Below are 57671 nucleotides of genomic sequence, written 5' to 3'. Positions count from 1 at the left end.
CACAGGGCCCTTCGGAGTGTTGGGCGGTTCGGTGGCCCTGCCGTGGTGGAGCGGCAGGCTCGCGGCGGAGCTCGAGGTGGGCGTGCGGGGCGCGACGTTCAACGGGACGGTGGGCGCGCTGGGCGCGGTGCGCTCGCAGGTGCTGGCGGTGCCCGTCCTCGTGTCGGCGCGCGCGGACCTGCTCCAAGTCCAGGCGTTCACCCTGTACGGCCGAGCAGGAGGAGGACTGGCGCCTTTCCGCCATCGACTCCGCAGTGACTTCCAGGCGGAGGTGAAAGAGAGCAAGCTTTCGGGCATGGGGTTTCTGGCCATCCAGGGCGCGTACCGATTCGGGCGCTGGAGCGCGCTGGGAGAGCTGCGTGGCGCCTGGGCACCGGCGAGCACGCCCCTGCTGGATGCACAGCTCGGCGGTGTGTCCGCGCTGCTGGGGATGAGGTTCGAGCCATGACGCGCCTCACCGTGCTCCTCGCGCTGCTGCTGTCGGCCTGCGGCTCGAGCGCGGTGCTCCCCGCGCCCACCATCCGTTCGGTGAGCCCTCGGGAGGCGCATGTCGGCTATCCCGGCACCGTCCGCGTGACGCTCGACGTGGTGCTCCCCATCCGCGTGGACTACTCGCGGCAGGAGGCGAGCGCGGGGACGGGCGTGCGGCTGTGGTTCGGTGCGGTGGAAGCGCCGCTGCGTGAGTGGGATGCGGAGGGCACGCTCTCCGCGGACGTTCCTCAGGGATTGGGACCGGGCGCGCACGATATCCGCGTCGTCCTCGCGGATGGGCGCGAGGCGCTGCGTGAAGACGGCTTCACGCTCACCGAAGAGGTGGGCATCGACGAGGATGGAGGCGTCGAGGAGGTGCCCGACGGGGGCATCTTCGTCGCGGATGGAGGCCCGGAGTTCGACGGAGGCTCCGAGCCGGACGGCGGTCCGACTCCAGGCACGCCGATGAAGGAAGGAGACATCACCGGCTTCGAGTTCGAGGTGGTGCCGGAGCAGACCCGGGGCCAGCCCTTCGTCGTCACGGTGCGCGCGCTGGGCCCGCGCGCGGCGGAGTTCGAGGACAAGCTGGACCTCGTCGTGAGCAAGACCAACGGCGGCGTCAGCCCCACCTCGCTGGACATGTTCGTCGCGGGGGTCTGCGCGCAGAGCGTCTCCGTGGACGTCCAGGGCGCCAACGTGTCGCTGACGGTGACGGACCGCTTCGGCGTCGAGGGCACGTCCAACGCCTTCAAGGTGAAGTAACCCGCGTCGTCGTCAGGCCAGCGTGAGGCGCAGCAGCTCCCGGACGCGGCTCATGTCCGGCGGCAGGGGCGCCTCCACCGCGCGGGCCTCCACGCCCGGCAGCGCGGGCCACTCCACGCGCGCGGCATGCAGCGGCGTGCGCCCGAGGACGACGGCGTCACCCTGCCCTCCCAGCTCCTTCTCCAAGAGAGGCGTGTCCCGGCCGTACTGGTGGTCCACCAGCAGCGGGTGCCCCAGGGAGAGCAGGTGCACGCGAATCTGGTGCGTGCGTCCGGTGAGCGGCTCCGCCTCCACCAGCGTCGCACGGTCAAAGCTCTCCACCGGCCGCACTCGGGTGCGCGACGCCTTCGCGTCCGCTTCTCCCGGCCGGGCCACGCGCATGCGGCCCTTGCGAGCGGCCACCAGCGGCGCGTCGACGAGGACGGGCGCATCGACGCGCCCCTCCACCAGCGCGACATAGCGCTTGCGCACCTGGCCCGCCTCGAAGGCCACGGAGAGCGAGCGGTGCACCTGGGCATCGAGCGCGAAGATGAGCGCTCCGGACGTGTCGCGGTCCAACCGGTGCACCACGAAGATCTTCTGTCCGCGCTGGGTCTCCAGCGCGTCGCGCAGGGAGGGGCCGCCATCACGCCCGGGGATGACCGGCACCCCGGGCGGCTTGTCCACCACCAGCAGTCCTCCCCCTTCGAAGAGGATGCGAACCTCCGTCACTCGTACTCCGAGGCCTGCACCACGGAGATGGGGCCGAGCCCGCGAAGCTGCTTCTTCACCGCGTCCGCCTTGCCCAGCACGACGATGGCGGGCGGCTCGGCGAAGCAGTACTTCTTCGCGACAGCGGCCACCTGCTTCGGCGTCACCGCGCGCAGCCTGTCGCGGAAGTTCATCACCCAGTCGTCACCGAGCCCGTTCAGGCGGATGTCGGCGATGCTGCTGGCGATGGACTCGTTCGTCTCCGTGCGCAGCGGGTAGAGGCCGCCCATGTACGCCTGCGCGTCCCGCAGCTCGCCCGGCTTGATTCCGGAGTCGCGCATCTTGGCGATCTCCGCCAGCGACACGTCGATGATCTCCCGCGTCGACTCCGTCTTGGTGAAGGTCGACAGCGCGAAGATGCCCGCGGCGTTCATCGCGTCGAACCAGCAGCCGATGCCGTACGTGAGGCCCCGGTTGACGCGGACCTCGTTCATCAGGCGCGACGTGAAGCCGCCGCCCAGGGCCACGTTCATCGCGGTGGACGGGAAGTAGTCCTCGTGGCCGGTGCGGTAGCCCGGCCCGCCCATGCGCACCTGCGACTGCGTCTGGTCCGGCTTGTCCACCACGATGACCTTGCCGGCCTTCGCCACCTTGGCCAGCGGCGGAATGACCAGGGGCGCGTCGGGGCCCCCCGTCCAACCGGCGAAGGCCTCCTCGGCCGCGGCGGCCACTCGCTTGGGGTCCACCGCGCCCACCACCACCAGCATGGCGACCTTCGGCCCCATGCGCTCGTGGTGGAAGCGGACGACATCGTCCCGCGTGAAGGTCGCCACCGTCTTCGCCGAGCCGCTCACGTCGTGCCCGTAGGGATGATTCCCCCACAGCGCCTGGACCAGGGCCCGGTCGGCGATGACGGACGGCTCGTCCAGGTCGTTGGCGAACTGGGCCAGCGCGCGCTCTCGCGCGTCCAGCACCTCCGACTCCGGGAAGCTGGGCTCCTTCACGAGCTGGCCCATGATGCCCAGCATCTGCGCGAAGTGCTCGGCCGGGGTGGTGATGGCGACGGACAGGGTGTCCTCGCCCACGCCCACGCCCAGGCTTGCGCCCACGAACTCCACGGCCTCGTCGATGGCCTCCGCGCTCAGGCGGCGCGTGCCCCGGCGCAGCAGCCGGCCCGCGAAGTCCGCGATGCCATGCTTGCCCGCGAGGTCCGTGGCGCTGCCGGCGCGAATCACCAGCCGCATGGAGACCATGGGCAGGGGGCCGCGCTCGGCGGCGACCACGCGCAGCCCGCTGGACGTGGTGCTCTCATGCAACGTGGGGAACACCAGCGCGCGACTGGCCGAGCTGGTGACGGGCGCGGCCTTGCGAGACGCGCTCTTGCGAGGCGCGGCCTTCGTGGCCCGGGCCGCCGGCTTCTTCGCGGCGCGGCGGGGGGAGGACTTCGGGGTTCGGCTCTTCTTGCGGGAGGCCATGGAGGCAATCAGCTTTCTGCGGAAGGCGCGGGCAGCAGCGTCACGACGGAGCGCCGCTCGGGGAGGAGGTACTTCGCGACGGCGGCCTTCACCTGCTCGCTCGTCACGGCGGCATAGGCCGAGGGCAGCGTGAGGACGTGACGCCAGTCGCCCAGCAGCGCCTCGTAGTTGCCCATGGCATGCGCGCGGCCATTGTTGGTGCCCAGCTCGCGCAGGTGGTCCGAGCGCAGGTTGTTGAGCGCCTTCTGCAGCTCGCGGTCCGTGATTCCGTCACGCGCCAGCTTCTCCAGCTCCGTGTACAGCGAGGCCTCCGCCTTCTGCGGGTCCGCGCCCGGCTTGAGCTCCAGGAAGAAGAGGACGGTGCCGGGGTCGATGCGCCAGCCCCAGTCCAGGCCCACGCCCACCACCACCTTCTGCTCGTACACCATGGAGCGGGTGAGGCGGCTGCCCTCCCCCTTCGTGAGCACGTACTGCGCCACGTCCAGGGCCAGCGTGTCCTCGTCGCGCGCGGGCGGGCCCCGGTAGCCGATCATCACGGCCGGGGACTGCGCGGGGTGGCGCACGGTGGCTCGACGCTCACCGCGCTGCTCGGGCTCCGCGTTGATGACGGGCAGCGGCGCGGGGCCCCGGGGGATATCGCCGTAGTAGCGGCGCACCAGCGCCAGCGTCTTCTTCGGGTCGATGTCACCCGCGATGTAGAGCATCGCGTTGTTGGGGGCGTAGTAGGTGCGGAAGAACGCCTGGCAGTCCTCGCGGGTGATGGCTTCGATATCCGCCAGCCAGCCAATCACCGGCCAGCGGTACGCGTGCGCCTTGTAGACGAGCGAGTCCAGCTCCTCGCCCATCATCCCGCCGATGTCGTTGTCCATGCGGACGCTGCGCTCTTCCTTCACCACCTCGCGCTCGCTGGTCAGCATCTCCTGGGAGATGCGCAAGGAGCGCATCCGGTCCGACTCCAGGTCGAGCACCGTCTCCAGCGCGTCGGAGGCGAAGTCGTCGTAGTACACCGTCATGTCGTGGGACGTGTACGCGTTGGAGCTGCCGCCGTTGGACTCCAGCGTCTTGTCGAACATCTTGGGGCCGTACTTCTTGGCCCCGTTGAACATCATGTGTTCGAAGAGGTGGCTGATGCCGGTGATGCCGGGGCGCTCGTTGCGGCTGCCCACGTTGAAGAAGGTGTAGAGGCTGACGACGGGGGCCAGGTGGTTGGCCAGCAGTCTCACCTGGAGGCCATTGGGAAGCGTGGCCTCGTGCACGTCGAACAGGGACTGGAGGGCGGGGTCCGCGGCGCGGGCGGGGGCGGTGGTCTTCGGGGAAGCCTTGCGCATAGGCCCCCAACGTATACAGGGCGGGGCTACAGGTCCACGACACCTTCACGCAGGGCCATCACGACTGCTTCCACGTGAGAGTTGACGCCCATCTTCCGGTAGATATGTGACAGGTGTGTCCGGACGGTGCGGCGCTCCAGCGTCATCACGTGGCCGACCTCCGCGTTGGAGAGTCCCTTGGCCACGTAGCCCAGCACCTCGAACTCGGTGGGCGTCAGCTTCCAGGGGTTGTCCGCCTTCTTCTCCGGCGTGGCGGGCTTGCCCTGGATGGACTGGAAGTAGTTCCAGAAGCGACGGGCGATGATGGCCTCCAGCACGGTGCCGCCCGCCATCACCTCGTGGATGCCGGCGCGAATCTTCTCCGGTCCCACGCGCTTCACCAGGTAGCCGGACGCGCCGGCCTGGATGGCCTCGTAGACCTTCTGCTCGTCGTCGAACGAGGTGAGGATGAGGATCTCCACCTCCGGCGCCCGGCGCTTCACCTTCTGCGTCACCTGGATGCCGTTGATGCCCGGCAGCTCCAGATCCAACAGCACGAGCTGCGGACGGAGGCGGACGATGTCCTCCACCGCGGACTCGCCCTCCTGGCTGCTGCCCACGACTTCCAGCTCCTCGAACGTGCTCAGCACCTTGAGCAGGTTCTTGAGCAGCTGCGGCTGGTCCTCGACGACGAAGATGCGAGTGCGGTCCATGGTCACCGTCGGGGGGGCACGCGGAAGTCCAGCATGTGCACCTGGTGGGTCTTGCCCTTCACGATGCGGACCGGCATCTTCTTCACCTCACCGGTCGACAGCGCGATCATCAAGACCTCGTAGGAGCCGACGCGCACGGGGTAGCGCTTCACGGGCGTCGTGCGGCTGATGAGGTCTCCATCGAGGAACACCTTCGCGGGGATGTTGGACTCGACGGTCAGGTAGCCGCGCACCTTGGCGGGGGGCTTGTTGAGCGAGACAACGGTCTCCTCCACCTCCTCCCGAGGCTCCGGCGCGCGGGTGGCGGCGGCCTTCGGCGGCGGCGCGGGGCGGGGAATCGGCGTGGGGTCCGGCGGGAGGACGGGGACGTCGGCGGCCGTCTCCGGCTCCTGCGACGTCTCGCTGCCTCCCAGGCGCCACGCGGCGATGATGAACGTGGTGAGGCCGATGAGCGCCAGCACTCCGGCGATGGCGACCAGCCTGCCGCGACGATGCTCCGTCTCGCGGATGCTCCGCGCCTGCTGGGTGTTCACCCGCGGGGGTTGCTGCGCGGGGAGCGCGGGCGCGGAAGGCGGCGGCATCGCGATGTCGTCGCGCTGTCCCGGGTGGGCCACCGCGGGGAACGGGTCCGGCAGCGTGCGCGGCCCCTTCTCCACGGGCGGCGCGCGCTTGGCGCGGGCGGCGGCGCGGCGGCCGGCGACGGAGAACTCCTCGTCATCGTCGGAGAGCGGGCTCGGAGAAGAGAAGTCCTCCACGACGCGCATGCGCGGGTTGCGGCCCTGGGGGCGCGCGGCCCCCTGCCCCGCTCCGCCACCCTGGGCGCCATGCGGACGGCGCGGCTTGGCGGGAGCGGCACCCGGAGGCGCGTCCCAGCTCTGCTCGGCCCCGACGCTCCGGGTCCCCTCCGTCCAGTCGCCTTCGGGCAGGCGCGCCTCGGGCTCCGGAGCGCTCGCGGCGGACGGGGCGATATCCGGCTCGTAGTCCTCCGGCCGGTACTCCTCGAAGCCGGGCGCTGACTCCACCGTCGCCGCGCGGGCCTCCGTCTCGGTGAGCGCGCGGCTGTAGGGGGCGCGCTGGACGATGGAGGCCTCGGGCTCCTCGGCGCCCAGGCCCAGGTCATCCATCTCCGCGCCGGAGATGGGCTCCAGCGAGAATGGCTCCTTGAACGGCGGGGCCGCGAGGCTCGCGACGCTGACCTCGTTGGGGAACAGCTCGGTGACGAAGCGGCGCACGTCGTCCGCGCCCGGCATGCCGCCGCTGGCGGAGAGGAAGTTGCGCAGCGCGTTCGAGAACTCCGCGCAGGAGCGGAACCGCCGCCCCGCGTTGGGCTCCAGCGCGCGGAGCACCAGCGGATCCAACCGGGCGTTGATGCGACGGTCCAACCGGCTGGGCGGAGGCAGCCCCTCGCTGCGGCGCGTGGAGACGCCGCCGCTGCCGGGAATCACCGGCTCGCGCTGCGTGAGCAGCTCGTAGGCGATGGCCCCCAGCGAGTACACGTCCGAGGACTCCGTGGCGGCCTCTCCGCGCGTGACCTCGGGCGCGCGGTACGTCCCACGGCCCCGGCCCGCGAAGGACTTGCGCAGCTGCGGCACCGCCAGGAGCGCGCGCATCGCGCCGAAGTCACAGATGGCGGGCAGGCCATTGCGGCCCAGCACCACGTTGCCAGGGGTGATGGCCCCGTGGAGGACGCCCGCGTCGTGCGCGTGCTGCACGGCGTCCAGCAGCTGGATGACGATGTAGAGCGCGACCGCCGAGGGGAGGACGACCTCCTTGGTGTGCAGGCGCTGGAGCGCGGTGCCCAGGAGCGCGCCGTCCACGTCCTCGCGCACCACGGCGAGCCGCTGACGGGCCACGCCCATGTCCACGACGTGGAGGATGCCGGGGTGGCGCACGGACTGGAGCAGACGGGTCGTCTCGGCCAGGTCCAGCGCGTAGGCGGGGTCCGACGTCTTGGGGTGGAAGAGCTTCACCACCACCTCGGCCGAAGGGGCCTGGACGGCTTCGTAGAGCTCCGCCAGCTCTCCGGACTCGATTCGACCCGTCAGACGATACGTGGCGCTCATCGCTTCTTTCGCGCCGGGCGGCGGCGGGGCACTGCGGAGAAGACGAAGCCACACCAGACGCACGACTCGCCGCGTCGGCCTGGTGGCAGCTCCAGGGTACAGCCCGGACAGCGCGGGCGCGCTCGCCGGGACACCGTCGTCGAGGGCTCGGCCGCCCGCCCGGAGGAGGGACTCCCAGGACTGACGCCAGGACGAGGAGCCGCGGCGCGCAGCCGGGCCTCCAGGCGTCGCACCCGGTCTTCAAGCGCGGCGACCCGGGTGGCCAGGCGCGCATGGACTTCCTCGGGAGACTCCGAGGGTTGACGTCGAACGGGCGAACGCATCGCGGTCCAGGAGCGTGCCATGCCCGTCGGGGGCCCTCAAGGACCGAGCCGCGGACACGTACGCGTGTTATGTGTGGATGTCCCGTGGCTCCAACCCTGTCCCCCTTCCGTCCGATCCCCGGCGGGCCCTCTCCGGACCCGCTGCATGGGAGCTTTCGTTCACCTCTCAACCGCGCGCGCGCGGAGTCAGCGGCCCAGCACGCCCAGCAGCTCCTCGAGGATGAGGCACTGACGCGACTGCTCACCACGCCGCGTGCCCCCACCCGGGACACCGTGCCGAGGGCGCGTGAGGTCTTCGTCAATCGCAACCTGCGCATGTCCGGCGTCGAGCTGATTGGCTTCGACATGGACTACACGCTGGCCATCTACCACATGCGCCGGCTGGAGCAGCTGTCGTTCGACATGACGCTGGCCAAGCTCATCAGCGAGTACCACTACCCTCCGCTGGTGGGGAACCTGCTCTACGACCACCACTTCGTGATGCGCGGGCTCGCGGTGGACCGCCTCAACGGAAACATCCTCAAGATGGACCGCTTCGGCCACGTGGGCCGCGCGTACCACGGGCTGCGTCCGTTGAAGTCGGAGGTGCAGCGGGAGCTGTACCGCAACAAGCGCGTGCGGCTGCGCAACCCGCAGTTCGCGTGGAACGACACGCTGTTCGCGCTGCCGGAGACGTGCCTGTTCGCGGGCATCATCGAACTCCTGGAGTCGCTGGGGCAGAGCGTCGACTACGGCAAGCTCTACGACGACATCCGCGAGGCCATCGACGCGGTGCACCGGGACAACTCGCTCAAGCGCGAGGTGCGCAAGGACCTGGGCCGGTACGTGTTCCTGGATCCGGAGCTGGGGCCCGCGCTGCACAAGCTGCGCTCGGGTGGGAAGCGGTTGTTCCTGCTGACGAACTCGGCGTGGGACTACACGGACGCGGTGATGAAGTACCTGCTGGACGGGCAGCTGCCGGAGTACCCGAGCTGGCGCAACTACTTCGACGTCGTGGTGACGGCCGCGGGCAAGCCGGGCTTCTTCACCGACGCGCGGCCGTTCCTGGAGCTGGACACGTCGACGGAGGAAGGTCGCTCCGTGGGCGAGGCCACGTCGTTGGACCGGGGGAAGGCGTACTCGGGCGGCAACCTGGCGCGCTTCGAGGAACTCACGGGCTACCGGGGTGAGAACATCCTGTACGTCGGCGACCACATCTACGGCGACATCTTGAAGTCGAAGAAGTCGTCGCTGTGGCGCACGTGCATGGTGGTGCAGGAGATTGAAGATGAGATCACCTACACCGCCACGCGGCGCGAGGAGATTGGCACCCTCACCCAGATGGAGATCCTCCGCGAGCGTCTGGATGACGAGGTCAACCACCACAAGACGCTGCTCAATCTCCTGGAGCGGCGGCTGGAGCGAGAGCCGCTGACGCCCGAGGAGCGCGAGTCGGTGGAGGAGCAGCGCCGGCAGCTGAAGTCGGAGCTGGACAAGATGCGTCGCGCGCTGAAGGACGCGACGGGCATCGCCGACACGCTGGAGGAGGACGTCGAGGAGGGCTTCAACCCGTACTGGGGCCTGCTGTTCAAGGAAGGCAACGAGAACAGCCGCTTCGGCTACCAGGTGGAGCAGTACGCGTGTCTCTACACGAGCCGCGTCTCCAACTTCCTGCATCACTCGCCCATGCAGTACTACCGCTCGCCGAGAGACCAGATGCCGCACGAGCAGGCCGGTGCGCTGTCCGCGCGGCTGTCGCCCATGGGTGGAGAAGGTCCGCCCAAGGGCGCTGGGAAGGACTGACGGCTCGCGACGGTGTCACGTCGTCTGGGGATGCGCGGCCACGCGCCCCCAGGCGACATCGGAGAAGCGTGACAGCGGCTCCGGAGTGAGCCCGAGCTTGCGCAGGTCATCCGTGTAGCGCGCGCCCTTCACCACCACCCAGCGGCGCGCCACGCGTCGACCTTCCTCGAGCGTCTCCGCGGACAAGGGCGCATGCTCCGCGAAGCGACGCAGCACCTCGAACGCGGGCTGGGCCTTCTTCGGCTTCGCGAACATCGGGTCGAAGAACACCACGTCGAACGAATCCGACGGCAGCGTCTTGAGGTGCTCGCGCGCGTCCGCGTGCACCACCTCCACCACGCACGAGTCGGCCCCGCGCTCGTAGCGCCGCAGCCCCTCCCCCGCCACCGCGCACAGCGCCAGGCTCTTCTCCAGTCCGACGACGCGCCCGGACGGGCCCACCGCCAGCGACGCCACCAGCGCGTCCTGCCCCAGGCCCAGCGTGCAATCCAACACCGAGTCCCCCGCGCGCAGCTCCGCCACCCGCACGAAGGTGTCCGGCTCTCCCGCCCGCAGGCGCATCAGCCGCAGGTGCGCCATGCCCGCATGGAACCCGAAGGAGCCCTCCGGCTCCCACAGCGTCACCCCATCCCCACCCACCACCAGCAGGGCCTCCACCTTCGTCCCGAGCCAGGGGGCGATGCCCTCCTTCGCGCGACGCGGCAGGAACGGCAGCCCCCACCGCGCCGCCACGGCCCGCGCCTCCTGCAGCTGCGCGGCATCCACCTTGGTGCTGGTCGTCACCGCCAGGGGTACGGGGGGCATGAGCGGCGCGCATCCTGCCCCAGCCGCGCTTCAACGCAACGCATCAGGACGCAAGTCCGGGCTGTCACCGATGTCCGGAAAATATCACTAGTAGATAAATTTTCCGAACATCATAGGAATTCTTGGCTTCTCGGCTAACACTCCACTTCCTTCGGATGGTGGAGAAAGCCGAAGCCACCATGCGGAGGATCCCCCTGGAGAACACGCATGCGTAAGAGAGCAACAGGAGTGGCCGTGGCATTGCTGATGGCGGCCTGCGCGGCCAGTTCCGCGAGCGCCGCCACCACTGGCGCGCAGCCGTCTGGCTCGTCCGCCATCTTCTTCATCGACACCACGTCGTGGGCAGACATCCACTACAAGGTGAACAACGGTTTGCAGCAGAACGTGAGGATGGTCGTCACCGGCGGCCGCAACCAGTTCACGGTGAGCGGCCTCATCACCGGTGATTTCGTCGACTACTCCTTCACCTATTGGGACGTGGCCTGTAACTGCGCGTACGACACCACCTGGGCGCGCTACACGCACTCGGGCTCATCGCAACCCGACGCCGGCACCGGCACCCCGGACGCCGGCACCGGCACCCCCGACGCAGGGCCCCCGCCCGACGTGGGGAACATCATCCCCCTCTTCAACAGCGGCACCGCGCTGGAGCCCGCGACGACGCAGGACACGGCGACCGCGCTCATCACCCGCGTAGGCGACCGTGTGCGTGACAGGCACGCGCGCGAGTCCCAGTACCAGGCGTATGACCACTACCTGGCGCGATACTTCGAGAACCGCACCTTCTGGCTCGAAATCTTCGACGAGGTCGCCAAGGGCGGCAGTCAAATCCGGGTGAATCTCCACACGGTGTATCCGCACGAGGGCACGAACTTCCGCGCCTTCTTCCGCGGCCTCAACACCGTGGCGGAGTACTTCCACAACGGGACGTTCGAGCGGGTGAACGACTTCCTCTACACCGCGAGCGTCAACTTCAACGCCAAGGAGGGCCGGGCCATCCGCGTGGGTGACCGGATGGAGATCGAAGCCGGCGTCTTCCTTCGGCAACCGGTGGAAGGCCGCTTCAACTACTACGGCCGCGCCCTGCTCTACATCGTGGGCAGCGCGGGAATCGTCCCCTTCGAGGGCCAGGGCGCCATCCTGGACTCCTTCGCCCTCCCCGCGGCGGGCTGGTCGGGTGGCCGCACCACGCTGAACTACCCGTACTCCAACGAGCCGAGGAACCGGTTCCTGCAGATGGCGCTGAACATGGCGCCCGTCAACGCGCAGCCCTTCGTCGAGGGCCGTCGCCTGCACCACACCGACTTCAGCGACGGCAGCCACTCGGAGCCGGGCAACCCCGGCTTGTCGTCGCAGGTGAACAAGCTGGGGCCTCACTACATCTCCCGCTCCTGCATCTCCTGCCACGTGCAGAATGGCCGAGGCCTGCCGCCCGCCGTCAACACCACCCTGGGCAACTACGTCGTCAAGGTGGGCCGGGTGAACGGCTCCACGGTGACGGCGGACCCGTTCCTGGGCTTCCGTCTCCAGCCGCGCAGCACCAGCGGCACGCCCGAGGCGGACGTGCGCATCGCCAGCTGGACCACCCGGACGGGCCAGTTCGCGGACGGCACGGGCTACGAGCTGCGCCGGCCCAACTACAGCTTCCTCAACGTCATCCCCACGAACCACTCGGCGCGAATCACGCCGCAGCTCGTGGGCCTGGGCCTGCTGGAAGCGGTACCGGAGACGACCGTCGCGGGGCTCGCGGACCCGAACGACAGCAACGGTGACGGCATCTCCGGCCGCATGCAGGCCGTCGTCGACCCGGAGACGGGCCAGACGCGGCTGGGGCGCTTCGGGTGGAAGGCCGGCATCGCCCGGCTCAAGCACCAGGTGGCCGAGGCCCTCAACCGGGACATCGGCGTCACCAGCGCCGTGTTCCCCACCGGCGACTGCGGCCCCTCGCAGCAGGGGTGCGCGGGTTCCAGCCAGGAGCTGAACAACACGGACCTGGACAAGATGGTGCGCTACGTGGCGCTGCTCGGCGTGCCCGCGCGGCGAGACTTGCGCGACACCACCGCCCTGCGCGGCGAGACGCTGTTCGCGAACGCGGGCTGCGCGAAGTGCCACGCGGCCTCGCTCACCACCAGCGCCTTCCACCCGAACGCGGAGCTGCGCGGGCAGACCATCCGCCCGTACACGGACCTGCTCCTGCACGACATGGGCGCGGACCTGGCGGACAACCTGCCCGAAGGCATCGCCTCCGGCGCCGAGTGGCGCACGCCCCCCTTGTGGGGCATCGGCCTGACGGCGGGCGTCAGCGGCGGCGAGGCGTACCTGCATGACGGTCGCGCTCGCAACCTCACAGAGGCCATCCTCTGGCACGGGGGCGAGGGCAACGCCTCCAAGAACGCCTTCGTCGCGATGAACTCCGCGGATCGCGCCGCGCTGCTGAAGTTCCTCCAGTCGCTGTAGTCGTCGACCCACAAGGGCCGTTCGACTTGGGCTCGGGGAGTCCCGAAGACAGGGGCTCTCCGAGCCGGGGCTGGGGGACTACGACGCTTCCACGGCCTGGAGCTTCCGGCCACCCTGCTGCATCTGCGCCACGGTGACGGACTGGTTCCGGCCGTTGCGCTTGGAGTGGTAGAGGCACTGGTCGGCGAGGTCGATGAGCTGCTGCTTCTCCATCCCGTGGTCCGGGAAGGTGGCGATGCCCAGCGACATGGTGATGCGCAGGGGCCCCATCTCCGTCTGGAAGATCTCCGCCTTCACCGCCTCGCGAATCCGCTCGGAGATGGTGTACGCGCCCTTCGCGTCCGTCTCCGGCATGACGATGACGAACTCCTCGCCGCCGTAGCGCGCCACCACGTCCGTGTCGCGCGCCATGGACTTGATGATGCGCGCCACGCCCTTGAGCACCTGGTCTCCCGTCGGGTGGCCGTAGGTGTCGTTGACGCTCTTGAAGTGGTCCACGTCCGTGAGGATGACGGAGCACTTGCGCTCGTAGCGCCGCGCCTGCGCGAGAATCTCGTCCGCCTTCGTCTGGAAGGTGCGGTGGTTGAACAGGCCGGTGAGGCCGTCCGTCGTCGCCATCCGCTCCATCTGCTCGTAGAGCTGTGCGCGCAGCACCGCCTGCGCGGCCTGGATGGCGATGACTTCGATCATCCGCAGCACGTCCTGCTCGAAGTTCGCCTTCTTGCGCGAGCCCGCCACCAGCGTGCCCAGGATGCGGTCGCCCGCCACCAGCGGGAAGATCTTCAGCGCGCCCAGGCCGCGAATCTGCGTCTCGTCGTCGAAGATGACCTGGCGGTCCATGGCCTTCAAGTCCCGCCCCGGCAGCGGCGCGCCGTAGCGCACCACGTTGGCGACCAACCCGTTGTTGTCCGGGAAGGAGCGGCCCTCCAGCGCCTTGCCCTGCGCCGTCACGCCCGTCATCCGCGCCACGCGGTGCATCCGCTTGCCGTCGACTTCCGACACCAGCGTCACCGCGCAGAAGTCCAGGCCCGCCAGCTGCCGGGTGCTCTCCAGCACCGCCACGAAGACCTGCTCCGGGCTGCCCGCGCGGTTGAGCTCCTCGATGGCCTTGAAGAACCGGTCCTTCTCGTCGCGCGTCTTGCGGATGTAGCTCATCACCCGCTCGACTTCGATGGAGCGCAGCACCTCGCCGGCGATGGTGCTCAGGAGCTTCTCGTCCTGGTCGCTGAACGGCTCATGGGCCAGCCGGTCCGCCACGAGCACGCCGCGCACCAGGCCGCTGCCCTCGATGATGGGGACCGCCAGCAGGGCCTGCACGTGGGGGCCGCTGCCCTCGTAGTACGTCACGCCCTTGAGTCCCTGGGGGGAGTTCATCCGCACCGGCGCGCGGCGCTTGAGCACGCCGCCGATGATGCCCTCGCCCGCGCCGAACCGCTCGCGCTGCACCCGCTCGGAGCCGGAGCGGCAGTCGTAGAGCTTCAGGCTGCGGTCGTCGGAGGCGAGCAGGAAGGCCGCGCAGGTGTGGGTGCGCAGGCCCGTCTCGGCGATCTCCAGCGCCGCGTGCACCGCGCCTTCAATCTCCTTCACCGAGGCGACGAGCCACTTCTCGTCGGAGCTCATGCCGCTGAAGCTGTCCGCCGTGCCGGAGCTGACCAGGCGGAAGGTGCGCGCGCGCTCCTCCACCTCGCGGATGCGCTTCTGCACCGCGTCGTTCTCCGCCCGGCGCGCCACGGCGATGCGCGACGCCAGCACCAGGTGGTACAGGCCCGCGAACAGCACGAGGAACGCCGAGTGCATCGCGAAGCTCGCCCCGTTCGGCACCGGGCCGCCCAGCGTCACCAGCGCGTCGAACACCAGCGCCACGCCCAACAGCGTCAGCCCCGCGTTGCGCGGCAGGAAGGCGACCAGGAACGCCATCAGGAGATAGACGATGGGGAACAGCTCCCCTCCCCCAATCGCCACGACGATGAAGCCCGCGGCGACCAGCCCGCCGCCCAGCTCCAGGTCATCCCGCAAATCAATGACCGCGCCCACCGAGCCGCGCATGGCCCGGCGCCACGCCGCCACGGCGATGCCCACGAGGAGGAACAACACCAGCGCGGCCTCCGTCCAGCCCAGCGTCTGCAGGCCTCGGAAACCGCCGCGCGCCAGGTGGAGGAAGGTGGCCAGCCCCGCGACGGCGGGAACGAGCCGCACGGCATGACGCAGCAACCTTCCGGGCGACGGAAACGCGCTCAGCGACGTCATGGTGACTCCAGATGAAAGACGAGCTCGCCCGGCTTCACGTAGCCGAGCTCTTCACGGACGGCCCGCTCCAGCGCCGCGGGGTCCTTGCGCAAGGCGGCGATTTCTTGTCGCAGCGCCTCGTTCTGCTCGGACAGGGAGGAGTTGCGCTGCTGGAGCGCGTCCACGTCCTGTCGCAAGGAGAGGTAGCGGCGGAAGCCCTTGGCATCCGCCACCGACAGCAGGCTCAAGGCCCCCGCCACACCGACCGCCACCACCAGGAGCTTTCCGCGAGCCGTCATGAACGCCGGCGACGATACCCGCGAGCCTCGCCCTCGCAAGAAATCCGCTCCAGACCTGTAGCACCCGGCGACTTCGCGCGCTCAGTCCTGCTTCAGGAGCTTCTCAATCGCCTTCGCCACGTCGTCGTGCCCTTCCACGCCCTGCCAGCCGGCCACCGCGCGGCCTCGCCGGTCCAACAGGACGGTGGTGGGCAGCCCCTTGATGGGGCCGAAGGGGCTGCGGCCCTCGATGATCCACGGAGAGGCCAGCAGCACCGGGTAGCGGGGGGCGTAGTGGTCCGCGAAGGGCTGGAGCACCTTGGCGCCCTCCAGGTCCATCCCCACGGAGACGACCTGAAACCCCTGGGCGCCGTAGTCGCGCTGGAGCGCCTCCAGCGTCGGCATCTCCGCCAGACACGGGAAGCACCACGTCGCGAAGAAGGAGACGAGGACGACCTTGCCCTGGAGCTTGCGCACGTCGTGGCGCGTGGGCCCCACCGAGGGCAGGGCCAGCGACTGGAGGAAGGCGGGCCCGGCGTCCACCGGCCGTGTGCCCCGGCACCCCGCCAGCGTCAGCAGGGCGATGCAGGCCAGGGCTCGCGCGACGGCGCCCATCTCACGCTTCCGGGTCGGGAGGAATGCCGCGCTGACAGTCCCGGCACAGGCCGTACAGCTCCATCTTGTGCGACGTCACCGCGAAGCCGTGCTTCTTGGCCACCGCGTCCTGGAGATTCTCGATGCGATCATTCTCGAACTCGATGATGGTGCCGCACCGGGTGCAGATGAGGTGATCGTGGTGATCTCTCCCCGCCGCCGCCTCGTAGCGCGTCTGGCCGTCGCCGAAGTTCCGGGCGTGGGCCAGGCCGCACTCGTTGAGCAGCTTCATGGTCCGGTACACCGTCGCGACGGAGACCTTCGCGTCCTGCGCGCGCACCTTGTTCCACAGCTCTTCGACCGACAGGTGGCCCCCCACGGCGAAGAAGGTGTCGATGATGAGGCTGCGCTGCCGCGTGCTCTTCAGGCCGTGCTGGGCCATGTAGCGGGCGAGCACCTCGTCCTTGTCCTTGATGTCTTCGTGGTCGTGGCCCTGCATGAAATCCCTCGGTAGGGGGCCGACCCTGCGCTGGCCCTCTCATCCTTGTTGTCACCGCGCCCCGAAAACGCGCGCCCCGCCCATCCCCCCAGCTCCGATCATCTTCGAAGTAAACGGTCGACGACCTCTGTTGGTCTCCGGACGCGGGGCATCTGATACCCCCCGCCTCCTCGGCCCGCAACGTCGGCGGCCGGCGTCAAGGAGCGCTCCCTCCCTTGGCCGGCCTCCGTATCATGGCTTGCAACCGCCGCTGGCTGTTTAGATTGGAGTCGGACTGGCTCATTGACACCTGTCTGGCCACGAAGATAGAGGCATCGGCCCTCGTAAACGAGCATTTTTCCGCACCTTTCCATGACCAGCCCCTGGCAGAGAAGACGACAGCCCGACGACGTCCCCACCCCTGTGGCGGTTGCCGTCTCGGATTTCTGCCGGCGCGCGAAGTCGCCGGCACCCGCTCCCGAGGTCCGTGAAGCACTCGCCTTGCTGCTCGAGGACGATGACTTCCGGGTCCGGGCCCTCACCGACGCCGAGCCGGAGACCACCCCCCTGGGGCCCTTCGCCGTCGTGGACATCCTCAAAGGGACCGCCCCCACCGTTGCCGCCCAGCGTCAGAGCTGCGGCTACTACGACGTCGCCCGCGAGCTGGCCTATGTGCGGGAGGAGAAGACCCCCAAGCCCACCCCGGCCGCGGATCCCTCCTTCGCCCTGCCCGCCGCCAAGCCCGCCGAGTCCTCCGGCAAGGCGAAGAAGGCCTCCAAAGCGGAGGAGGCGGCCACCGTCCAGGAGCGCATCGCTCCGAAGAAGCGCTCCACCCTGGTGGACGAAGAGACGACCGCGCCCTCCGAGCAGGAGCTTCAGGCGCTGGATGACGGGCCTAGCTTCCTGCGGCGCGACCTGCCCCGCCCCCGAGGCCGCTTCACCCGCGTGGAGGCCCCCCGCACGCCCTTCGTGGAGCTGACGCGCGCCGGCGGCAAGGAGCTGCTGGAGGCCTCGCTGGAGGGCTCCGAGCACCGCTTCGCCCTGCTGCGCAACATGTCCCACCGCTTCAACGGCTCCCGCGGCGACCTGACGCTCGTGGATCTGGAGACGGTGCTGAGAGATCACGGCCTGCTCGACGCGCTGAAGGAGAAGGAGCGACTCCAAGTCTTGGACGCCTACACCCAGCAGCGTGGCGCCACGGGCCGGGTGGGCTGGGCGCTGGGCGTCAGTCCGCCGGAGCTGGCGCGGCTGGTGGCCTCCGTGGGGCTGTCCGAAGATGTGGAGGCGCTGCGCGAGCGCTTCCGCCGCGAGGCGCTGGCCACCTCGCACCTGACGCACCGGTTGGATCTGCTGGGCCGTGAGAAGTACCTCGCGGACCTGGGCATCCAGCGCAAGTTCAACGAGTCGCTCCGCAAGGATTTGGAGCGGCTGCTGCGGGACGAGCTGCCCGGCGCCACGGACCTGCACGGGCTCTGTGACTCCGTGGGCCGCAAGTACGGCTCTCCCGCGGAGCTCATCTTCCGCGCCATCGAGCGCCTGGGGCTCGCGGAAGGGCTGCGCAAGCAGCTCTACCCCGGCGCTCCCCCCTCAACTCCCTGAAGAGGCACCGCACCATGCCCATCTACGAGTACGCCTGTCAGAGCTGTGGAAAAATCATCGACGTGCTGCAGAAGTTCTCCGACCCGGCGCCCGCCGCGTGCACCGCATGCGGCGCTGAAGGACCGCTGACCAAGATGCTCAGCCGCTCCAGCTTCGTCCTCAAGGGCGGCGGCTGGTACTCCGACCTGTACAGCTCCACGAAGAAGGACGGCTCCTCGTCCTCTTCCTCGAGCGCCTCGGGCTCTTCGAGCAGCGGCTCGTCGTCCTCGTCCAGCACCCCGTCGTCGACGCCCGCTGCGGCCCCGCCGAGCAGCGCCCCCGCGCCGGCCGCGGCCTCGGGCGACAAGAAGTAGTCGGACGCGGAGGGGCGGAAAATTCGCGCGGGGTCCGGGAGCGACGCAGACTCGCTCCCCGTGCCCTTCCCCCCCTCCAAGCGCCCTCCCCGCCAATGTGCTCTGTGCGGTCACCCGGAGCTCACGGACACGCGCGGGCTCGGCCGCTTCCTGTTGGTGCCGGACCCGAATGGTCGGGGGCCCGTGTGTCCGCTGCAGCGAGGCTGCCGTGGCGGCAAGCGGGAAGCCTCCGCCGCGACGACGCTGACTCAAGCCTCTCGCTGAGCTAAGCAAGGCCCTTCCCGCGCGCCCTGTCGCGGAAGGTGCCCCGATGCTCGCCCGACGCCCCGTCTCCTCGCTGTCCCTCCTCGTGCTGGCCGCGTTCGCGGTCGGCTGTGGCAACTACACCCGCATGGCGCCGGACGCCCGCGCGTCGCTCCAGCGCACGCTCACCGGCCCGGAGGCGGAGCAGTACCTGCGCGTCTCCGGCAACGTCACCCCCTTCTTCGGGGACGGCTCCAAGCGGCTGCTCACGCCCTATGCGCCGGACGACGTGCGCCTCCTGGACGACAGCAAGGGCAAGCCCATCAACCCCGGCGCCGTGGAGCGCACCCTGCCCGCGGGCACGAAGCTGCGCATCACCAAGGTGGAGTTTCCCACCGCGTGGGTGGTCGCCGAGCGCGTCCTCTACACGCCGCGCACCTGGCCGTGGGTCTACCTGGCCGAGGACGGCAAGCCGGACGCGCCGCCCCTCGTGCTGGTGCTGCCGCCCAACCTGGAGCAGCCCAACGACTTCCGCGCGGAGGTGGAGAAGTACCTCACGCCGCAGAATCCCAAGGCCCAGCTGGAGGCCCTCGCGCCGCCCGTGCGCGACGCCGTGAAGGAGAAGCGTCTGGTGGCCAACATGTCCGCGGACGCGGTGCGCATGGCCTGGGGGCCGCCGGAGCTGGTGCGGCGCACGCTGGAGGGCACCGCGAAGAACGAGGAGTGGACGTATCCGGGAGGCCGTCGCAAGGCCTTCATCTCGGATGGCCGTCTGGCTCGCGCCGAGGAGGCGGGCGCCTCCGTCCTGCCGTAGCGCCCGCGCTCTGAACGACTACCGGCGACCGCCGCCGCCACCACCGCGGCGGCGCTTGCCACCCCCGCCACCCCCACCGCCGCCCTGCTTGCGAGCCGCCTGGGCCTCGCCGGGGCGCGTGAGGCGGGGCAGCTCACCGGCCATCACCGGCCAGAACTCGCCCTTGAGCAGCTCGGCCACCAGCTGGGCCTGCGTCGTCACGGGGTTCTTGAAGAAGGTCGCGCCCCGGCCCATCTCGTCCAGGGAGCCGCGCACGTCGCTGCCACCGGTGCAGGGCAGCTTGAGCGCCTCCGCGGCCTCCACGGCCAGGTCATTGGCGGTCTGCTTCACCCGGGCGTTGTAGCCCTCCACGGCGCTCAGCACGGTGAGCGAGCGCACGAAGTCCATGGCCGGGTTGGGCGTGTCCCTGTCGAAGGGCCGCGCCGCGATGATGGCGGCGCCCATCCCCTTCACCTTGGGCAGACACTCCGCCGCGCTCCAGGGCTTCTCGCGGTTGCTGCCCCACATCTGCACGGGCTCCGGGGCCAGCTCCGGCTTCGGGAAGAAGCACAGGTATTGGCCACGGTCCGTCACCAGCTCCAGCCCGACGAACACCTTCACCTTCGACTTCGCGCCAATCTCGAACAGCTCGTCACAGCCGTCCTGGGTATTGGTCTCCGTGAAGGCCACCCCGTCCAGGCCGAACAGCGCGGCCCTTTCCAACACGGCGCGAGGGTCCAACTCGCACCCCTTGGACAGGTGGGAATGGGCGTGCAGGTCGATGAGCATGGGCGCCGCTCCCTAACAGGCTCCCCAGAGCCTGTCGAGCCCGTGGTGCCCCCCTGCGTCCCTCAGGCGAAGGCGTAGGACTGGAAGGTCCCCTGCTTGGCCTGCGTGTTCTTCTCCTCGTAGGTGCGGATGAGGTACCCCATCAGCATCAGCGAGGACGTGTTCTCCAGCACCCGGGACGGGTCCTTGGAGATGAGATTGGCGCTGTAGTTCAGGAAGAACTGCGCCAGCTCCTCCCCCGCCTCCTTGACGATGAGCGCATTCAGCGCGGTGGGCTCCATCGTCCGGATGGTGTTGATGAAATCAACCGCCAGATCCTTCTTGGTCTTCACGTCCACGGGCCTGCCCCCTTCCCCAACACGCCGCCACTCGTGGCCCCTGCCTCGAGCGCCCCCAAACGGGTGCGACTTGAGCAAACTAAGCATGCGCTTTCGCGTGCAAACCCCCGTCACGAGGCCAGCAGAAGCCTGCCCTCCAGGAAGCCGGGTTTTTGACACCTCTGAACACCCCGTGCGATAACGCCCCCTTGTCCTGTGTCGGGACCGCACAAGGAGTGGCAGGCGATGTTCACGGGCGTGAAGGTCTTCTCCGCCACCAAGGCGAAGGAGCGCGAGGAGCTGGGTGAGAACGTCACCCGTTGGATGAAGAGCAACTCGGATCTGGAGATCGTGGATCGCGTGGTGGCCCAGTCGTCCGATAACGAATTCCACTGCTACACCCTCGTGCTCTTCTACAAGCACAAGACGGCGCAGCAGCCTCCCCCGCAGCAGCCGTAGTTCGCGGGCCCGCGGTGGGAAGGGGGCGGCCCCTCCCCTTCCCTCGGCTCCGCGGGAGCACTACTCGGCGGCGGGCACGTACACGGCGACGCTGCGCGGCGGGATCACCATCGTGGTCTCCGTCCCGGCGAGCTGGAGCGTGCGGCCACTGAAGACGTCCGCGTAGGTGGCGCTGCTCGCCGCCAGGCTGCCCAGGGGCTCCACCACCAGCGGACGCTCCACGTCGCTCCGGTTGATGGCGATGATCGCCCCCTGCCCGTCCGGCAGCGAGCGCTGGAAGACGTACAAGTCCCTCTCGATTCGCAGCGTGTGCCGGGCTCCCGTCTGGAGCGCGGGATGGGCGAGGCGCGCCTGCCCCAGCTTCTGGACGACGGTGAGCAGCTCCGCCTCCAGCGGGGTGAGCGTGGAGCCGAAGCGCATCAGCCGGCGGTTGTCGGGGTCTCCCGCGCCCGGCAGGCCCACCTCGTCCCCGTAATAGACGAGCGGCACGCCCGGCTGGGTGAGCACGAAGGTGAAGGCGAACTTCGCCTTCTCGAAGGCCGCCGCGTCCGTCACCGTGGCCGAGGGACGTGAGCTGCTCCAGGGGTCTCCCCCCTCCCCGTCCAGCTGCTTCGCGGCCTGGGAGATGAAGCGCGCCACGTCGTGGTTGCCGATGAAGGGCGAGTTGATGGTGCCCGGCGCGTAGAAGACCTCGTTCTCCCGCACCGCCTGGTCCACGCGCTCCAGGCCCTGGCCATCCGCGAACGCCTCGCGCACGGGCCAGTACAGGGGGAAGTCGAACTGGCCATCCAGCTCGCGCGGGCTGATGTAGCGGGCGATCTGCGAGCGGCCGTCCGCGCCGACGAAGGTCTCCCCCACCAGATAGAACTCGGTGCCCGTCATCGCGGTGATGTCCCGCAGACGTCCGCGCAGGGTGCGGCCCGCCACCTGGTCCATGTGCTTCACGGCGTCCATGCGGAAGCCGTCGAAGTCCGCCGCCTCCAGCCACCACAGCGTGTCGTCGATGAAGCGGTCCACCATGTTCGACGACCGCCAGTTGAAGTCCGGCAGGTAGTCGGTGAACTTGCACGTCAGCCGCTTCTCTTCCCAGTCACAGTCCTGGGTGCCGCACACGCAGCTGGCGGAGGTGTTGAACCAGTCGTCGTTGCGGTGGTTGACCCAGTACGGGTGCTCCTGGTGGACGTGGTTGAGCACCAGGTCGGCGATGACGCGGATGCCCTTGGCGTGGGCCGCGGCGGTGAGGGCGCGCAGCTCCTCAATCGAACCGAAGCGGTGCTGCGTCGTGCGCGGCTGCGAGGGCCAGTAGCCGTGATAGCCGGCGTAGTACTTGCCGCCCGTGCCGATGAAGCGCCCCTCGGGGTTCTGGTCCACCGGGGAGATCCACAGGGTGCGCACGCCGAGCGCGTCGAAGTAGCCGTCTTCAATCTTCTGGGTGATGCCGGCGAAGTCGCCGCCCTGGTAGTTGGCGATGGGGTCCACGTCCGCCACGGCGCCGTCGTTCTCCGAGCGCGCGTTGAGGAAGCGGTCCGTGAAGGCGAAGTACATCAGCCCCGACTCCCACCGGAACTTCTGGGGCTCCACCCAGAACGGCAGGTAGAGCGGCTGCGCCGCGCGGCCGGACGCGTCCATGGCCACCACCTTCACGTGGTGCTTGCCCTGGGGCAGTCCCTCCACCTGCAACCTCAGGCGCCCCGTCTTCGCGTCGAAGGCGCCCTGCCTGACTTCTCCGTCCAGCGACAGCGTCACCTTGTCGGTGTCCGGCCCCACTTCGTCCGTCCCGTCGACGTACGCCACGTCGACGTCCAGCGTGCCCTCGGGCGTCGCCACGAAGCGCCGCAGCTCCAGCACCGGCTGCCGGCAGTCCGGCACCGTCAGGCGCGAGTACTCCTCCGTGCGCACCCAGCGGGAGTATGGATTCTGGGGATCCATCAACTCCTGCTTGCCCACGACGAAGCGGTAGCCGTAGTCGCGCGGCTCCAGGCCCTCCAGGCGCGCGGTGAACACGCCGTCACCCCGGTCCGCCATGGGCAGGGAGGCGGCGGCGAAGCCATTCCATTCGCCGGTGACGGACACCGTGCCCTGGAGCGACTGCTGTGGCGCGTACGTCAGCGTCACCTCGCAGGTCCGGACGGGAATGGAGTCCTCGGAGTCACCGCAGGCCGCGGAGAGGAGCAACACCGGAAGCGCGAGCGAACGGACGATGCGGGAGTGCGTCATGCGGCTGCCTTTCTACGGGAGGCCCCCTCCCTTTTCCAACCCCCCAGGCTCCACCTTTTTGACTCACTGCATCACGGCTGGTGTTGACCCCCATTGGACACTGGAGGGCGACTCGCACTTTGGGACAGGAGCCACGGGCCCGACCTGCTGGGTACTCAGGGCTCCCCCAGGCGACCGAGCCCGCAGTCTCGTCCCGCACCCGCGCTCGCGATTCCCCCCTCACAGGAAAACGCATGAGAGCTTCCCTTCCAGCGTGGCGTCTCCTCGCGGTACCGCTGTTCCTCGCAGCCAGCGTCGCGGTGGCCTCCAGCCATCGGGAGGCCCCGCTCATCAGCAACGACCCGGCGGCGGACGGGACGGACCTCTACGCCTGGAAACAGGGCGGCAACCTGGTGCTGGTGGCGAACTACTACCCCATCGGCATTCCGTACGGCGGCCCCAACTACTACCTGTTCGACGACAACGTCCTCTACGAAATCCAGATCGACCAGTCGGGCGACGGCGCTCCGGACGTGCGCTACCAGTTCCGCTTCCGCACGCAGATTCGCCCCAGCCCCCTGCCCTCCGTGGGCGCGGTGGCCGGCTATGACGCCTTCAAGGACTCCTTCCTGTACGCCTTCGCGGGCGTGAAGACGGCCACGGCGCCGGAGATCCTCCGCTACCAGACGTACACGTTGACGAAGGTGGTGGGCGGCTCGCAGCAGGTCATCGTCCGGGACGCGCCGGTGGCGCCCAACAACGTGGGACGGCTGACGACGCCGGCCTATCCGCAGACGGCGGGGGCCTCCACGCTGGACCCCATCACCCAGAGCGCCATCCAGACGGGCCTGGGCAGCGCGGCCAAGTACAAAATCTTTGCGGGCCCTCGGGATGACCCGTTCTTCGTCAACCTCTCGAAGACGTTCGACTTCCTCAACTATGACGGCAAGCCGAACCGCGATGACCTGGCGGGGCTGAACGTGCTGTCCATGGTCATCGAGCTGCCGCTGACGGAGTTCAGCTCCCCGCACCTGGGCATCTGGACCACGTCCAGCCGGCCCAAAGTCACGACGCGCCGAGCGGATGGCAGCGTGGACACGAGCGGCGCCTGGGTGCAGGTGTCCCGGCTGGGCAACCCCCTGGTGAACGAGGTGGTCGTCCCCATGAAGTTCAAGGACTTCTTCAACGCCTCCAAGCCGCAGAACGACCTGGCCACGCCCGCCATCGTCGCCATCGTCACCAACCCGGAGCTGCCCCAGCTCCTCCAGGCCAAGGGCTTCATCCCCCTGGCCCCGCCCGCGCCGCGCACCGACCTGGCGACCATCTTCACCCGCAACACCCAGGGCAAGCCCACCGGCGAGATGCTGCACATCAACACCGGCACGGACTCCTCGTTCCCCAACGGCCGGCTGCTCACGGATGACGTGACGGACGTGGCGCTCAGGGCGGTGGGCGGCGCCTTCTTCACGACGTTCGCGGACGGCGGACCCGCTCTCCTGCCGGACGGAGGTGGCACCTTCGCTGCCGCGGCCAGCGGGCTCAGTGATGGCGTGACGGCCAACGACAAGGCGTTCCTCACCACCTTCCCGTATCTGGCGCCTCCCCACTCCGGCGACCCGACTCCCTGAGCCTTCGCGCCATGGCCTCTCGACAACTGCTCGCCCTTGGCGTCGCGGTGGTGGCGATCTCCGCGGGTGGCCTCACCCGGTGGTGGGTGGCTCCCGCGCGCCCGGACGCGTCGGACTCACGGGCTCGGGAATCCACGCTGGAGCGACTGGCGCGGATGGAGCGGGAGGCCCCGCCGGACGATGCTCCGGCGCAGGCCCGCCTCGCCACGGAGTGGATGCGAGAGGGGCTGCGCTCGGCGGATGCCCGGCACCTGATGCATGCGCGCGTCGCGGCCCGGCGCGCGTTGCTGGTGGACCCCGAGCGTGTGGATGCGCTCAAGGTGGAGCTGCTGCTGCTCCACCACGACCACCAGTTCAAGGACCTCCGCGACGCCGCGCTGCGGTTGACGGAGCAGTACCCGCACGACGCCTTCTTCCAGGGACTGCTCGGAGACGCCGAGCTGGAGCTGGGGCGCTACGACGAGGGCGAGGCGGCCTATGCGCGGATGATGGACCTGAAGCCCTCGCATGCCACGTACAGCCGCGTGGGGTACCTGCGTCTCTTGCGAGGAGACGTGGACGGGGCCATCTCCGTGCTCAAGCTCGCGGCGACGTCGGCGGACCCTCGCGATGGAGACACGGTGGCCCGGGCGCTGTGTGAGCTGGGCGATGCGTACCTCGCGAAGGGCGAACCGGACACGGCCTTCGAGTACTTCACCGTCGCGCTCACCCATGCACCGGACCTGGACCGGGCCCACGCGGGACGCGGCCATGTCCTGCGCGCCCGAGGCCAGGCCGACGCGGCGGCCGAGGCCTATCGGACGGCGATGACGGCGCGGCCTCAGGCGGGGCACCGTGCCTTCCTGGCGGATGCGCTCAGGGCGGCGGGACGTGAGCAGGCGGCCCAGTCGCAATACGTCCTGGCGCTCCAGGACGCGGCCCAGGATGGCCGCGAGCAGGCGCGACTGCTGCTGGACCTCGGCCGGGACGTGGCCCAGGCGGAGGCGCTCGCCCGACGTGAGCTGACACGCAGGCAGGACGTCTTCACACAGGCGGTGCTGGCCTATGCGCTCGTCAGCGCGGGCAAGGTGGACGAGGCACGGCCCCTGATGCAATCCGCGCTGAGCCTGGGGACGCGCGACGCGAGGTTGGAGTACGTCGCGGGCCTCGTCGCCTCGGCGAGTGGCGGGCGGGATGGCGCCCGGCTTCATCTGGAAGCGGCGCTGCGGGGATTCCCACCGCTTCCGCCGAGACAGGTGGAGCGCGCCCGGGAGCTGCTCGGGGCGATGGCACCTTCCTCGGAGAATGTCAGCGCTCAGGCCCGGGGCCAGCGCGTGGAGTGAGCCGTGGCTTGCCCGCGACCTACGGCTGCGCGGTCGTGCCCCGCATGGACTCGTACTCCTCCATGACCTTGATCACCTTGCTCGCCTGAGGATGGGACGACGGAGCCAGGTCGAGGAAGAGGCGATAGTGCTTCGCGCCCTCCTCCATTCGCCCGAGCTTGGCCGCCACCGAGCCCAGGAACAGGTGGCACTCGAAGTTCTCCGGCTCCATCGCGACACACTCGCGCGCGCGCGTCCTCGCGGCGTCGTACTGCTTCGCCTTGAACAGGTTCTTCGCCTGCAGGAGCGCCAGCTCACCCCGGCTCGCCTCGGGCGGTTCGTCCGGCTCCACCACCAGGTCCGGCTGTCGAGGCGGCGGCTTGCCGGCCGTCACCTTGGCGGGAACCGTCGTCGGCTCCGAGCCCGCGGTGTGGGTCCCCGCATCGGTGGGCGCCTCGGCGGCCTGCGCGGTCGCTGCGTTCGCGGCCTCCTCGCGCTCCCTCTTGTCTCGGTCCTCCCGCGCCTGCGCCGTTTCGATGCGGACCGCCACCGCGCCCTCGTTGTCGGACGGGTCGTCGTCGATGAAGCCGCAGTAGAGCCCATGGATGCCGCTGATCTTCATGTCCTCCCCGCGAGACAGCAGGAAGCGCTGTGCCCGGGCCGGAGGCGTGCTCGGACCATCCCGCTCCACGGAGACCTGCTGCACGCACGCCACCGTCACCACCGGGCCTTGGAGCCGGCCTCGGGTGAAGGCGCCTCCCTCCACCGGCTCCAGCGTCAGCGTGTAGACCTCCATGGGGTTCAGCCCGTCGACGAAGAGACTCCGGCTCAGGTCGGTGGTCATCCACTCCAGATGAATGGTGTGACGGCGCTCCTCGTTCGTCCGGGTGTTCAGCACCGTGACGATGCGCTCGGGCAGGTCGTCCTGCGGCGTGGGCGCGCCCACCGTGAAGAAACTCACCGCCGAGGCCCCTCGGAACGGCTCCGGCTTGCGCGTCACCAGCCCCACCGCCGCGTCCGCCGCGACATCCTTCCCCGACAACAGGAAGAAGATGCTCGGCATGGGCTTGCCGCGGTCCGCCGGAGACAGGACGCCTGACTCGGAGATGCGGTACGTCACCTGCGGGTCCAGCGTCCCCAGCGCCGCGCGCCCGGAGGACACGCCAAAGAGGTGCTTGCGCGCGTCCAGCCGGAACGAGTCGAGCGGCAGGTGCACCGACTCCATCTCCACGGAGGGCTTGCTCGGGTTCGTCCCCTGCACGGGTTGTTGGGCTGGAGGCCCGTTCGGCGCCCGGCGGTCGGAGGCTTCCTTGATCTGCTGCGTGGACGGCGGCGGCCGAGGCGGCGGCACGGTGGCCTTCGGCTCGGGAGGAATCCAGTCCGCCTTGAGCTTGTCGAAGGAGGACCAGAACAGGCCCGCGAGCATCAGCAGCACCACGGCCACCACGACGTGGTGCGTGGAGATGCGGAAGCCGTTCTCGAAGAAGCCTCCCCGGTCCGGAGAGTTGCCGTCCTCGTCCTCGTCGCCCTCCAGTGCCGCGCCCTCTCCGCCGTCCGGCAGGTCCCCCGGCTCGCTCTCCAGGGTCTGCGGCTCCGTGCGCAGCTCCGGCGTGGACAGCTCCGTCGGCTTGGGCAGCAGGCTCGTGGTGGCGCGCCAGACGGACAGCTCCTCCACGAACGACGGCGGCACCTTGGTGTCCTTGCCCAGCTCCGTCAGGTCGGGACGGAACAGCTCCCGCAGGAGATAGGCGGCGGACATCGCGGAGAAGCGCGGCGCCGCCTTGAAGAGGAAGCCCGCCAGCGCGTCCCCGAAGGCATGGGCGGACTCGAAGCGGTCCTCCTTCCTCACCGCGAGCGCCTTCTGGAGGATGGCTTCCAGCCGCACCGGCAGGTCCGGCTTGATGTCGCGCGGACGCGGCAGCGGCTGACGCGTGTGCAGCTTGTGCATCACCACGTACTCCGGCCCCTCCAACGGGAGCCGGCCGCACACCATCTCGAACAGCACCACCGCCGTGGACCAGACGTCCGTGCGCGCGTCCACCTCCTCGCCCCGCGCCTGCTCCGGAGAGAAGAACAGGTACTTGCCCTTCACCACGCCTGGCGCGGTGTCGAAGCTGCGCAGCGAGCGTGCCTTGGCGATGCCGAAGTCGACGATCTTGACCTGGCCCTCGTAGCTGACGAGCACGTTGTCCGGAGAGATATCGCGGTGGACGATGTGCAGGGGCTCGCCCTTGTCGTCCGTGCGCGTGTGCGCGTAGTGCAGCCCCCGGCACATCTCCAGCGCGATGTACGTGGCGATGGGGACCGGGAGGCTGGCGAAGTTGGAGCGCAGCGCCCGCTTCATGATGCGATTGAGCGGCTGGCCGTCCACGTACTCCATGGCCAGGAAGTAATCGCCGTCCATCTCCCCGAAGTCGAAGACCTGCGCGATGGCCCCATGGGACAGCGAGGCGGAGATGCGCGCCTCGCTGATGAACATGGCGACGAAGGCCTCGTCGTTGGAGAACTCCGGCAACACCTTCTTGATGAGGACCGGCTTGGTGACGCCCGCGGCCCCCAACAGCTGGGCTCGCCACGTCTCCGCCATGCCCCCCCGGCCGATTCGGGACTGGAGCTCGTACCGGCCAAACCGTGCGTGCTGCTCATTCGCCATTGCGGCGTAGGGTATCGCGGGGGATTCCGATCAAAAAGGGGGCACCTTGAATGCGGGACTCGCTTACTTCCGTTTCTCCGAAGTCGGAGGCGGCGGGCGAAGGAGAGGCCCTGTCAGGGTTTGACCTTGCTTCCGGAGGAGCCCTATCACCCGGGCGACCTGGGGGTGCTTCGGGTGCTGCTGGACGAAGGCCCGATAGAACTCCGCGGAGTCCTCCATCCGCCCCAGCCGCGCCTGCATGTCCCCGGCGATGAGCAGGCAGTCCGGCTGCTCCCGCTCCTTGTCATTGGAGATGCAGTCCTTGGCGACCAGGTAGGCATCATCCACCCGCCCCGCACGGGCCAGGCGCTGCGCCTGGATGGCCAGCCGCTTCGCTTCCGCGGCCTTCCTGGCGCTCGCGGAGCCCTGCCCCTTGGAGGACTTGGGGTCCCAGGGGGTGATGCGCACGTCGGCCTCGCCCTCGTTGTCGGAGGCGTCGTCGTCGACGAAACCGCAGCTCAGCCCCTGGATGCCCCGGACCTTCACCTCTCGTGACTCGGACAGGAAGAACTGCACGGGCTGCACGCGGGAGGTGGCGCCCTCCGCGACGGAGGGGCCCGAAGGCCATTCGAGACAGGCCACCTGGGTTGCCGGCGCCTGGGCCCTCCCCCGAAGGAAGACGCCGTCTCCCACGGGTGTCAGCGACACGACATAGGTCTGACGGACATCCAGCCCCCGAATCAGCAGCCCGCTGTCGGCGGAGACGCGCATGGGCTCCGGATGAAAGGTGAAGCGCAGCTCCTCGCTGGCCTTGGAGTCCCGGAGGAACACGGCCTGCGACGCGAGGTCCTCCTCGACAGGCTCCCCGAGCGTGAACAGGGAGATGGCCCGGATGCCCGTGAGCGGGAGGGGCCGTCGCGGGACAATCCCCTCGCGCTGCTCGGACGGCACTGCCTCGCCGGCGAGCAGGAAGAAGATGCGCGGATCTCGACGCGGCGACGGCTCCAGGATGGAGGAACTCCCCAGCCCATCCGAGGGATTCGCCATCCAGAACTGGTAGGTGGCGGCCTCGTCCAAGCGGGGGAAGGCGACCAGCGACGTCGGCACTCGCAGCACCTGTCGTCGCGAGTCCAGACGGAAGACCGTCGCGTCGGGGTAGCTGCCGGCAGTCCCAGAGGTGTCCGGGCTCGCCTCATCGGCGGTGCCCTTCGCCCGCCCGCCCGCGCCGGGCCACTCCGAAACGCCCCCTGTGTCAGGCCCGAGCGTCCTTGGCCCGGGGGGCGCGGTCCCGGACTCGTCGGTGCCGGTCAGCAAGGGAATGGCCAGCGCGGTCAGCAGCGCGAGCCCGCCACCGATGATCACCCCCCAGGGAATCGGCCCGGAGGACAGCTCTTCGAGGGTGGGCGCGGAAGGCCTTGCGTTGGCGTCGTGCACTCCCCGGCCCGACAGCGGCTCCGTGGGCACGTCCGCCAGTCCGAACGAAGGGGGCTTCGGCGGGAGGAGCGGCGCGGAGGCTTCGGAGCCTCGCCAGGCGGTCAGCTCCTCGATGAAGGTCGGGGGGACCACGAGCTCCCGCCCCTGGTGGCGCAGATCCTCCCGGTACAGCTCCCGGAGGAGATACGCCAGGTTCGGGGTCGAGAAGCGCGGCGCGATGCGGTGGAGGAACGAAGCCAGCTCATCGCCAAAGGCGTTCGACGACTCATAGCGAAGCGAGGCCTCCACGGAGAGCGCTCGCATCACAATCTCATTGAGCGCGGAGGGCAGGTCCTTTCGCACCTCGCGCGGCGATGGGAACTCCCCGTGGGCCATCCGCGACATGACGGCGGCCTCCGTGCCGGTGACGGGGTGCTGGCCGCACAGCATCTCGTACAGCACCAGTCCGGTGGCCCAGACATCCGTGCGCGCGTCCACCGTGCGGCCCCGGGCCTGCTCTGGAGAGAAGTACAGGAACTTCCCTTTCACGATGCCCGGCTCGGTGTCGAAGCTGCGCAACATGCGCGCCTTGGCGATGCCGAAGTCGACGATCTTGACCTGGCCCTCGTAGCTGATGAGGACGTTGTCGGGGGAGATGTCCCGGTGGACGATGTCCAGGGGGACGCCCTTCTCGTCCGTCCTCGAGTGCGCGTAGTGCAACCCCCGGCACATCTCCAGCGCGATGTAGACGGCCAGGGGAATGGGCATCTGCTTGAGCCCGGTCTTCGCCGCCCGCTTCAGGACGCGGTGGAGCGGCTGTCCATCCACCAGCTCCATGGCCAGGAAGTACTGACCATCCATCCTCCCGAAGTCGAAGACCTGGGCGATGTTGCCGTGGGACAGCGTGGCGGAGATGCGCGCCTCGCTGATGAACATCTCGATGAAGGCCGTGTCGTTCGCGAACTCCGGCAACACCTTCTTGATGAGGACGGGTTTGGTGACGCCCGCGGCGCCCAGCAACTGGGCCCGCCACGTCTCCGCCATTCCTCCCTGGCCAAGGCGAGACTGCAGCGCGTACCGGCCAAACTGTTCGGGCTGCTCTTCCGCCATGGGACTCAGAGGGTAGCGCGAGGGATTCAGATCAAGAATGTCTGTCCATGTATGCGGGACGCGAGCTCATTGCGGCTTGAGGTGCCCATACTTCTGGAGGATGCGGGTCACCGTGGGGGCCTGGGGGTGGGCGGGGTAGTGCTGGATGAACGTCCGATAGCGTTCCAGGGCGGTCTCCATCTTCCCGACCTTCGACAGCAGGGACCCGGAGAGAACCAGGCAGTCTGGCTGCCTGGGCTCCTGGGCGAGACAATTCTCGGACAGCTTGAGCGCCGCATTGTACTTGCCGAGTCCGGACAGCAGCGTGGCCTCCTTCAGGAGGGAGTTTTCCTGGGCGACTGGGACCGGGACCGCCGGGCGTTTGGGCTCCGGGGCGGTGATTCGCAGTTCCGCCTCCCCCTCGTTGTCGAAGGCGGCGTCGTCGACGAAGCCGCAGCGCAGGCCCAGGATGCCCCGGACCTTCACCTCGCGCCCCTGCGCCAGGAGGAACTGCAAGGGCTCTCCGGCGGAGGCGCTGCGCGGCACCAATCCCTTGGCTTCGGTGGGGGTCGGAATCCATTCGAGACACGCCACCTGGTTCTCCGGTCCCTGCTCCCGGCCCTGAAGGAAGACACCCTCCCCCAGGGAATGGAGTGACAATCCATAGGTCTGCCTGATGTCCAGTCCCCGGATGAGCAATCCCTTGCTGGCGGAGATGCGCATGCGCGAGGAATTGAAATAGTGGCTACGCAGCTCCTGCGACTCGATGTCCTGCAGAAACACCATATAGGAAGGGTCGCCGTCCGTGGTCGGCTCCCCCAGGGTGAACAGCGAAACGGACCTCGCGCCCTGGATGGGGAGGCGACGGTGGGGGATGACGCCCAGACGCGGCTGGCGAAGCAGAGGCCCACCGGAGAGCAGGAAGAAGATGGGGGACTCCCTGCGCGGCGAGGGCGCCAGGACACCCGACTGGGACGGCCTCTCCTCCACATAGCCCCAGAGCAGGTAGGTGGCCTGCGAATCCAGTAGCGAGAAGGCCACCAGCTCCAAGGGCCGACGCAGGATGTGTTGTCGGGAGTCGAGGCGGAAGGTTGTCGCCTCGGGATACGCCGGCGGGGGTTCCTCGCGCGCGACGGCTACCTCGGGGCTGGCGACCTTCGGTGTCGCCCTCTCCTGCCTGGCGCGAACCCGCGCGAGGTCGTTCGCGAGGAGGTCCCCGACACCGGACTCCGGATACCGTACGGGTTGTTGCGAGGCGGCACCCTGCTGACCGGGAAGCTCCTCGCTCGCCTCCCTCGAGTCCCACCAGTAGTTCATCCCCGCGAGCGCGAGCAGTCCTCCGCACGCGACCAGCGCCAGGGTCCCCCAGTGGGCGGGCCTCCATCCGCGCTCGGGGGCGGGAGGTGGTGAGTCACGCTTCGGGGTGGCCTCCTTGGGAGCAGGCACGGGCCCGGGAGTCCGTGGCCGTTTGGAGGGAGGCGGGGGTGGAGCCTCCTGGTCCGCGTGTCGCCAGGAGTTCAGCTCCTCGGCGAACGTGGCGGGCACGACGAGCTCGCGGCCATCCTGGATCAGGTCCGGCTTGAACAGCTCACGGACGAGATACGCCAGGTTCATGGGCGAGAACCGGGGCGCGAACGGATAGAGGAACGAGGCCAGGGCGTCGCCCATGACATTCGCCGACGGATAGCGGAGCGAGGCCTCCACGGTCAGCGCCCGCATGACGATCTCATTCAGCGCGGAGGGCACGTCCTCGCGCAGCTCCTGGGGCGACGGGAACTCCCCGCGCGCCATGCGCATCATCACCTCCGCCTGCGTGCCGGTGACGGGGAGCCGGCCACACAGCATCTCGTACAGCACCAGCCCGGTGGCCCAGACATCCGTGCGCGCGTCCACCTCATGGCCTCGCGCCTGCTCGGGCGAGAAGTACAGGTACTTCCCTCTCACGATGCCCGGCGCGGTCCGGAAGTCACGCAGCATGCGTGCCTTGGCGATGCCGAAGTCGACGATCTTGACCTGGCCCTCGTAGCTGACGAGCACGTTGTCTGGAGAGATGTCGCGGTGGACGATGTGCAGGGGCTTGCCCTTCTCGTCCGTCCTGGAGTGCGCGTAGTGCAGCCCCCGGGACATCTCCAGCGCGATGAAGGTGGCCAGCGGAATGGGCATCCGCTTGAGCCCGGTCTTCGCCGCGCGCTTCATCAGTCGGTGGAGGGGCTGTCCGTCCACCAGCTCCATGGCGAGGAAGTACTGGCCATCCATCCGCCCGAAGTCGAAGACCTGGGCGATGTTGCCATGGGACAGCGTGGCGGAGATGCGCGCCTCGCTGATGAACATCGAGATGAAGGCCTCATCTCGGGCGTGCTCGGGGAGCACCTTCTTGATGACGACCGGCCGGGTGACACCCGCGGCGCCGATCAGCCGCGCGCGCCACGTCTCCGCCATGCCTCCTCGGCCCAGTTGGCTGAGCAGCTCGTAGCGACCAAGGTTCTCGGGGGAATTGGGGGTCATGAGGGCAGCCCGTGGCGGGCGCGCTGCGCGAGTCGTGATGAAGGCGTCATTTCGAGGCCGATGCGCCTTCGATTTCCAGGAGGAAGACTCTCACAATGTCCGGTTGTGAGTGTTCCCGGGCCTCAGGGCGTTGCGTCCGTATTGCGAGGCTTTCTGCCGGGAGGCCGCCTGGGTGGAGCCTCCGCGTCGATGCGCACGAGGAGCGCGCCCGAGTTGCCGTCGACGCTGTCGTCGATGAAGCCACACCTCAGCCCCAGGACGCCCCGCACGCGGCGCTCCTGGCCTTGTCGGAGCAGGAACTGGAGGCCCAAGGCGTCCGGGTCCCTGGGACTCGTGCGCAGTGAGGGATTGTCCTCGGGAGGCGGCATCCACTGCGCGCAGGCCACCGCGGTGACGGGCCCCGCCTCGCGCCCATGAAGGAACGCGGCCCGAGGCGTCGCCTCCAGGTTCAGCGCATAGGTCACCATCGGGTCCAGCCCCTTGAGGACGAGCGCGCGCTTCAACAACAGCCCCTCCGCATCCGGGTGGAACACCAGGGACCTGGGCGCCGCGCCGTTGCCGCCGGACAGGCGGATGGGGCGCTCGGACATCAGCTCCGTGCTCGCGGGACCGAGTCGGAAGAGCGCCAGCTCACGGGCGCCCTGGATGACGGTGGGCTCGCCGGAGAGCGCTCCCAGTCGGGCATGTTCGGGCAGGAGCGACGCGTCTCCCGACCCGAGAAAGAACACCGTCGGAGCCTCGCTCGAGGACGGCGCGAGGACGGCGAGCTCCCCCTGCCTGGACGCATTCGTGTCGGCGAGCGTGTAGGCGTGCTCGGGATTGAGCGGCCCGAAGGACCTGTAGCTCCGAGGGACGATGATGACGTCGCGGTCGGCTTCGAGCAGGAACTCCTTCACCGGGTACTCGACGACGATGGGAGGACGCAGCTCACCGGACTCCGGGCGGCCCCGCACGTCGGCGCCGGGCGAATCCGGGGTCGACGTGGACGGGCCCCTCGCGGAGAGGGCGAGCCAGCAGAGTCCCGCGAGGACGACACCGCCACCGGCGAGGGCCGCGATGCGCTTCCAGCGCGGGGGCCGGGGAATGCTGTCGAGGTGCAGCTCCGTGGCGCCATCGAGGTGGAGCTGGGTGGGCCGCTCCGACAAGGGAATCAAGCCCTCGGAGTGCCTGCGCTTGCGAGCCGGGTCCTGGGGCGAAGCGGGCGCGGCGTCCCGGGCGGAAGGAAGCTCCTCGGTTTGAACGGGGGGCGCCTTCGGGGGTGGGCGGAACTTCGCGGCGTGGGCGCGCCAGGCCGCCAGGTCGTCATGGAAGGAGCGCGGCACGGACAGCGAGCGGCCCGCTTCGGAGAGGTCCTCCTGGAACAGCACCCGGACCAGGTGCGCCAGGTCCAGGGTCGAGAACGGCGGAGAGAGCGAGTACAGGAAGCCGGCCAGGGCATCCGCGAAGGCATTCGCGGACTCGTAGCGGCTCCCCAGGTCCACCGCCAGCGCCTGCATGACCAGCTCATCCAGCGCCACGGGAAGGTCCGCGCGCACCTGTCGCGGCGAGGGGAACTCGCCATAGGCCATGCGCAGCATCACCGCGGCCTGGGTGCCGGTGATGGGCGGCTGTCCGCAGAGCAGCTCGTACAGCAACAGGCCCGTGGACCAGACGTCGGAGCGGGCGTCCACCTCGTGGCCCTTGGCCTGCTCGGGAGAGAAGTACAGGTACTTCCCTCTCACGATGCCCGGCTCGGTCTTGAAGGTCTGCGACATGCGCGCCTTCGCGATGCCGAAGTCGACGATCTTGACCTGGCCCTCGTAGCTGAGGAGGACGTTGTCGGGCGCGATGTCGCGGTGGACGATGTTCAGGGGCGTGCCCTTGTCGTCCGTGCGCGTGTGCGCGTAGTGCAGCCCCCGGCACAACTCCAGGGCGATGTACGTGGCCAGGGGGACGGGCAGCTGCGACAGGCCCAGCTTCGCGGCGCGCTTCTGGACGCGGTAGAGGGGCTGCCCATCCACCAGCTCCATCGCGAGGAAGTACTGGCCGTCCACGCGGCCGAACTCGAAGACCTGGGCGATGTTGCCGTGGGACAGCGTGGAGGAGATGCGCGCCTCGCGCACGAACATCGAGATGAAGTCCTCGTTGTTGGCGAACTCGGGCAGGACCTTCTTGATGAGGACGGGCTTGGTGACGCCCGCGGCGCCCACCAGTCGCGCGCGCCACGTCTCGGCCATGCCTCCACGACCCAGCAGGGCCAGGAGTTCGTACCGACCGAAGCGTGCGTTGCGGTCCTGGGCCATGGCGGGGCTGTCGAGGGTCCTACCGGGGGACGGGAAAGTTCAGGTCACCGGCTCTTCCTGGTCCCCGCGTAGACCTTGACGATGTTCTCGATCTCCTCGCGGTTCGGATGGTCGGGAGGAGCCAGCTCGAGAAACCGGCGATAGCTCTTGGCCGCATCGATGTTCTTGTTCAACCGCGCCTTGGCGATGCCCAACATCAGGTGACAGTCCGGCGTCGTGGCGAACGTCTCGACGCACTCCTCGGCCACCTCGACTGCCTCGCGGTATTTCTTCTTCGTGATGAAGTCCTTTGCCCGGATGACCCACACGCCGGACATCGACAGCGTGCCCGCTTCCGCTGTCATGCCGCCCTTCTTGCCGAGGAGGTCTGAAATCTTGGGCCTCCTCGATTCGGCGTTCACGTCGGGGGACTTCCCTGCTTCGGTATTGTTGGCGGGAAGGGCGACCGTCGACGGGCTCTCGACGGGTGGCGCCACGGGTGCGTCGGCCTGGGCCTGTTCGGACTGCTTCTCGTGCTTCCGCTCGTACTCCAGCCTCAGCGTCCGCGCCGTCTTGGTGAAGGGATGGCCGGGGTGCTTCTCGACGAGGTGTTGATAGCGCCGCGCGGCGACGTCGAACTTCTCGAGGTGGGCCAGGCTGGCCCCGGAGATCATGAGACAGTCCGGATGGTCCGGCACGACGGCCAGGCACTTCTCCGCCAGGGCGGAGGCCTTCTCATAGTCGCCCTGCTCTATCTCCGCGCGCGCCTTCTGCACGTCCGCCTTGGTGGCGCCCGGGGGATTCTCGTCCGGGGTGACGGGACGAAGCGGTATCGCCGGCCCGGGCCTCGACGCGGGCAGTGGACGCGGTCCCGCCGCGGGGATGTTGGGCGCGATGAGGTACGTGTAGGTCACGAAGGCCGCGATCCCCAGCACCGCCACGAACCCCAGCATCGCCCCCCAGCCCAGGAGCCCTCCACTGGCTTTCGGCGGCTCCGCCACCTCCGCTCGCGCGGCCTTGGGGGGCTCCGCTGGCGCGACGGGGACCTGATTGCGCGTCGACCGCCGGGGCACCGGCTTCTGTTCCGGCTCCAACGCCTTGTTGGAGCGCGAGGAGACCACTCTTCCCCGGTCCCTCTGCGTCAGCGCATCCGGCGGCACCCCGTTGGCACGCCACACCGTCAGCTCGTTGATGAACGAGGGGGGCACGGCCAGCTCCCGCCCCTCCTCCGCCATGTCCTCCCGGAACAGGGCCCGGACCAGGTACGCCAGGTTGATCGACGAGAACCGGGGCGCATGGGCGTAGAGGAAGGTCGCCAGCGCGTCCGCGAACGCATTCGCCGACTCGTAGCGCTCGTCGAGTTTGACCGACAGCGCCTGCATGACGATCTCATCGAGCTCGACGGGCAGGTCCGGGCGCACCTCTCGGGGAGAGGGGAACTCTCCGTGCGCCATGCGCATCATCACCACCGCTTGAGTGCCGGTGACGGGGAGCTGGCCGCACAGCAGCTCGTACAGCACCAGGCCCGTGGCCCAGACATCCGTGCGGGCATCCACCTCGCGTCCCCTCGCCTGCTCGGGCGAGAAGAAGAGGTACTTGCCCTTCACCACGCCGGGCTCGGTCTTGAAGTTGCGCGCCATCTGCGCCTTCGCGATGCCGAAGTCGACGATCTTGACCTGGCCCTCGTAGCTGATGAGGACGTTGTCGGGGGAGATGTCCCGGTGGACGATGTCCAGGGGCTTGCCCTTGTCGTCCGTGCGGGTGTGCGCGTAGTGCAGGCCCCGGCACATCTCCAGGGCGATATAGACGGCCAGGGGGATGGGGAGCTGCTTGAGCCCGGTCTTCGCGGCGCGCTTCAGGATGTGGTGGAGCGGGCGCCCATCCACCAGCTCCATGGCCAGGAAGTACTCACCGCCCACCCGCCCGAAGTCGAGGACCTGGGCGATGTTGCCGTGGGACAGCGTGGCGGAGATGCGCGCCTCGTTGATGAACATGGAGATGAAGGCCTCATCCTCCACGTACGCGGGGAGGACCTTCTTGATGAGGACGGACTTGGTGATGCCGGCGTCGCCCACCCATCGGGCGCGCCACGTCTCCGCCATTCCCCCCCGACCGAGCCATGACACCAGCTCGTATCGGCCGAACTTGTCGCCGGGCTGCAAGGCCATATCGAGCTGGAACCTACCCTAGATCCATGGGAGCCCGAACTTCATGGGTCTCCCTGTGCACGGTTGTGCACCGTGGCGGGGCCGGGCATGACGCACTGGTCCAAGAGGCCCGCGGATGCTCGGGCGCTCCGTCGGACAGCAGCCTGCCGGCCGGCCAGAGGGGGCAGTCCCTCAGCGCCCCATGAGCTTGCGGTCATCGAACTGCCGGAGGAGCTTGGTGACGCCCTCCCTGGACGGATGGTCGTGCGGAGCCAGGTCGAGGAACGTCTGATAGTCCATGGCGCCCTCGTCGAGGCGGCCCAAGCGGGCCTTGCTGATGCCCAGCATCAGTCGGCACTCCGCATACGAGGGCCAGATCCGCGCACAGTTCTCAGCCACCGCCAGCGCCTCTGTGTACTTCTGCTTCTTGATGAACTCCCTGGCTTGGGTCACCGATTCCGCCGCCGTGGTCCGCACGATTTCGGTGGAGGCACCCGGCGTTGAGGGAGGCGGCGCGGTTGTTTTCCGCGGCTCCTCCACCTTCGGGCGAGTCGTCCCAGCAAGCGGAGGACTCACGTCGGGTGAGAGGGGCTTCAGGGCGGACTTCTCGGCGTGCATCCGCTCGTACTCTCCCATCAACGTTCGAGTCGTCTCCGCGAGCGGATGTCCGGGGTGGTGCCTGACGAGGGCCTGATACCGCTGGACAGCCACGTCGAACTTCTCCAGGCGGGCCATGCTGGCGCCGGCGATCAACAGGCAGTCCGGATGGTTCTCCACGAAGGCGAGGCACTTCTCAGCCATCGCGGAGGCCGCCCGGTAGTTGCCTCGCTCGAGCAATGCCCGGGCCTGACGCACATCGGCCTTGGTCGCGCCCGGGGGATTTTCTTCCGGGGGGGGCAGCTGAAGATTCGGCGAAATAGGAACATCCGGAGTCGGCGGTCCGTGTGTCATCGGAGGCAGCGGGCGTGGCCTCCCTGCACTCTGAGGCGCGATGACGAATGCATAGAAGGCCCCGACGGCCATCACCAGCACCGCCGCGAACCCAGCCATCGCGCCCCAGCCCATCATCCCGCCGTGGGTTGACGTGCTCGTCGCGGGCGCTTGGGCCTCCAGCGCCTCCACCGTGGGATGGACCTCGTCCACCGCCTCCGCCGCCGGCAACAGCTTGCGTGTTGGCCGCTGTGCACCCGACTTCAGGTCCAGCTCCATCTCCGTCTCGGCCCGCGAAGACACCGCCTTCGCGCGCTCCTGCTTCGGCGGCGCTTCCGGCGGCGCCCCGCTCGCCCGCCACACCGTCAGCTCGTCGATGAACGAGGGCGGGACCGACAGCTCCCGTCCCTCCGTCGCCATCTCTCCTCGGAACAGCACCCGGACCAGGTACGCCAGGTTCATCGTCGAGAACCGGGGCGCATGCGAATAGAGGAACTGCGCCAGCGCATCCGCGAACGCGTTCGCCGACTCGTAGCGCTCGTCGAGGTCCACCGCGAGCGCCCGCATGACGATCTCATCCAGCGCGTAGGGAAGATCCGCGCGCACCTGCCGGGGTGAGGGGAACTCCCCGTGCGCCATGCGCATCATCACCGCCGCTTGAGTGCCGGTGACGGGGAGCTGGCCGCACAGCAGCTCGTACAGCACCAGGCCCGTGGCCCAGATATCGGTGCGGGCGTCCACCTCGTGTCCTCTCGCCTGCTCGGGCGAGAAGAAGAGGTACTTGCCCTTCACCACGCCAGGCTCGGTCTTGAAGTTGCGCGCCATCTGCGCCTTCGCGATGCCGAAGTCGACGATCTTGACCTGGCCCTCGTAGCTGATGAGGACGTTGTCCGGGGAGATGTCCCGGTGGACGATGTCCAGGGGCGTGCCCTTGTCGTCCGCGCGCGTGTGCGCGTAGTGCAGGCCCCGGCACATCTCCAGGGCGATATAGACGGCCAGGGGAACGGGCATGCGCTGCAGGCCCGTCTTCACCGCGCGCTTCAGGACGTGGTGGAGCGGTTGCCCATCCACCAGCTCCATCGCCAGGTAGTACTGACCTTCCACCCGCCCGAAGTCGAAGACCTGCGCGATGTTCCCGTGGGACAACGTGGCGGAGATGCGCGCCTCGTTGATGAACATCGAGATGAAGGCTTCATCCTCGGCGAACTCGGGAAGCACCTTCTTGATGAGGACGGACTTGGTGACGCCGGCATCCCCCGTCCACCGGGCGCGCCACGTCTCCGCCATCCCTCCCCGACCGAGCCAGGACACCAGCTCGTATCGGCCGAACTTGTCACCGGGCTGCAAGGCCATATCGGGCCGGAACCTACCCTACATTCCCGGGAGCCCTAACTTCCGTGGTCTCCCGGGGGCGCGGTTGCGCACCGTGGCGGGGGGCGTTCATGACCCGCCGGTTCGAAAGGCAGCGAGCGCGCGGAACATCGTCGGACAACGGCGGCCGGACCGCGTGGTGTCCTCCGGCATTGGCCCAGATGGCGGATCAGGTCATCGGGACTTCCGGCTCATCTCGTACTGATGCAGGAGGTCCGCGACTCCTTTCCTCGATGGATGACTGCTCGGAGCCAGGGCAAGGAAGCGCCGATAGTGATTGGCCGCCTCATCAATGAGTTCCAACCGGGCCTTGGTGATTCCCAGTAGCAACTCGCAGTCCGCGGACGAGGGCCAGGTCCTGGCGCACTGCTCAGCCATGACAAGCGCCTCAGCGTACTTCTGCCCCCTGATGAGGCGCCTTGCCTCGGTAACGAATGTATCCCTTGCAGCCGATGTATCTCCATCGCCAGGCATCGCTTGCGTGCTTGTGGAGGACACACCCGTCGTCGAGGGAGGCGGAGCCACATTGTTCCGCTGTTCCTCCGCCACCTTCGTGCGAGCCGTCCCAGCAACAGGGGCACTCACGGCGGGCGAAGTGGGCTTCGAGGCAGGCTGCGCGGCGTGCATCCGCTCGTACTCCATCATCAACGTGCGAGTGGTCCCCACGAGTGGATGGTCGGGGTGATGCGTGATGAGTTTTCTATACTGCTGGACGGCCACATCGAACCGCTCCATCCGGGCCATGCTGGCACCGGAGATCAAAAGACAGTCTGGATGGTTCGGCTCGGCCGCCAGGCATTTATCCGCCAGAAAGGAAGCGGTCAGATGGTTCCCTTGCTCGAGCATGCTTCGGGCATAACGCACGTCGGCCTTGGTCGCGCCCTGAGGACCTTCGTCCACGGGAACTGGCGGAGTGGCGACACTCGGCGTCACCGGCCCGGGTCTCGACGGTGGCAGCGGACGGGGTCCCTCGGTGGCCCCGAATCCGATGAAGTACACGCAGAGCGCCCCTACTGCGATGGACAGCCCCGCCACGCCCCCCGCCTTCAAGCCCCACCCCGACGGCACGTCCCGGACTGAGGTAGGAACCTCGGGCTCCTCGAACGCGGGGACCTCCGCCGTGGATTGAGGGGTTTCCGCCGTCCCCGCGGCCAACAACAGCTTGCGTGATGGCCGCTGGGAAATCTGCCGCACGTCCAGCTCCCTCTCCGTCGCGGCTCGCGAAGAGACGTGCCTGACGTACTCCTTCTTCGTCGTCATCTCGAGCGGCGCCCCGCTCGCCCGCCACACCGTCAGCTCGTCGATGAACGAGGACGGAACCGACAGCTCCCGCCCTTCTATCGCCATGTCTCCCCGGAACAGCACCCGGACCAGGTACGCCAGGTTCATCGTCGAGAACCGGGGCGCATGCGAATAGAGGAACTGCGCCAGCGCATCCGCGAACGCATTCGCCGACTCGTAGCGACTGTCCAGGTCCACCGCGAGCGCCCGCATGACAATCTCGTTCAGCGCGACGGGCAGGTCCGTGCGCACCTCTCGAGGCGAGGGGAACTCCCCGTGCGCCATGCGCATCATCACCGCCGCCTGCGTCCCGGTGACGGGGCGCTGCCCGCATAGCAGCTCGTACAGCACCAGGCCCGTCGCCCAGACATCCGTGCGGGCATCCACCTCGCGCCCGCGCGCCTGCTCGGGCGAGAAGAAGTGGTACTTGCCCTTCACCACGCCGGGCTCGGTCCTGAAGTTGCGCGCCATCTCCGCCTTGGCGATGCCGAAGTCGACGATCTTGACCTGCCCCTCGTAGCTGATGAGGACGTTGTCCGGAGAGATGTCCCGGTGGACGATGCCCAGGGGCTTGCCCTTGTCGTCCGTGCGCGTGTGCGCGTAGTGCAGCCCCCGGCACATCTCCAGCGCGATGTAGACGGCCAGGGGAATGGGCATGCGCTCCAGGCCCGTCTTCACCGCGCGCTTCAGGACGTGGTGGAGCGGTTGCCCATCCACCAACTCCATCGCCAGGTAGTACTGCCCCTCCACCCGCCCGAAGTCGAAGACCTGCGCGATGTTGCCGTGGGACAGCGTGGCGGAGATGCGCGCCTCGTTGATGAACATCGACACGAAGGCATCGTCCTCGGCGAACTCGGGAAGCACCTTCTTGATGAGGACGGACTTGGTGACGCCGGCGTCGCCCATCCACCGGGCACGCCAGGTCTCCGCCATTCCCCCCCGACCAAGCCAGGACACCAGCTCGTATCGGCCGAATTTGTCGCCGGGCTGCAAGGCCATATCAATCCGGAACCTACCGCACATTCCCGGGAGCCCGAACTTCCTGGGTCTCCCTGTGTGCTATGTTGCGCGCCGTGGCGAGTCTGGGAGACGAGGACGGGGATGACGCGCTGGTTCGAACCGATGCCCTTCCGGCACTCCGGAGCCCCCGCTTCAGGGTGAAGCTGGCGGTGCTGTCCGGGCCGGACGCCGGAAAGGTGTACCCGCTGGCCCCCGGGCGTTACCGCGTGGGCTCGGAAGCCTCGGCGGATATCGTCCTGCCGGATCGCGCAGTGTCCCGACAACACCTGCTCCTGGAGGTCCGGGAGGATGGCGTGCGCGCCGTGGACCCTGGCTCTCGCAATGGCTCCTTCTGCGAGGGCATGCGCTTCTCCGAACTGGAGGTTCGTCCAGGGGCCACGCTGACCCTGGGTACCACGGAGCTGAAGCTGGTTCCGGAAGGTGAGAAATCGAAGGCGCTTCCCCTCTCCTCCCGCAGCAGCTTCGGCGGGCTGGTGGGCAACAGCCGGCGCATGCGGGAGGTCTTCACGCTGCTGGAGCGGCTGGCCCAGGGCGAGTCGGACGTGCTCATTCAAGGCGACACGGGCACCGGCAAGGAGCTGTGCGCGGAGGCCATCCACACCCACGGCCTCCGCAGCAAGGGGCCGTTCATCATCGCGGACCTGGCGGGCATTCCGCCGCAGTTGCTCGAAAGCGAACTGTTTGGCCATGTGAAGGGGGCCTTCACCGGGGCCCAGGCTGATCGCGCCGGGGCCTTCGAGCGGGCCCATGGAGGCACCCTCTTCCTGGATGAAGTCGGAGAGCTTCCGCTGGAGGTGCAGCCGCGCCTGCTCCGCGTGCTGGAGCGCCGCCAGGTGAAGCGCGTGGGCGCCAATGACTACCGCACCTTCAACGTGCGAGTCGTGGCCGCCACGCACCAGGACCTGGAGGGCGCGGTGAAGCAGGGCCGCTTTCGCGGCGACCTCTTCCACCGACTCGCCGTGCTGCGCGTCGTCCTGCCGCCGCTGCGCGAGCGCCCCGAGGACATCCCCCTGCTCATCGACACCGTGCTGGCGCGACTGGGCAAGCCCCCCAGCGCGCTGTCGGACGTCACCCGCGCGCTGCTGACGCAGTACCCGTGGCCCGGCAACGTGCGCGAGCTCCGCAACGTGGTGGACCGCGTGGTGAGCCTGGGTGAAGAGGCCCTGCCGGACATGGACCTCCCGGACGTGCCCGCGCCGGTACCTCCGCGGCCACAAGAGGACACGGAGTCCACGCAGTCGTTGACGCTCGACCTGCCGTTCAAGGAGGCCAAGGAGCAGCTCATCGAGGGCTTCGAGCGCGACTACCTGCGCAACCTCGTCGAGCGCTGCGAGGGCAACGTGTCGCGCGCCGCGCGCGAGGCGGGGATTGATCGCGTCTACCTGCGCAAGCTGCTGCGCAAGCACGGGCTGGACTCGGGCGGCCCCTGAGTCGCTGGGAGACTCTCGCCCGCCGTGAGCCTTGTCTCCACGGTGGGTGAGCCTCCAGACACGGCGGCTCGGAACATCCCGGATTTCCCACGGACGTGCCCCTGGCGGGCGACCCGGACTGAAACTGACGCGTGGCCGATGCACGCCCGCGTGAGTCATTTTCGGGCGTCACCGACCGCTGAATTCACGGCGCCCCTGCTGGAGCAAGCCCCATGTCGTCGACCCATGCTCTCCGTGCGAACCTCGTTTCGAGGTTTGCCATTGCATTGCTTTTGCCACTGTTGGGCTGTGGTGACTCGGATGGAAAGGTCTCCATCCTGCTGACCGATGCGCCGGGAGATGGCATCGAGACGGCCGTGGTCACCATCTCCCAAATCTATCTCCAAGGCGGAGACGACGAAGGGGGCCGCGTCGTCCTGCGCGACGAGCCCGTCACGGTGAGCCTGCTGGACCTGGCCAACTCCACCTCCGAGCTGGTCTCCGAGGCCGTCGTTCCCAACGGGGATTACTCCCAGCTTCGCTTCGTCATCACCGGGGGCTATCTGGAGACGAAAAACGAGGATGGCACGACGTCCATCTTCGCCACGTCCAACGACTACGCGGGACTGCCCTCCGGCGCCGTCGTCACCGGACAGCTCCACATGCCGAGCTACGGCTCGTCCGGCCTGAAGGTGAAGTTCGACGAGAAGCTGACCATCGAGGGCGAGCAGAAGATCCTCCTGGTCGACTTCGACGTGGCGCAGAGCTTCGGCAAGGAGGCGGGCGGCTCCAACCGCTGGGTGATGAGCCCCGTCATCAAGGCCGCCGAGGTGACCGCGTCCGCGAGCATCAACGTCGAGGTAAAGCTCGGCGCCGGCGTGGTGCTCCCCACTGTCGAGGGGCGCGGGCTGACGCTCGCGGACCTCCACGCGGTGCTCATCAACGACGCCGGAAGCCGCGAGACGCTCCCGCTGACGGACGCCGACGCGAACGGCACCTTCGAGGCCCGCTTCAAGTTCCTCATCCCCGGCACCTTCCAGGTCGAACTGGAGTCCCCCGCGGGCCTGAGCCTCTCCACCACGCCCGGCCACCCCATCACGGTGCAGCTGGCCTCCGGCCGTGACAGCACCCAGGCCTTCGTCGTGAGTGGTGCGCAGCCCCAGTAGGCCCACGCGCACCCTCCTGCCCCCACCTGACCGCACAGGCCCTTCCGCTCGTGGTGGGAAGAAATCCACGAGGTGCCGTGGCCGACCCCGACGTGCTGGGGTCTACCGGCTGAAGACCTGCTGTATCTCCGAGGGTTTTCGAATCAGGTGGGGTTGGCGCGGGGCCAGCTCCCCAGGCGAGGCGTCGGGGCATGTACCCGGCGCCTCGTTTTTTATCGGCGCCAGGTTCGCCGGGGCCTTCAGTAGACGACGAGCGCCTGCGGCGAGTGGTAGCTGACGATGGTCAGCACCGGGATGCGCGGCGCCTCGGCGTCATCGTCCGTGCCGCCCGACGTGAGCCGCACCCCGTCGAAGCGCGCCAGGAACACGTAATCGCGGCGGGCCTCCAGGAAGGGGTCCGCGCCCTGCAGCCGGCCCAGGGCCTCGCGGCCCGTCTCGTCGGAGATGTTGTCGTAGTGCTTGCGCGTCGTGGTGACGCTGCTGCGCTCCCGAGTGCTCACGCTGCCACCCAGCCGCCCCGGCCCGGTGAGCTGCGTCTGCCCGCCCAGGTCCCCGGAGGAGCTGCTGGAGATGTCGTACGTCTCGCCGAGGCCCACCGGCGCGTTCGTCTCCACCGAGGCCAGCGTGTGCTCCACCAGCCAGACGGTGGGCTTCTCCCCCTCGGAGCGCTGATCCGCCACGCGCGCGCGCAGCATGACGTAGCGGCCCTTGTACGTGTCGGGGCGCTCCACCGCGGACGCGAGCGAGAAGATGGGAATCTTGCGCTCCTGGAGATACTGGAGCTCGCCCGACACGCTGCCGCCGCGCTGGGCGACGACGCGCGCGATGAGCGAGGCCGCGTCGGGACGCACGCGGAGGTCCTCCGCCCAGGCGCCGCCCAGCAGCGCGCGAATCTGGGTGAAGGGCGTCAGCTCGATGCAGGCCTTGAGCGCCGCCCAGCCCTCGTCGCGCGACTCCGCCTGGAGCCGGCGCGCGGCGGCTTCACACAGCGCCGGATTGGGATAGCGCGCGGCGAAGGCCTTGGGGTCGGCCGACGCGCGAGGCGGCGGGGCCTCCGGCGCGCTCGTCACGAGGGGGGCCTCCTCGCGGGGCGGGGACTCCGCCCACGTGACGTGGGAGTGAGACGCGCCGCAACCGGCGGCGAGCGAGCCCAGGAGGGCCCAGGTCGGAAGAGTCCAAGAAGGGTGGCGCATGGAGCTGACTCCTAGAGCGAGGCGGAACCGGAACGCGAGGAGCGCTGCCGCTCACGGGCGGTGGGCGCGGAGGAGGCTCCCGACTGCGAGGGCAGCGCGACGGAGCACGCGTCCTCGCAGCGCTCGCTCAGGCACGCGAGCGTCGCGGGAGCGGTCTGCTGCTGGGACACGTCCGCGTAGCAGCGGTCCGCCGCACCGGGGCAGCCCTTGCGGGCGGCGCACTCGCAGCACGGCGCGGCCACTGTGGCCATGAGCTGCACCTCCTGGAGGACGCTGGACAGGCCCCGGTAGCAGGCCCTGGCACCCGGCGCGAAGCGACCCTTCGCGTCCACGATGGCCGAGCTGCCTCCGAGTCCGCACTGGTCGGCGGCGGTGACATAGCGGCGCTCGCACAGCGAGATGAGCGTGGCGTCAGTGCGGCCGTCTCGGGCATTGCCCACCGCCTCCGTGCACAGCGCGCGGGAGATGTCCTTGAGCAGCTTGCGGTTCGCGGTGTCCTGTTCGGTGCTGGTCGCGCCGGCCGTGGCGTCGGATTCGAAGACACACTCCTTGCCTTCGCGGAGCGTGTCGACGGTGCAGGCCCACGCCGTCGGAGCGTCATTGGATACGGGCGGCGCCGCGAGCGCGTCCGGCGGAATCGCCGGAGGAGTGGCTTCGGGAGTGGAGCCCAACAGGAAGAGGGAGACGAGGATCGCCTTCATGGGCAGGAGAGGTTAGGCCGTTGGTGCGCGCCACACAAACGGCGCCGTCAGGCATTGTTCTCGGATGGCGCATATCGCCATCCAGTTGTCCGCTCCCGGGCACCCTCCCCCACCTGGGTCGAAGATGCCCACGCCCTCAAGCCTGAGCCCGCGAGTGCGATTCCAGCACCATCTCGCGAGACGTCCCCCACTGAGCCCGTGGTGCGTACTGTTCCCACAGCGGCCCCAAGAAGAACCGGCCGAAGCGGTCCATGGCCAGCGTCCCCGCACCCTCGCGTCGAGCGGGCTGCATGCTGGAGATGAGCGAGAGGAGCTGGCCCACGCCCAGCGTCAGCACACCGGCGCCCACCACCGGCCCCTGTGCATTCATGCCCTCGTGGAGCAGGCACCGCAGCCGCGTCGAGCCCTTCCACGCGTCCTCGCCCCGCCGGTCGACGACGACCTTCGTCCCCTCCAGGAAGTAGTCGCGGCCTTGATGCGGAAACCGCAGTCCGTACGTCATCACCCGCGTGCCGGGTGTCTCCGGGGGCCGGAAGATGTTGAAGCTCCCACGCCGCACCGGCAGGTCCTCGCCGAAGGGCCCGAAGCTCAGCCGCGCCACCAGCCTCGCTGAACACTTCACGTCACTGACGAATGCGTCCAGGTCGCTGACGCTGATGGTGCAGTGGATTGTCATGGGCTGGGCCTCCGGATGCAGCGCGCCCTCCGTGGGGTCCGTGACGCCGAGCGTGAACAGTCCCGTGAGCGACTCGACGAAGGTCAGGTCGGGCGAGGGCTCCGTGGTCCGGGTCATCTCCGGGGTGAGCGGAAGGCCTCGCGAACCACACACGTCGAGGTAGCGCCACGTGTCCGAATAACCCATGTCGATGAGGGCCGCGGCGGTGGCGCGCCCCGCGTAGAGGTCCGGGTCGAGCGCGAGCGGACGCTCGGGCTTGATGAGGTGCACGGCGATGGGGCGCCGGTGGCCCAGCACGACTTCGCCCGCTTCGATTCGCGCGTTGAGGTCCTCGATGACGCGAAGCTGCGCGAACAGCGCGCCGTTGGCGCTCATCTCCTCGAGATAGGCGTACTGCTCGAAGAGGCCATCGTCACGCACGGGCGTGTTGCCCACGCACCACAACACCCACAGCTCGTTCGCGCCCCGGCGCACGGCCTCGAGCAGGTGCGTGTCCTGCGTCCACAGCGCATCCGTGTAGAGCGTGCCCTCCCGCTCCACCGGAGGCATGAGGATGGGGGGCGAGATGGCCGCGAGCAGCAGCGCCCTGTCCAGCTCCCGATGCGGGATTGCCACGTCCGTCTTCCGCGCGAAGTCACAGACGTGGAACGTGCCCTCCACGAGCGAGCTGGCGCGGATGGCCGGCAGGTCGATTCCCAGGTGGGGGAAGACGCGCTGGAGGACCTTCTCCGGGTCGCCCAATGGCTCGACATGAAGCACGTCCAGTGACTTCCTCGGGGTCGCGTGGGTCAGGAAGTCCTCCACGGACAATGTCCTCCACCGCGCGCACGCCTCGCCGGGTGACACGCCGGACAACAGCATCGCCAGGTTGAGGGAGCCCGCGGAGGTCGCATCCACGAAATGGAAGCCGAGGTCCGCATCCTCCAGCGCGCGAATCGCTCCCGCCTGCCACGCCGCGCGCAGTCCCCCGCCCACGAGGACGAGCGAGCGCTTCCGGGGACCGAGCGTGTCCACCGGGCCACCCGTCCGCGCCTCCGTAGCATCAGCCACCTCCGGTGGGGACGCATGCTCCAGGTCCACGTCGAGGGCCCGCGCGGTGACGCCTTCGGGTGGCGGAGGTTCGAGAGCGCGCTCCTCGGGCCGCAGGCCGTCCTCGCGCCGCCACTTCCATGGCGCCTTCCGGCTCGACAGCTCCCTGGCCCCTCGCTCCGTGAGCAGGAGGTAGCCGAACACGAGCACGCCACCGACCAGACACACGAGCGCGAGGACGAGCAGCGGAGACAGGCGCTGGCCCACCACCACGGTCAGGTACAGCTCCGCCGCCACCGCGATGAGAATCGCGGAGAGGACGGCGAGCGCACGGCGCCCGGATGGAATGGACGGTTCGACTGGCATGACGCGGGCCCCCTCGTCTCGACTCGACCAGGTGCCTCACGCTCGTGACGGAAAGCGCGAGACCCGCCCCCTCCGGCGGCACGGCGTCAGCCAGGGGAACCTATGAAAAACGTGGGCCAGCCTCCCGGGACGCGCAACCCACGCGCGAGTTGCGAATGCCAGCGATGGGCCTTCTGACCCGGCCTCGATTCACCCGCGAAGCGCCACCTCGGCCACTCGGGTCATGAAACACTGCGCGCTGTTGCTCCAGCGCAGGCACCCGAGGAGACCCGATGTCGCGAGAACCAGGCTCGAACTGGACGGCCTACGATGGCGGCACGTCCCTGGGGTGGATGGGCTCGCAGGGCGGCACCATCGCCCGGGATGAGGAGCAGGAGGGCCAGCTTCGCCTCACGTACGAGGTGGATGACTCGCGCTCCTTCCACGCCCTCACCTGCTCCGTGACGGGCTGGCTCCTCCACCACCGCTTCTTCGACAACGCCGAGCAGGCCCTGTCCGAATTCGAGGCCATGAAGCCGGCGCTCGAGGACCTGCGAACCCAGCTCCGCGAAGGAGGTCCGGGGTCTCCGGAGGAAGCGCGTCGAGGTGGACCGGTGCTCGCGGCGTTCCTCGCGCGCTTCTCCTGAAGCCGTTTCCTTCGCGACATTTCCAGCCCTCCCTCGTTGAGGAGGACGACCGCTCCGGAGCGCTCCATGTCACCCAAGAAGAAGTTGTCGAAGCTGGACGCGGCGTTGCTGTCCGCCGTCGAGAAGTCGAACGCCAAGGCGGTGGCCAGGCACCTGGCGGACGGGGCCAGCCCCGACACGCGCGATGACAAAGGCTACTCCGTGCTCCACACGGCGTGCTCCGAGAATGACCTCGACATCGTCCGCCTGCTGCTCGACGCGGGCGCGGATGTGAAAGGGCTGGATGAGGAGTCCGCCATTCCCCTCAGCTTCGCCACCGCCCATCCCGGGGCCGAAGCCGTCGAGCTGGTGAAGCTGCTCATCGACAAGGGCTCCGACGTCAACCACGCGAGGAAGGACGAGGCCGGCTCCACGGTGCTCACGGACCTGCTGGACCAGGAGAACAACGACGAGCCCTCGGCGAAGGTCCTGGAGCTGCTGCTGCGCGCGGGAGCGAATCCGAGCCGCCCCAACGGCCGGGGTGAGACGCCGCTGCTGCTGTCCATCGACTTCAAGGAGCAGCTGTCCATCGCCGAGGACGAGGTGCTGCCCGTGGAGCAGATCCTGAGCCGATGGGAGGGGCTCCGGGACCTGGTGGAGAAAGGCACCTTCAAGAAGGCCACGCCCCATGAGCTGCCCAAGTCACAGAAGAAGGTGAAGTGGACCTGGTGGCATCAGGGCTGGGTCCCGTTCGCGGAGGATGGTGGAGGCAACCTCAAGTGTGTGGACCTGGAACCGGGTCCCGAGGGAACTCGTGGCCAGGTGATTGGCTGGGAGATCCACGGCGGACCGCTGCGTCCCTACGCGCCCTCCATGGAGGAGTTCCTGGAGCACTATCTGGAGGACCTGGAGAGCGGACGCATCGAGCTTCAAGAGGACTGAGCCGTCTCCGGCGGGCTTTCGGTGGCCAGCGTCTCGCCCGAGAAGCACACCTCGAGCCCGCCGTACTCGGACGGGCTCAACGTCAGCGTCCAGCCGTGCACCTGCGCGACGTGGTGGGCGATGTGCAGACCCAGCCCCTGTCCCTCCGGAGCGCGAGTCCGAGCGACGCTGCCTCGGACACCCCGCTCCAGGATTCGTGCCCGCTCCTCGTCGGGGATGCCGGGCCCGTCGTCGATGACTCGAAGCGCGAAGCGGCCCGCGCGGGTGCTCTCCAGGACGACGGCGACGTGTCCGTCCTCGCGGCCGTAGCGCACGCCATTGCCCACGACGTTGCTCACGGCCTGCTCGATGAGCGTCACGTCACCGAGGACGCGCACGGGCGTCGCGGGCACGCCGCTCTCCAGGGAGATGCGCTGCTGTCGGGCGATGGGCTGGTGCCTGCCGAGGACCCGGGCAATCACGTCATTGAGGTCCACGGGGGCGCGCTGGACGTGAAGCGCTCCGGCCTCCAGTCGGGTCGCCGCGGTGAGGTTGTGCACCAGCGAGGCCATGTAGTGGGCCTCGCTCATGGCGGAGGCCACCTCGGCCGCGTTGACGGGCTCGCCTCGGGAGACGCGCTGCTGCATCGCGGACAGGTTGCCCTGGAGCACGGTGAGCGGCGTCATCACGTCGTGCGTCGTGTTGGCGAGGAAGTCCCGCAGCCCCTGCTCACGGGCCTCCTGCTGGGCCATGCGCGATTGAATCTCCGCGCGCGCCTCCTGGAAGGCCCGGGCCAGGTCGGCGACTTCATCGTCGCCGCGCACGGACACGGGCTGCTCGTAGCCGCTGCGCGCGGAGGCACGCACGTCCTCGGTGAGCATCCGGATGCGGCGAACGACGGGGCCCAGGGCCAGCACCACCGCCGCGACGACGATGGAGACGAGCAGGCTCCAGTCCTTGAGCGGCGGGAGGAAGAACGACGAGGGCCCGGGTGGCTCCACGCGACGGGCGAGGACAAAGGCACAGGGCCCGTCGTCCCAGGGCATGCGCACGAGCAGCTCGAGGACGCGGCGCCCATCCTGCTCCGAGCGCCGCGCCACCGTCGCCCCCGCGAGTGCGTCCTCCCGCATCTCCTGAGTCAGCGCGGGTGCCCGAGGGTTGCGGGAAGTGAGCTGCGTGTCATAGGGGAAGAAGACCACCCGAGGCGGCGCACGCCCGTCCGGCCCGAGCGGCGGTGGACCGTTGAAGTCCTCGCCGCCCGCACGAGGCGGTGGTGGACCGTTGAAGGCATCGGGGCCACCACCAGGACGAGGCGGCCTGCCCGGATCTCGTGGCGGGCGTCCCTCGCCCATGTCCGACGCTCCCGGCGGAGGAGGCTTCCCTCGCGGTGGCCACGCCTCACCGTCCTCCAACCTCCTCGGAGGCGGCGGAGGTCGTCCATCATCATCAGGCCCGGGCGGACGACCAGGAGGCGCGGGGCGCTCGGAGGGCCTCGGCCGCCACGTTTCAGGCGCGGCCTCGCAACGCGTGCGCTCCACCTGCATCTGCGCGAGCGTGGAGGCCTCCAGCACCTCCTCCTGCGAACTGTCGCGCAACGATTGCTGGAAGTACGCCATCGCCACCACGACGGGCAGCACCGCCGCCATCGCAGTGAGCGCCAGGCGCAAACGAAGCTTCACGAACCATCCCCCGCCACCAGCCGGTAGCCCACCCCCCACACCGTCTCCACGCACTGCGCCGGCGCCAGCTTCCTCCGCAGCCGCGACACGTGCACGTCCAGCGTCCGCTCCGTCCCCTCACGCTCCGGATCCAACACGTGCTCCACCAGCCACTGCCGCGTCACCGCCTCACGAGGCCTGCGCGCCAGCGCCGCGAGCACCTCGAACTCCACCCGCGTCAGCTCCACCACCCGCCCCTCCACGCGCACCTCTCGCGCCTGGAGATCGACGCGCAGCGGCCCCAGCTCCAGCGCCGCATCCGCCTTCTGGAGCACGGGCCGCCGCAGCCGCGCGCGCACCCGCTCGATGAGCTCCTCCGGCCAGAAGGGCTTCGTCAGGTAGTCATCCGCGCCGAGCTTCAACGCACGCACCTTGTCCAGCGTGTCGTTGCGCGCGCTCAGGATGAGCACCGGCACCTCCGAGAAGGTCCGGAGCGCCTTGAGCATGTCCAGCCCGTACGTCCCCGGCAGCATCAGGTCCAACACCACCAGCCCCACGTCGGGAAGCTCCCCTGGCAGCAGGGTGCGCCCCTCCGTCCACCACAGCGGCTCGAAGCCCGCGCCCCTCAGCTGCTCGACGAGCTGCGCGCCGAGCCGAGCGTCGTCCTCCACCAGCAGGATTCGCTCCCCCATGTCCCGCTCGCCTCCTCCCACCCGGACACCGAGGTGCCGTCATGAATGGATGAATGAAAGCCGACGGTATCCCGAAAGTCTTAAGACTCCCTTAACAGGAGCGGCTCAACCCGGGTCGCCCTGCTCGTCACGAAGCAAGGCGGCGAGCTTCTCCAGCGCGAGCCTCGCCCGGGTCTTCACCGTTCCGAGCGGATCTCCCGTGCGCGCGGCGATCTCCCGCTGGGACAGGCCCTCGAAGTAGGCCAGCTCCACGACCTCGCGCTGCTCGGGGGGCAACGTCATCATCGCCCGGCGCACCCGCACGCGGTCCTGTCCGTGCGACGTCGCGTCGTCCGGAGCAGGAGGCATCGCGCTCTCCGGCGGCGGGTGGTGGGCCGCGCCCTCGGCGACGCGCGCGGCGGTGCCCATGGAGCGCAGCCGGTCGATGGCGCGCGTGCGGGCGATGGTCGACACCCAGGTCTCCAGCCCACCGCGCGCAGGGTCGAAGTCGCGAGCGCGCCGCCAGACCTCGAGGAACGCCTCCTGGAGCACCTCCTCCGCATCCGCTCGCGAGGGCAGCAGCCGCAGCATCACCGCGAAGGCCCTGGGTGCGCACCGCGCATAGACCTGACGCATGGCCACGCCGCTGCCCAGGGCGACCTGCTGGAGCAGGGCCCTGTCGGCGGCGGGGTCGCTCGCCCGCTGAGCAGAGGGTGGAGGAAGCGCCATGTCCTTCCCGGATACCGCAATCCGAGGTGCGGATCCCAGCTTCATGTATGGGCAGCCGGGCAGTCAGCCCCTTTGAGGCCAACGGGTGGGCGTCCCCAGACGCCGTCCCTAACGTTCACGAGCCAACGCGGCCGACGCGCAAGTCGTCCTTCATCAACGCACCCCGCGACACGCCGCCCAGCTTCACCCCACCTCAGACCTATAAGGGCCGCGAGCCGATATGAAAGACCGAATCGGGAGCGTGTTCATCGAGGGAGTCAAGCCCCAGCTCGACGGCGGACGCCACGCCGTCAAGCGTGTCGCCGGAGAGAGCCTCACCGTCCGCGCCGACATCTTCAAGGAGGGCCATGACGTCCTCGTCGCCGTCGTCCGCTGGCGCCAGGCCTCCCCGCAGGAGCAGCAGACCGACTGGCACGAAGTCCCCATGCGCTCGCTCGGCAACGACGTCTGGGAGGCGGAGTTCCCCCTCGCCCGGAATGGCCGCTACCAGTACACGATTGAAGCCTGGCCGGATCTCTTCCGGACGTGGACCTCGGAGCTGAAGCGCAAGGTCGACGCGGGCCGGGACGTGCGCAGCGAGCTCTTGGAGGGCGCGGCGCTGCTGGAAGGCGCGGCGGCCCGTGCGCGAACGGTGGACGCGGACGACGCGCGAGTGCTCACCGAGGCCGCGGTGCGGATGCGTCAGCCTCCGACGCCGGACCTGCTGGCCGTGGCGCTGGCGCCGGAGCTGGCGACGGTGGCCTCCACGTATCCGGACCGCGCGCTGGCGCGGCGACACGAGCCGGCGCTGGAGGTCTTCGCGGACCGGCCCAAGGCGCGCTTCGGTGCGTGGTACGAGTTCTTCCCCCGCTCCGCGAAGCGCGATGGCCGCACGCACGGGACATTCCAGGACTCGGAAGCGTGGCTGCCGTACATCCAGGGCCTGGGCTTCGACGTCATCTACCTTCCGCCCATCCACCCCATTGGCCGCACCGCGCGCAAGGGGAAGAACAACAGCCTCAAGGCGGGCCCGGAGGACGTGGGCAGCCCGTGGGCCATCGGCGCCGCGGAGGGGGGACACAAGGCGGTGCACCCGAGCCTGGGCACGCTGGCGGACTTCCGTCACTTCGTGCAGGCCGCGCAGTCGTACGGCATCGAGGTGGCGCTGGACCTCGCGTACCAGTGCTCTCCGGACCACCCCTATGTGAAGGAGCATCCGGAGTGGTTCCAGCGCCGCCCGGATGGAACCATCAAGACGGCGGAGAACCCGCCCAAGCGCTACGAGGACATCGTCAACTTCGACTGGATGGGCCCCGCGCGCGAGTCGCTGTGGACGGAGCTGGAGTCCGTCGTGCTGCACTGGGTGCAGCAGGGCGTGCGGACCTTCCGCGTGGACAATCCCCACACCAAGCCCATCCAGTTCTGGGAGTGGCTCATCCGCCGCGTGCAGGACCGCCACCCCGACGTGCTCTTCCTCTCCGAGGCCTTCACGCGGCCCAAGGTGATGAAGGCGCTGGCGAAGGTGGGCTTCACCCAGTCGTACACGTACTTCACGTGGCGCAACTTCAAGGGCGAGCTCCAGGAGTACCTGGAGGAGATCACCACGCCGCCCGTGTCCGACTACTTCCGCGGCAACCTCTGGCCCAACACGCCGGACATCCTGCCGGAGCTCCTGCAGAACGCGGGGCCCGGTGCGTTCCGCCTGCGCGCGGCGCTTGCCGCGACGCTCTCCTCGGTCTACGGGATGTATTGCGGCTTCGAGCTGTGCGAGGGCCGCCCGTTGCCTGGCAAGGAGGAGTACCTGGACTCGGAGAAGTACCAGCTCGTCGCATGGGACCCGGACCGGCCGGGGAACATCCGGGACTGGATTGCGCGCCTCAACAACGCGCGCCTCACCCAGCCCGCGTTCCACACCTACGACACGCTGCGCTTCTTCGAGTCGGACAACGAGCGGGTGCTCTTCTACGGCAAGCGCACCCCGGACGGCACCAGCACGGTGCTGGTGGCCGTGAGTCTGGATCCGTACTCGCCCCAGGAGGCGCTGTTGCGACTTCCGCTGGAATGGCTTGGCGCGAACGCGGATGAGACCTATCAGGTGCACGAGCTGATGAAGGACGAGCGCTCGTTGTGGCAGGGCTCCGACGTCCAGGTGCGCCTGACTCCCGAGCAGCCCGCGGCCGTCTGGGCCGTCTACCGCTTCCGCCGTACCGAGCACGCGTTCGACTACTACGAGTGACAACCCGAGAGGCGTATGGACCTGGATCCCCTCTGGTACAAGAAGGCCCTCATCTACGAGCTGCACCTCCGAGCGTTCCATGACTCCAACGGCGACGGGCATGGCGACATCCCGGGCCTGATTGAAAAGCTCCCGTACCTCCAGGACCTGGGCATCGACTGCCTGTGGATCCTCCCCCACTACCCTTCTCCGCTGCGCGATGACGGCTACGACATCGCGGACTACTACGGCGTCCACCCGGACTACGGCACGCTGGCGGACTTCCAGCGCATGGTGGAGGAGGCCCACAAGCGCGGCATCCGCATCATCACCGAGCTGGTGGTCAACCACACCAGCGACCAGCACCCCTGGTTCCAGGAGGCGAGGAGCGATCCGAAGAGCCCCAAGCGCGACTGGTACGTCTGGAGCGACACGGACGACAAGTACAAGGGCACGCGCATCATCTTCACGGACACCGAGCGCTCCAACTGGACGTGGGACCCGGTGGCCAAGCAGTACTTCTGGCACCGCTTCTTCAGCCACCAGCCGGACCTGAACTACGACAACCCTCAAGTCCAGGAGGCGATGCTGGACGCCATGCGCTTCTGGCTCAACATGGGCGTGGACGGCTTCCGCTGCGACGCGGTGCCGTACCTGTTCGAGCGCGAGGGCACCAACTGCGAGAACCTCCCGGAGACGCACGCCTTCCTCAAGCGCCTGCGGAAGACCATCGACGCCGAGTACCCCGGGAAGATGCTGCTGGCGGAGGCCAACCAGTGGCCCGCCGACGTGCGCGTCTATTTCGGCGAGGGCGACGAGTTCAACATGGGGTTCCACTTCCCGGTGATGCCGCGCCTGTTCATGGGCGTGCGCCGGGAGGACCGCACGCCCATCGTCGAAATCATGCAGCAGACGCCGGACATCCCTGACACGTGTCAGTGGGCCATCTTCCTGCGCAACCACGACGAGCTGACGCTGGAGATGGTGACGGACGAGGACCGGGACTACATGTACCGGGAGTACGCCACGGACCCTCGGATGCGCATCAACCTGGGCATCCGTCGCAGGCTCGCGCCGCTGATGGACAACGGGCGCCGGCGCATCGAGCTGATGCACAGCCTGCTCTTCACGCTGCCCGGCACGCCCGTCCTCTACTACGGCGACGAGATTGGCATGGGGGACAACATCTACCTGGGCGACCGCAATGGCGTGCGCACGCCCATGCAGTGGACCGGAGACCGCAACGCGGGCTTCAGCCGGGCGGACTACGCGCGCCTGTACGCACCCGTCATCGCCGACCCCGTCTACGGCTACCAGTCCATCAACGTGGAAGCGCAGGAGCGGGTGAAGTCCAGCCTCCTGCACTGGGTGAAGCGGATGATTCGCATCCGCCAGCGCTACCCCGTCTTCTCCCTGGGGAAGCTGCGCTTCATCACGCTGGAGAACCGCAAGGTGTTGGCCTTCGTGCGCGAGTGGGAGGGACAGACGGTGCTGGTGGTGTGCAACCTGTCCCGCTTCTCGCAGCCCGCGGTGCTGGACCTGCGCGACTTCGAGGGCATGGTGCCCGTCGAGATGATTGGCGACACGCCCTTCCCCCGTATCA

42 protein-coding genes (2 of these 42 running past the window's edge) are annotated in these 57671 nt (G+C 68.9%); 16 read left to right on the top strand and 26 right to left on the bottom strand.

Annotation, left to right across the window (positions count from 1 at the left end; all coding sequences use genetic code 11):
* Positions 1–448, top strand: the 3' end of a protein-coding gene (locus tag LZ199_RS03355) for a hypothetical protein (protein ID WP_253992180.1). Its footprint begins 929 nt before the window's first position; only the last 448 of its 1377 coding nucleotides appear in the window; its start codon lies beyond the left edge, outside the window; the stop codon is at positions 446–448.
* A complete protein-coding gene (locus LZ199_RS03350; RefSeq protein ID WP_253992179.1) occupies positions 445–1233 on the top strand; it encodes a hypothetical protein in 789 nt (262 codons plus the stop codon). The genes LZ199_RS03355 and LZ199_RS03350 overlap by 4 nt, the downstream gene beginning before the upstream one ends.
* Before the next feature lie 12 nt (positions 1234–1245).
* On the opposite strand, the gene LZ199_RS03345 is transcribed toward LZ199_RS03350, so the two are convergent.
* Genes LZ199_RS03345 through LZ199_RS03325 form a run of 5 tightly spaced genes read right to left on the bottom strand, consistent with a single transcriptional unit; the run spans position 1246 to position 7481 of the window.
* Positions 1246–1944 (bottom strand): RluA family pseudouridine synthase, encoded by a 699-nt coding sequence (locus LZ199_RS03345; protein WP_253992178.1) that lies wholly within the window; start codon positions 1942–1944, stop codon positions 1246–1248.
* Complete coding sequence (locus tag LZ199_RS03340) at positions 1941–3398, bottom strand: M16 family metallopeptidase (RefSeq protein WP_253992177.1); 1458 nt, start codon at positions 3396–3398, stop codon at positions 1941–1943. The genes LZ199_RS03345 and LZ199_RS03340 overlap by 4 nt, the downstream gene beginning before the upstream one ends.
* An 8-nt stretch (positions 3399–3406) precedes the next feature.
* The gene (locus LZ199_RS03335; RefSeq protein WP_253992176.1) at positions 3407–4726 is read right to left on the bottom strand and encodes a M16 family metallopeptidase; all 1320 of its coding nucleotides are present in this window, start codon (positions 4724–4726) and stop codon (positions 3407–3409) included.
* Between the two features lie 26 nt (positions 4727–4752).
* Positions 4753–5418: a response regulator gene (locus LZ199_RS03330; RefSeq protein WP_253992175.1), complete on the bottom strand. Its 666-nt coding sequence runs from the start codon at positions 5416–5418 to the stop codon at positions 4753–4755.
* A gap of 2 nt (positions 5419–5420) precedes the next feature.
* Positions 5421–7481: a serine/threonine protein kinase gene (locus LZ199_RS03325; RefSeq protein ID WP_253992174.1), complete on the bottom strand. Its 2061-nt coding sequence runs from the start codon at positions 7479–7481 to the stop codon at positions 5421–5423.
* A 392-nt stretch (positions 7482–7873) separates the two neighbouring features.
* Between LZ199_RS03325 and LZ199_RS03320 the strand changes: the two genes are divergently transcribed.
* Entirely contained in the window at positions 7874–9586 is a 1713-nt protein-coding gene (locus tag LZ199_RS03320) for an HAD-IG family 5'-nucleotidase (RefSeq protein WP_253992173.1), read from the top strand.
* Between the two features lie 15 nt (positions 9587–9601).
* Here LZ199_RS03320 and LZ199_RS03315 read toward each other — a convergent pair whose 3' ends face one another.
* A complete protein-coding gene (locus tag LZ199_RS03315; protein WP_253992172.1) occupies positions 9602–10390 on the bottom strand; it encodes a class I SAM-dependent methyltransferase in 789 nt (262 codons plus the stop codon).
* Positions 10391–10597: 207 nt separating this feature from the next.
* Between LZ199_RS03315 and LZ199_RS03310 the strand changes: the two genes are divergently transcribed.
* Positions 10598–12847, top strand: coding sequence for a di-heme oxidoreductase family protein (locus LZ199_RS03310; RefSeq protein ID WP_253992171.1), 2250 nt, complete (start codon positions 10598–10600; stop codon positions 12845–12847).
* 78 nt (positions 12848–12925) lie between these two features.
* Here LZ199_RS03310 and LZ199_RS03305 read toward each other — a convergent pair whose 3' ends face one another.
* From LZ199_RS03305 to LZ199_RS03290, 4 genes are all read right to left on the bottom strand, one after another.
* Entirely contained in the window at positions 12926–15094 is a 2169-nt protein-coding gene (locus LZ199_RS03305; protein ID WP_253992170.1) for a sensor domain-containing diguanylate cyclase, read from the bottom strand.
* Positions 15091–15372 (bottom strand): FtsB family cell division protein, encoded by a 282-nt coding sequence (locus LZ199_RS03300; protein ID WP_163869809.1) that lies wholly within the window; start codon positions 15370–15372, stop codon positions 15091–15093. Before LZ199_RS03300 ends, LZ199_RS03305 begins: the two co-directional genes overlap by 4 nt.
* An 81-nt stretch (positions 15373–15453) precedes the next feature.
* A complete protein-coding gene (locus LZ199_RS03295; RefSeq protein WP_253992169.1) occupies positions 15454–15966 on the bottom strand; it encodes a TlpA family protein disulfide reductase in 513 nt (170 codons plus the stop codon).
* A 1-nt stretch (position 15967) separates the two neighbouring features.
* On the bottom strand, positions 15968–16444 hold the full coding sequence (locus tag LZ199_RS03290) for a Fur family transcriptional regulator (protein ID WP_253992168.1): 477 nt from the start codon (positions 16442–16444) through the stop codon (positions 15968–15970).
* Between the two features lie 480 nt (positions 16445–16924).
* Here LZ199_RS03290 and LZ199_RS03285 point away from each other — a divergent pair, with 480 nt between their 5' ends.
* From LZ199_RS03285 to LZ199_RS03275, 3 genes are all read left to right on the top strand, one after another.
* Complete coding sequence (locus LZ199_RS03285) at positions 16925–18022, top strand: hypothetical protein (RefSeq protein WP_323389118.1); 1098 nt, start codon at positions 16925–16927, stop codon at positions 18020–18022.
* Positions 18023–18036: 14 nt separating this feature from the next.
* Positions 18037–18375 (top strand): FmdB family zinc ribbon protein, encoded by a 339-nt coding sequence (locus LZ199_RS03280; RefSeq protein ID WP_253992166.1) that lies wholly within the window; start codon positions 18037–18039, stop codon positions 18373–18375.
* 310 nt (positions 18376–18685) lie between these two features.
* Positions 18686–19432 (top strand): hypothetical protein, encoded by a 747-nt coding sequence (locus LZ199_RS03275; protein ID WP_253992165.1) that lies wholly within the window; start codon positions 18686–18688, stop codon positions 19430–19432.
* Positions 19433–19450: 18 nt separating this feature from the next.
* On the opposite strand, the gene LZ199_RS03270 is transcribed toward LZ199_RS03275, so the two are convergent.
* Both LZ199_RS03270 and LZ199_RS03265 read right to left on the bottom strand, forming a co-directional pair.
* Entirely contained in the window at positions 19451–20200 is a 750-nt protein-coding gene (locus tag LZ199_RS03270; RefSeq protein WP_253992164.1) for a PHP-associated domain-containing protein, read from the bottom strand.
* A gap of 62 nt (positions 20201–20262) precedes the next feature.
* On the bottom strand, positions 20263–20538 hold the full coding sequence (locus tag LZ199_RS03265) for a hypothetical protein (protein WP_046713894.1): 276 nt from the start codon (positions 20536–20538) through the stop codon (positions 20263–20265).
* Between the two features lie 225 nt (positions 20539–20763).
* On the opposite strand from LZ199_RS03265, the gene LZ199_RS03260 reads away from it, so the two are divergent.
* The gene (locus LZ199_RS03260; protein WP_141648720.1) at positions 20764–20976 is read left to right on the top strand and encodes a hypothetical protein; all 213 of its coding nucleotides are present in this window, start codon (positions 20764–20766) and stop codon (positions 20974–20976) included.
* A gap of 60 nt (positions 20977–21036) precedes the next feature.
* On the opposite strand, the gene LZ199_RS03255 is transcribed toward LZ199_RS03260, so the two are convergent.
* The gene (locus LZ199_RS03255; protein WP_253992163.1) at positions 21037–23193 is read right to left on the bottom strand and encodes an alpha-amylase family glycosyl hydrolase; all 2157 of its coding nucleotides are present in this window, start codon (positions 23191–23193) and stop codon (positions 21037–21039) included.
* A gap of 233 nt (positions 23194–23426) precedes the next feature.
* On the opposite strand from LZ199_RS03255, the gene LZ199_RS03250 reads away from it, so the two are divergent.
* Both LZ199_RS03250 and LZ199_RS03245 read left to right on the top strand, forming a co-directional pair.
* On the top strand, positions 23427–24800 hold the full coding sequence (locus LZ199_RS03250) for a DUF4331 domain-containing protein (protein WP_253992162.1): 1374 nt from the start codon (positions 23427–23429) through the stop codon (positions 24798–24800).
* An 11-nt stretch (positions 24801–24811) separates the two neighbouring features.
* On the top strand, positions 24812–26122 hold the full coding sequence (locus LZ199_RS03245) for a tetratricopeptide repeat protein (protein ID WP_253992161.1): 1311 nt from the start codon (positions 24812–24814) through the stop codon (positions 26120–26122).
* A 19-nt stretch (positions 26123–26141) separates the two neighbouring features.
* Here the strand turns inward: LZ199_RS03245 and LZ199_RS03240 are convergent, their stop codons facing one another.
* From LZ199_RS03240 to LZ199_RS03210, 7 genes are all read right to left on the bottom strand, one after another.
* Positions 26142–28754 (bottom strand): protein kinase domain-containing protein, encoded by a 2613-nt coding sequence (locus LZ199_RS03240; protein WP_253992160.1) that lies wholly within the window; start codon positions 28752–28754, stop codon positions 26142–26144.
* A gap of 63 nt (positions 28755–28817) precedes the next feature.
* Positions 28818–31256, bottom strand: a complete 2439-nt coding sequence (locus tag LZ199_RS46605) for a serine/threonine-protein kinase (protein WP_323389116.1) — start codon at positions 31254–31256, stop codon at positions 28818–28820.
* Positions 31257–31322: 66 nt separating this feature from the next.
* Positions 31323–33740, bottom strand: coding sequence for a serine/threonine protein kinase (locus LZ199_RS46600; protein ID WP_323389114.1), 2418 nt, complete (start codon positions 33738–33740; stop codon positions 31323–31325).
* Between the two features lie 122 nt (positions 33741–33862).
* Positions 33863–36022, bottom strand: a complete 2160-nt coding sequence (locus tag LZ199_RS03225; protein WP_253992159.1) for a serine/threonine-protein kinase — start codon at positions 36020–36022, stop codon at positions 33863–33865.
* 44 nt (positions 36023–36066) lie between these two features.
* The gene (locus LZ199_RS03220; protein WP_253992158.1) at positions 36067–38169 is read right to left on the bottom strand and encodes a serine/threonine-protein kinase; all 2103 of its coding nucleotides are present in this window, start codon (positions 38167–38169) and stop codon (positions 36067–36069) included.
* Between the two features lie 171 nt (positions 38170–38340).
* Positions 38341–40431, bottom strand: a complete 2091-nt coding sequence (locus LZ199_RS03215) for a serine/threonine-protein kinase (RefSeq protein WP_253992157.1) — start codon at positions 40429–40431, stop codon at positions 38341–38343.
* Between the two features lie 192 nt (positions 40432–40623).
* The gene (locus LZ199_RS03210; RefSeq protein WP_256568773.1) at positions 40624–42729 is read right to left on the bottom strand and encodes a serine/threonine-protein kinase; all 2106 of its coding nucleotides are present in this window, start codon (positions 42727–42729) and stop codon (positions 40624–40626) included.
* A 62-nt stretch (positions 42730–42791) separates the two neighbouring features.
* Here LZ199_RS03210 and LZ199_RS03205 point away from each other — a divergent pair, with 62 nt between their 5' ends.
* Both LZ199_RS03205 and LZ199_RS03200 read left to right on the top strand, forming a co-directional pair.
* The gene (locus tag LZ199_RS03205; protein WP_253992155.1) at positions 42792–44180 is read left to right on the top strand and encodes a sigma 54-interacting transcriptional regulator; all 1389 of its coding nucleotides are present in this window, start codon (positions 42792–42794) and stop codon (positions 44178–44180) included.
* Between the two features lie 266 nt (positions 44181–44446).
* A complete protein-coding gene (locus tag LZ199_RS03200) occupies positions 44447–45325 on the top strand; it encodes a DUF4382 domain-containing protein (protein WP_253992154.1) in 879 nt (292 codons plus the stop codon).
* Between the two features lie 239 nt (positions 45326–45564).
* Here LZ199_RS03200 and LZ199_RS03195 read toward each other — a convergent pair whose 3' ends face one another.
* The 3 genes from LZ199_RS03195 to LZ199_RS03185 all read right to left on the bottom strand — a co-directional run bounded on the left by LZ199_RS03195 (position 45565) and on the right by LZ199_RS03185 (position 49290).
* Positions 45565–46518 carry a hypothetical protein gene (locus LZ199_RS03195; RefSeq protein WP_253992153.1) on the bottom strand — a complete coding sequence of 318 codons (954 nt, stop codon included), beginning with the start codon at positions 46516–46518 and terminating at the stop codon, positions 45565–45567.
* Positions 46519–46529: 11 nt separating this feature from the next.
* Positions 46530–47219: a hypothetical protein gene (locus LZ199_RS03190; RefSeq protein ID WP_253992152.1), complete on the bottom strand. Its 690-nt coding sequence runs from the start codon at positions 47217–47219 to the stop codon at positions 46530–46532.
* A 136-nt stretch (positions 47220–47355) separates the two neighbouring features.
* Positions 47356–49290, bottom strand: a complete 1935-nt coding sequence (locus LZ199_RS03185; RefSeq protein WP_253992151.1) for a patatin-like phospholipase family protein — start codon at positions 49288–49290, stop codon at positions 47356–47358.
* A 272-nt stretch (positions 49291–49562) separates the two neighbouring features.
* On the opposite strand from LZ199_RS03185, the gene LZ199_RS03180 reads away from it, so the two are divergent.
* Entirely contained in the window at positions 49563–49916 is a 354-nt protein-coding gene (locus LZ199_RS03180) for a hypothetical protein (RefSeq protein ID WP_253992150.1), read from the top strand.
* A gap of 66 nt (positions 49917–49982) precedes the next feature.
* Positions 49983–50837, top strand: coding sequence for an ankyrin repeat domain-containing protein (locus tag LZ199_RS03175; RefSeq protein WP_253992149.1), 855 nt, complete (start codon positions 49983–49985; stop codon positions 50835–50837).
* Here LZ199_RS03175 and LZ199_RS03170 read toward each other — a convergent pair.
* From LZ199_RS03170 to LZ199_RS03160, 3 genes are all read right to left on the bottom strand, one after another.
* Positions 50825–52495, bottom strand: coding sequence for a sensor histidine kinase (locus LZ199_RS03170; protein ID WP_253992148.1), 1671 nt, complete (start codon positions 52493–52495; stop codon positions 50825–50827). The two genes, LZ199_RS03175 and LZ199_RS03170, sit on opposite strands and share 13 nt — an antisense overlap.
* A complete protein-coding gene (locus LZ199_RS03165) occupies positions 52492–53166 on the bottom strand; it encodes a response regulator transcription factor (RefSeq protein WP_253992147.1) in 675 nt (224 codons plus the stop codon). Before LZ199_RS03165 ends, LZ199_RS03170 begins: the two co-directional genes overlap by 4 nt.
* Positions 53167–53271: 105 nt before the next feature.
* Positions 53272–53874: an RNA polymerase sigma factor gene (locus LZ199_RS03160; RefSeq protein WP_253992146.1), complete on the bottom strand. Its 603-nt coding sequence runs from the start codon at positions 53872–53874 to the stop codon at positions 53272–53274.
* Between the two features lie 220 nt (positions 53875–54094).
* On the opposite strand from LZ199_RS03160, the gene LZ199_RS03155 reads away from it, so the two are divergent.
* The gene (locus LZ199_RS03155; RefSeq protein WP_253992145.1) at positions 54095–56089 is read left to right on the top strand and encodes an alpha-1,4-glucan--maltose-1-phosphate maltosyltransferase; all 1995 of its coding nucleotides are present in this window, start codon (positions 54095–54097) and stop codon (positions 56087–56089) included.
* Between the two features lie 15 nt (positions 56090–56104).
* Positions 56105–57671: the 5' portion of a maltose alpha-D-glucosyltransferase gene (gene treS / locus LZ199_RS03150; RefSeq protein WP_253992144.1), read on the top strand. The gene runs 89 nt beyond the window's last position; only the first 1567 of its 1656 coding nucleotides appear in the window; it begins with the start codon at positions 56105–56107; its stop codon lies off the right edge, out of view.

The sequence above is a fragment of the Myxococcus qinghaiensis genome (assembly GCF_024198215.1).
Taxonomy (GTDB): domain Bacteria; phylum Myxococcota; class Myxococcia; order Myxococcales; family Myxococcaceae; genus Myxococcus; species Myxococcus qinghaiensis.
Note: the sequence above shows the minus strand (reverse complement) of the source record. Positions and strands in the feature narration are given on the sequence as shown.

What these genes read in the sequence shown, in the direction of transcription:
- LZ199_RS46605 (WP_323389116.1), bottom strand. Translation starts at nt 31,256, where the DNA reads ATGGCGGAAGAGCAGCCCGAACAGTTTGGCCGGTACGCGCTGCAGTCT.
- LZ199_RS03195 (WP_253992153.1), bottom strand. Translation starts at nt 46,518, where the DNA reads ATGCGCCACCCTTCTTGGACTCTTCCGACCTGGGCCCTCCTGGGCTCG.
- LZ199_RS03280 (WP_253992166.1), top strand. Translation starts at nt 18,037, where the DNA reads ATGCCCATCTACGAGTACGCCTGTCAGAGCTGTGGAAAAATCATCGAC.
- LZ199_RS03245 (WP_253992161.1), top strand. Translation starts at nt 24,812, where the DNA reads ATGGCCTCTCGACAACTGCTCGCCCTTGGCGTCGCGGTGGTGGCGATC.
- LZ199_RS03320 (WP_253992173.1), top strand. Translation starts at nt 7,874, where the DNA reads ATGTGTGGATGTCCCGTGGCTCCAACCCTGTCCCCCTTCCGTCCGATC.
- LZ199_RS03215 (WP_253992157.1), bottom strand. Translation starts at nt 40,431, where the DNA reads ATGGCCTTGCAGCCCGGTGACAAGTTCGGCCGATACGAGCTGGTGTCC.
- LZ199_RS03350 (WP_253992179.1), top strand. Translation starts at nt 445, where the DNA reads ATGACGCGCCTCACCGTGCTCCTCGCGCTGCTGCTGTCGGCCTGCGGC.
- LZ199_RS03155 (WP_253992145.1), top strand. Translation starts at nt 54,095, where the DNA reads ATGAAAGACCGAATCGGGAGCGTGTTCATCGAGGGAGTCAAGCCCCAG.
- LZ199_RS03315 (WP_253992172.1), bottom strand. Translation starts at nt 10,390, where the DNA reads ATGCCCCCCGTACCCCTGGCGGTGACGACCAGCACCAAGGTGGATGCC.
- LZ199_RS03250 (WP_253992162.1), top strand. Translation starts at nt 23,427, where the DNA reads ATGAGAGCTTCCCTTCCAGCGTGGCGTCTCCTCGCGGTACCGCTGTTC.
- LZ199_RS03310 (WP_253992171.1), top strand. Translation starts at nt 10,598, where the DNA reads ATGCGTAAGAGAGCAACAGGAGTGGCCGTGGCATTGCTGATGGCGGCC.
- LZ199_RS03295 (WP_253992169.1), bottom strand. Translation starts at nt 15,966, where the DNA reads ATGGGCGCCGTCGCGCGAGCCCTGGCCTGCATCGCCCTGCTGACGCTG.
- LZ199_RS03260 (WP_141648720.1), top strand. Translation starts at nt 20,764, where the DNA reads ATGTTCACGGGCGTGAAGGTCTTCTCCGCCACCAAGGCGAAGGAGCGC.
- LZ199_RS03190 (WP_253992152.1), bottom strand. Translation starts at nt 47,219, where the DNA reads ATGAAGGCGATCCTCGTCTCCCTCTTCCTGTTGGGCTCCACTCCCGAA.
- LZ199_RS03180 (WP_253992150.1), top strand. Translation starts at nt 49,563, where the DNA reads ATGTCGCGAGAACCAGGCTCGAACTGGACGGCCTACGATGGCGGCACG.
- LZ199_RS03270 (WP_253992164.1), bottom strand. Translation starts at nt 20,200, where the DNA reads ATGCTCATCGACCTGCACGCCCATTCCCACCTGTCCAAGGGGTGCGAG.
- LZ199_RS03335 (WP_253992176.1), bottom strand. Translation starts at nt 4,726, where the DNA reads ATGCGCAAGGCTTCCCCGAAGACCACCGCCCCCGCCCGCGCCGCGGAC.
- LZ199_RS03300 (WP_163869809.1), bottom strand. Translation starts at nt 15,372, where the DNA reads ATGACGGCTCGCGGAAAGCTCCTGGTGGTGGCGGTCGGTGTGGCGGGG.
- LZ199_RS03275 (WP_253992165.1), top strand. Translation starts at nt 18,686, where the DNA reads ATGCTCGCCCGACGCCCCGTCTCCTCGCTGTCCCTCCTCGTGCTGGCC.
- LZ199_RS03255 (WP_253992163.1), bottom strand. Translation starts at nt 23,193, where the DNA reads ATGACGCACTCCCGCATCGTCCGTTCGCTCGCGCTTCCGGTGTTGCTC.
- LZ199_RS03185 (WP_253992151.1), bottom strand. Translation starts at nt 49,290, where the DNA reads ATGCCAGTCGAACCGTCCATTCCATCCGGGCGCCGTGCGCTCGCCGTC.
- LZ199_RS03325 (WP_253992174.1), bottom strand. Translation starts at nt 7,481, where the DNA reads ATGAGCGCCACGTATCGTCTGACGGGTCGAATCGAGTCCGGAGAGCTG.
- LZ199_RS46600 (WP_323389114.1), bottom strand. Translation starts at nt 33,740, where the DNA reads ATGACCCCCAATTCCCCCGAGAACCTTGGTCGCTACGAGCTGCTCAGC.
- LZ199_RS03225 (WP_253992159.1), bottom strand. Translation starts at nt 36,022, where the DNA reads ATGGCCCAGGACCGCAACGCACGCTTCGGTCGGTACGAACTCCTGGCC.
- LZ199_RS03210 (WP_256568773.1), bottom strand. Translation starts at nt 42,729, where the DNA reads ATGGCCTTGCAGCCCGGCGACAAATTCGGCCGATACGAGCTGGTGTCC.
- LZ199_RS03220 (WP_253992158.1), bottom strand. Translation starts at nt 38,169, where the DNA reads ATGGCCTTGCAGCCCGGCGACAAGTTCGGCCGATACGAGCTGGTGTCA.
- LZ199_RS03290 (WP_253992168.1), bottom strand. Translation starts at nt 16,444, where the DNA reads ATGCAGGGCCACGACCACGAAGACATCAAGGACAAGGACGAGGTGCTC.
- LZ199_RS03205 (WP_253992155.1), top strand. Translation starts at nt 42,792, where the DNA reads ATGTTGCGCGCCGTGGCGAGTCTGGGAGACGAGGACGGGGATGACGCG.
- LZ199_RS03330 (WP_253992175.1), bottom strand. Translation starts at nt 5,418, where the DNA reads ATGGACCGCACTCGCATCTTCGTCGTCGAGGACCAGCCGCAGCTGCTC.
- LZ199_RS03160 (WP_253992146.1), bottom strand. Translation starts at nt 53,874, where the DNA reads ATGGCGCTTCCTCCACCCTCTGCTCAGCGGGCGAGCGACCCCGCCGCC.
- LZ199_RS03240 (WP_253992160.1), bottom strand. Translation starts at nt 28,754, where the DNA reads ATGGCGAATGAGCAGCACGCACGGTTTGGCCGGTACGAGCTCCAGTCC.
- LZ199_RS03340 (WP_253992177.1), bottom strand. Translation starts at nt 3,398, where the DNA reads ATGGCCTCCCGCAAGAAGAGCCGAACCCCGAAGTCCTCCCCCCGCCGC.
- LZ199_RS03305 (WP_253992170.1), bottom strand. Translation starts at nt 15,094, where the DNA reads ATGACGTCGCTGAGCGCGTTTCCGTCGCCCGGAAGGTTGCTGCGTCAT.
- LZ199_RS03165 (WP_253992147.1), bottom strand. Translation starts at nt 53,166, where the DNA reads ATGGGGGAGCGAATCCTGCTGGTGGAGGACGACGCTCGGCTCGGCGCG.
- LZ199_RS03175 (WP_253992149.1), top strand. Translation starts at nt 49,983, where the DNA reads ATGTCACCCAAGAAGAAGTTGTCGAAGCTGGACGCGGCGTTGCTGTCC.